The organism is Streptomyces cadmiisoli (genome assembly GCF_003261055.1).
GTDB classification, from domain to species: Bacteria; Actinomycetota; Actinomycetes; order Streptomycetales; family Streptomycetaceae; genus Streptomyces; species Streptomyces cadmiisoli.
Window position 1 is genome coordinate 57,672 of sequence record NZ_CP030074.1, and the last position, 55,366, is coordinate 113,037.

The 55,366-nt window shown below is 71.4% G+C and carries 54 protein-coding genes and 2 pseudogenes (2 of these 56 only partly in view); 28 read left to right on the forward strand and 28 right to left on the reverse strand.

Annotation, left to right across the window (positions count from 1 at the left end; genetic code table 11):
* From DN051_RS41095 to DN051_RS41120, 6 genes and pseudogenes are all read right to left on the reverse strand, one after another.
* Window positions 1–2,504, reverse strand: the 5' portion of a protein-coding gene (locus tag DN051_RS41095; protein WP_112442927.1) for a S8 family serine peptidase. Its footprint begins 1,303 nt before the window's first position; 2,504 of the gene's 3,807 nt are visible here — the first part of the coding sequence; its start codon is at window positions 2,502–2,504; its stop codon lies beyond the left edge, outside the window.
* A 358-nt stretch (window positions 2,505–2,862) separates the two neighbouring features.
* A pseudogene (locus DN051_RS46990) lies at window positions 2,863–2,990 on the reverse strand (ASCH domain-containing protein); the annotation flags it as partial.
* A 143-nt stretch (window positions 2,991–3,133) separates the two neighbouring features.
* Complete coding sequence (locus DN051_RS41105; RefSeq protein ID WP_112442929.1) at window positions 3,134–4,741, reverse strand: MFS transporter; 1,608 nt, start codon at window positions 4,739–4,741, stop codon at window positions 3,134–3,136.
* A gap of 150 nt (window positions 4,742–4,891) precedes the next feature.
* Window positions 4,892–5,122: a hypothetical protein gene (locus DN051_RS41110; RefSeq protein WP_053758858.1), complete on the reverse strand. Its 231-nt coding sequence runs from the start codon at window positions 5,120–5,122 to the stop codon at window positions 4,892–4,894.
* 169 nt (window positions 5,123–5,291) lie between these two features.
* A complete protein-coding gene (locus DN051_RS41115; RefSeq protein WP_053758857.1) occupies window positions 5,292–5,543 on the reverse strand; it encodes a hypothetical protein in 252 nt (83 codons plus the stop codon).
* Between the two features lie 188 nt (window positions 5,544–5,731).
* A complete protein-coding gene (locus DN051_RS41120) occupies window positions 5,732–6,151 on the reverse strand; it encodes an HGxxPAAW family protein (RefSeq protein WP_053758856.1) in 420 nt (139 codons plus the stop codon).
* Between the two features lie 118 nt (window positions 6,152–6,269).
* On the opposite strand from DN051_RS41120, the gene DN051_RS41125 reads away from it, so the two are divergent.
* Window positions 6,270–6,761: a MarR family winged helix-turn-helix transcriptional regulator gene (locus tag DN051_RS41125; protein WP_053758855.1), complete on the forward strand. Its 492-nt coding sequence runs from the start codon at window positions 6,270–6,272 to the stop codon at window positions 6,759–6,761.
* Between the two features lie 95 nt (window positions 6,762–6,856).
* A complete protein-coding gene (locus tag DN051_RS41130) occupies window positions 6,857–7,042 on the forward strand; it encodes a hypothetical protein (protein WP_053758854.1) in 186 nt (61 codons plus the stop codon).
* A 182-nt stretch (window positions 7,043–7,224) separates the two neighbouring features.
* On the opposite strand, the gene DN051_RS41135 is transcribed toward DN051_RS41130, so the two are convergent.
* From DN051_RS41135 to DN051_RS41155, 5 genes are all read right to left on the reverse strand, one after another.
* On the reverse strand, window positions 7,225–7,446 hold the full coding sequence (locus DN051_RS41135; protein ID WP_112442931.1) for a helix-turn-helix domain-containing protein: 222 nt from the start codon (window positions 7,444–7,446) through the stop codon (window positions 7,225–7,227).
* A complete protein-coding gene (locus DN051_RS41140) occupies window positions 7,446–7,943 on the reverse strand; it encodes a DUF2975 domain-containing protein (protein WP_112442933.1) in 498 nt (165 codons plus the stop codon). The genes DN051_RS41135 and DN051_RS41140 overlap by 1 nt, the downstream gene beginning before the upstream one ends.
* Before the next feature lie 152 nt (window positions 7,944–8,095).
* Window positions 8,096–8,965 carry a polysaccharide deacetylase family protein gene (locus DN051_RS41145; RefSeq protein WP_425471814.1) on the reverse strand — a complete coding sequence of 290 codons (870 nt, stop codon included), beginning with the start codon at window positions 8,963–8,965 and terminating at the stop codon, window positions 8,096–8,098.
* Window positions 8,966–9,307: 342 nt separating this feature from the next.
* Window positions 9,308–10,417, reverse strand: a complete 1,110-nt coding sequence (locus DN051_RS41150; RefSeq protein WP_053758850.1) for an LCP family protein — start codon at window positions 10,415–10,417, stop codon at window positions 9,308–9,310.
* A 297-nt stretch (window positions 10,418–10,714) separates the two neighbouring features.
* Entirely contained in the window at window positions 10,715–11,284 is a 570-nt protein-coding gene (locus tag DN051_RS41155; RefSeq protein ID WP_112443358.1) for an LOG family protein, read from the reverse strand.
* Between the two features lie 158 nt (window positions 11,285–11,442).
* Here DN051_RS41155 and DN051_RS41160 point away from each other — a divergent pair, with 158 nt between their 5' ends.
* Both DN051_RS41160 and DN051_RS41165 read left to right on the forward strand, forming a co-directional pair.
* Window positions 11,443–13,656: a SpoIIE family protein phosphatase gene (locus DN051_RS41160; protein WP_112442937.1), complete on the forward strand. Its 2,214-nt coding sequence runs from the start codon at window positions 11,443–11,445 to the stop codon at window positions 13,654–13,656.
* A gap of 25 nt (window positions 13,657–13,681) precedes the next feature.
* A complete protein-coding gene (locus tag DN051_RS41165; RefSeq protein WP_246041258.1) occupies window positions 13,682–14,845 on the forward strand; it encodes a carboxylate-amine ligase in 1,164 nt (387 codons plus the stop codon).
* Window positions 14,846–14,931: 86 nt separating this feature from the next.
* Here DN051_RS41165 and DN051_RS41170 read toward each other — a convergent pair whose 3' ends face one another.
* Complete coding sequence (locus tag DN051_RS41170; RefSeq protein ID WP_199315041.1) at window positions 14,932–15,723, reverse strand: SDR family NAD(P)-dependent oxidoreductase; 792 nt, start codon at window positions 15,721–15,723, stop codon at window positions 14,932–14,934.
* A 97-nt stretch (window positions 15,724–15,820) separates the two neighbouring features.
* On the opposite strand from DN051_RS41170, the gene DN051_RS41175 reads away from it, so the two are divergent.
* The 3 genes from DN051_RS41175 to DN051_RS41185 all read left to right on the forward strand — a co-directional run bounded on the left by DN051_RS41175 (window position 15,821) and on the right by DN051_RS41185 (window position 18,426).
* Window positions 15,821–16,414 (forward strand): TetR/AcrR family transcriptional regulator, encoded by a 594-nt coding sequence (locus DN051_RS41175; protein ID WP_112442939.1) that lies wholly within the window; start codon window positions 15,821–15,823, stop codon window positions 16,412–16,414.
* Window positions 16,415–16,516: 102 nt separating this feature from the next.
* Window positions 16,517–17,479 carry a GNAT family N-acetyltransferase gene (locus DN051_RS41180; protein ID WP_112442941.1) on the forward strand — a complete coding sequence of 321 codons (963 nt, stop codon included), beginning with the start codon at window positions 16,517–16,519 and terminating at the stop codon, window positions 17,477–17,479.
* A gap of 38 nt (window positions 17,480–17,517) precedes the next feature.
* Entirely contained in the window at window positions 17,518–18,426 is a 909-nt protein-coding gene (locus DN051_RS41185; RefSeq protein WP_112443361.1) for an MBL fold metallo-hydrolase, read from the forward strand.
* Between the two features lie 51 nt (window positions 18,427–18,477).
* On the opposite strand, the gene DN051_RS41190 is transcribed toward DN051_RS41185, so the two are convergent.
* Together DN051_RS41190 and DN051_RS41195 are read right to left on the reverse strand one after the other, a co-directional pair.
* On the reverse strand, window positions 18,478–19,863 hold the full coding sequence (locus DN051_RS41190; protein WP_112442943.1) for a carotenoid oxygenase family protein: 1,386 nt from the start codon (window positions 19,861–19,863) through the stop codon (window positions 18,478–18,480).
* Between the two features lie 99 nt (window positions 19,864–19,962).
* Complete coding sequence (locus tag DN051_RS41195; protein ID WP_112442945.1) at window positions 19,963–21,408, reverse strand: MDR family MFS transporter; 1,446 nt, start codon at window positions 21,406–21,408, stop codon at window positions 19,963–19,965.
* Window positions 21,409–21,463: 55 nt separating this feature from the next.
* Between DN051_RS41195 and DN051_RS41200 the strand changes: the two genes are divergently transcribed.
* The 3 genes from DN051_RS41200 (at window position 21,464) to DN051_RS41210 (ending at window position 24,060) form a co-directional block, all read left to right on the forward strand.
* On the forward strand, window positions 21,464–22,012 hold the full coding sequence (locus DN051_RS41200; RefSeq protein WP_112442947.1) for a PadR family transcriptional regulator: 549 nt from the start codon (window positions 21,464–21,466) through the stop codon (window positions 22,010–22,012).
* A gap of 150 nt (window positions 22,013–22,162) precedes the next feature.
* On the forward strand, window positions 22,163–22,882 hold the full coding sequence (locus DN051_RS41205; RefSeq protein ID WP_112442949.1) for a hypothetical protein: 720 nt from the start codon (window positions 22,163–22,165) through the stop codon (window positions 22,880–22,882).
* 113 nt (window positions 22,883–22,995) lie between these two features.
* Window positions 22,996–24,060: a hypothetical protein gene (locus tag DN051_RS41210; RefSeq protein WP_112442951.1), complete on the forward strand. Its 1,065-nt coding sequence runs from the start codon at window positions 22,996–22,998 to the stop codon at window positions 24,058–24,060.
* 64 nt (window positions 24,061–24,124) lie between these two features.
* Here DN051_RS41210 and DN051_RS41215 read toward each other — a convergent pair whose 3' ends face one another.
* Together DN051_RS41215 and DN051_RS41220 are read right to left on the reverse strand one after the other, a co-directional pair.
* A complete protein-coding gene (locus tag DN051_RS41215; RefSeq protein WP_112443362.1) occupies window positions 24,125–24,796 on the reverse strand; it encodes a response regulator transcription factor in 672 nt (223 codons plus the stop codon).
* Window positions 24,793–25,992: a sensor histidine kinase gene (locus DN051_RS41220; protein ID WP_246041259.1), complete on the reverse strand. Its 1,200-nt coding sequence runs from the start codon at window positions 25,990–25,992 to the stop codon at window positions 24,793–24,795. The genes DN051_RS41215 and DN051_RS41220 overlap by 4 nt, the downstream gene beginning before the upstream one ends.
* A gap of 190 nt (window positions 25,993–26,182) precedes the next feature.
* Here DN051_RS41220 and DN051_RS41225 point away from each other — a divergent pair, with 190 nt between their 5' ends.
* The 4 genes from DN051_RS41225 (at window position 26,183) to DN051_RS41240 (ending at window position 29,119) form a co-directional block, all read left to right on the forward strand.
* Window positions 26,183–26,446, forward strand: coding sequence for a hypothetical protein (locus tag DN051_RS41225; protein ID WP_112442953.1), 264 nt, complete (start codon window positions 26,183–26,185; stop codon window positions 26,444–26,446).
* Window positions 26,447–26,455: 9 nt separating this feature from the next.
* Window positions 26,456–27,214 carry a polysaccharide deacetylase family protein gene (locus DN051_RS41230; RefSeq protein WP_112442955.1) on the forward strand — a complete coding sequence of 253 codons (759 nt, stop codon included), beginning with the start codon at window positions 26,456–26,458 and terminating at the stop codon, window positions 27,212–27,214.
* Window positions 27,215–27,232: 18 nt separating this feature from the next.
* Window positions 27,233–27,439: a serine hydrolase gene (locus DN051_RS41235; RefSeq protein ID WP_112442957.1), complete on the forward strand. Its 207-nt coding sequence runs from the start codon at window positions 27,233–27,235 to the stop codon at window positions 27,437–27,439.
* Between the two features lie 249 nt (window positions 27,440–27,688).
* The gene (locus tag DN051_RS41240; RefSeq protein WP_162625166.1) at window positions 27,689–29,119 is read left to right on the forward strand and encodes a hypothetical protein; all 1,431 of its coding nucleotides are present in this window, start codon (window positions 27,689–27,691) and stop codon (window positions 29,117–29,119) included.
* A 67-nt stretch (window positions 29,120–29,186) separates the two neighbouring features.
* On the opposite strand, the gene DN051_RS41245 is transcribed toward DN051_RS41240, so the two are convergent.
* Window positions 29,187–31,088 carry a galactose oxidase family protein gene (locus DN051_RS41245; RefSeq protein WP_425471824.1) on the reverse strand — a complete coding sequence of 634 codons (1,902 nt, stop codon included), beginning with the start codon at window positions 31,086–31,088 and terminating at the stop codon, window positions 29,187–29,189.
* A gap of 9 nt (window positions 31,089–31,097) precedes the next feature.
* Window positions 31,098–31,556: pseudogene (locus DN051_RS48020) on the reverse strand (discoidin domain-containing protein); the annotation flags it as partial.
* 816 nt (window positions 31,557–32,372) lie between these two features.
* On the opposite strand from DN051_RS48020, the gene DN051_RS47390 reads away from it, so the two are divergent.
* Complete coding sequence (locus DN051_RS47390) at window positions 32,373–33,320, forward strand: LysR family transcriptional regulator (protein WP_112442963.1); 948 nt, start codon at window positions 32,373–32,375, stop codon at window positions 33,318–33,320.
* Between the two features lie 65 nt (window positions 33,321–33,385).
* Here DN051_RS47390 and DN051_RS41255 read toward each other — a convergent pair whose 3' ends face one another.
* Genes DN051_RS41255 through DN051_RS41265 form a run of 3 tightly spaced genes read right to left on the reverse strand, consistent with a single transcriptional unit; the run spans window position 33,386 to window position 35,279 of the window.
* Complete coding sequence (locus DN051_RS41255; RefSeq protein ID WP_112443364.1) at window positions 33,386–34,024, reverse strand: hypothetical protein; 639 nt, start codon at window positions 34,022–34,024, stop codon at window positions 33,386–33,388.
* A 47-nt stretch (window positions 34,025–34,071) separates the two neighbouring features.
* Window positions 34,072–34,731, reverse strand: coding sequence for a hypothetical protein (locus DN051_RS41260; RefSeq protein ID WP_246041261.1), 660 nt, complete (start codon window positions 34,729–34,731; stop codon window positions 34,072–34,074).
* A gap of 11 nt (window positions 34,732–34,742) precedes the next feature.
* Window positions 34,743–35,279 carry a hypothetical protein gene (locus tag DN051_RS41265; protein WP_159054027.1) on the reverse strand — a complete coding sequence of 179 codons (537 nt, stop codon included), beginning with the start codon at window positions 35,277–35,279 and terminating at the stop codon, window positions 34,743–34,745.
* Between the two features lie 399 nt (window positions 35,280–35,678).
* Here DN051_RS41265 and DN051_RS41270 point away from each other — a divergent pair, with 399 nt between their 5' ends.
* Both DN051_RS41270 and DN051_RS41275 read left to right on the forward strand, forming a co-directional pair.
* Entirely contained in the window at window positions 35,679–37,181 is a 1,503-nt protein-coding gene (locus tag DN051_RS41270) for an SWIM zinc finger family protein (protein ID WP_112442965.1), read from the forward strand.
* Window positions 37,182–37,336: 155 nt separating this feature from the next.
* Window positions 37,337–37,963 (forward strand): GntR family transcriptional regulator, encoded by a 627-nt coding sequence (locus tag DN051_RS41275; protein ID WP_053758834.1) that lies wholly within the window; start codon window positions 37,337–37,339, stop codon window positions 37,961–37,963.
* On the opposite strand, the gene DN051_RS41280 is transcribed toward DN051_RS41275, so the two are convergent.
* Window positions 37,960–38,763, reverse strand: a complete 804-nt coding sequence (locus tag DN051_RS41280) for a carbon-nitrogen hydrolase family protein (RefSeq protein ID WP_053758833.1) — start codon at window positions 38,761–38,763, stop codon at window positions 37,960–37,962. The genes DN051_RS41275 and DN051_RS41280 overlap by 4 nt on opposite strands.
* Window positions 38,764–38,795: 32 nt before the next feature.
* Window positions 38,796–40,151, reverse strand: coding sequence for an MFS transporter (locus DN051_RS41285; RefSeq protein ID WP_112443366.1), 1,356 nt, complete (start codon window positions 40,149–40,151; stop codon window positions 38,796–38,798).
* A 147-nt stretch (window positions 40,152–40,298) separates the two neighbouring features.
* Here DN051_RS41285 and DN051_RS41290 point away from each other — a divergent pair, with 147 nt between their 5' ends.
* Window positions 40,299–40,985 (forward strand): DUF2848 domain-containing protein, encoded by a 687-nt coding sequence (locus DN051_RS41290; RefSeq protein WP_053758832.1) that lies wholly within the window; start codon window positions 40,299–40,301, stop codon window positions 40,983–40,985.
* A gap of 240 nt (window positions 40,986–41,225) precedes the next feature.
* Here the strand turns inward: DN051_RS41290 and DN051_RS41295 are convergent, their stop codons facing one another.
* On the reverse strand, window positions 41,226–41,495 hold the full coding sequence (locus DN051_RS41295; protein WP_112442967.1) for a hypothetical protein: 270 nt from the start codon (window positions 41,493–41,495) through the stop codon (window positions 41,226–41,228).
* Window positions 41,496–41,728: 233 nt separating this feature from the next.
* Entirely contained in the window at window positions 41,729–42,667 is a 939-nt protein-coding gene (locus DN051_RS41300; protein WP_053758830.1) for an Lrp/AsnC family transcriptional regulator, read from the reverse strand.
* Between the two features lie 191 nt (window positions 42,668–42,858).
* On the opposite strand from DN051_RS41300, the gene DN051_RS41305 reads away from it, so the two are divergent.
* The 9 genes from DN051_RS41305 to fabG all read left to right on the forward strand — a co-directional run bounded on the left by DN051_RS41305 (window position 42,859) and on the right by fabG (window position 51,110).
* Complete coding sequence (locus DN051_RS41305) at window positions 42,859–44,985, forward strand: acetate--CoA ligase family protein (protein WP_053758829.1); 2,127 nt, start codon at window positions 42,859–42,861, stop codon at window positions 44,983–44,985.
* Complete coding sequence (locus DN051_RS41310) at window positions 44,979–45,470, forward strand: hotdog family protein (protein WP_053758828.1); 492 nt, start codon at window positions 44,979–44,981, stop codon at window positions 45,468–45,470. Before DN051_RS41305 ends, DN051_RS41310 begins: the two co-directional genes overlap by 7 nt.
* Complete coding sequence (locus DN051_RS41315) at window positions 45,467–46,375, forward strand: amino acid ABC transporter permease (RefSeq protein ID WP_053758827.1); 909 nt, start codon at window positions 45,467–45,469, stop codon at window positions 46,373–46,375. The genes DN051_RS41310 and DN051_RS41315 overlap by 4 nt, the downstream gene beginning before the upstream one ends.
* Complete coding sequence (locus DN051_RS41320; RefSeq protein WP_053758826.1) at window positions 46,375–47,160, forward strand: amino acid ABC transporter ATP-binding protein; 786 nt, start codon at window positions 46,375–46,377, stop codon at window positions 47,158–47,160. Before DN051_RS41315 ends, DN051_RS41320 begins: the two co-directional genes overlap by 1 nt.
* 60 nt (window positions 47,161–47,220) lie before the next feature.
* Window positions 47,221–48,111, forward strand: coding sequence for an ABC transporter substrate-binding protein (locus tag DN051_RS41325; protein WP_112442969.1), 891 nt, complete (start codon window positions 47,221–47,223; stop codon window positions 48,109–48,111).
* Between the two features lie 134 nt (window positions 48,112–48,245).
* Window positions 48,246–49,403, forward strand: coding sequence for an acetyl-CoA acetyltransferase (locus tag DN051_RS41330; protein ID WP_112442971.1), 1,158 nt, complete (start codon window positions 48,246–48,248; stop codon window positions 49,401–49,403).
* Window positions 49,400–49,819, forward strand: coding sequence for a Zn-ribbon domain-containing OB-fold protein (locus DN051_RS41335; protein WP_053758823.1), 420 nt, complete (start codon window positions 49,400–49,402; stop codon window positions 49,817–49,819). Before DN051_RS41330 ends, DN051_RS41335 begins: the two co-directional genes overlap by 4 nt.
* Window positions 49,820–49,872: 53 nt before the next feature.
* Entirely contained in the window at window positions 49,873–50,340 is a 468-nt protein-coding gene (locus DN051_RS41340; protein WP_053758822.1) for a MaoC family dehydratase, read from the forward strand.
* On the forward strand, window positions 50,337–51,110 hold the full coding sequence (gene fabG / locus DN051_RS41345) for a 3-oxoacyl-ACP reductase FabG (protein ID WP_112442973.1): 774 nt from the start codon (window positions 50,337–50,339) through the stop codon (window positions 51,108–51,110). The genes DN051_RS41340 and fabG overlap by 4 nt, the downstream gene beginning before the upstream one ends.
* A 1-nt stretch (window position 51,111) precedes the next feature.
* Here the strand turns inward: fabG and DN051_RS41350 are convergent, their stop codons facing one another.
* On the reverse strand, window positions 51,112–51,876 hold the full coding sequence (locus DN051_RS41350; RefSeq protein WP_112442975.1) for a S1 family peptidase: 765 nt from the start codon (window positions 51,874–51,876) through the stop codon (window positions 51,112–51,114).
* Window positions 51,877–52,053: 177 nt separating this feature from the next.
* Window positions 52,054–53,487 carry a carotenoid oxygenase family protein gene (locus DN051_RS41355; protein WP_112442977.1) on the reverse strand — a complete coding sequence of 478 codons (1,434 nt, stop codon included), beginning with the start codon at window positions 53,485–53,487 and terminating at the stop codon, window positions 52,054–52,056.
* A gap of 229 nt (window positions 53,488–53,716) precedes the next feature.
* Here DN051_RS41355 and DN051_RS41360 point away from each other — a divergent pair, with 229 nt between their 5' ends.
* Window positions 53,717–54,418: a CPBP family intramembrane glutamic endopeptidase gene (locus tag DN051_RS41360; protein WP_112442979.1), complete on the forward strand. Its 702-nt coding sequence runs from the start codon at window positions 53,717–53,719 to the stop codon at window positions 54,416–54,418.
* Here DN051_RS41360 and DN051_RS41365 read toward each other — a convergent pair.
* Window positions 54,360–55,366, reverse strand: the 3' portion of a protein-coding gene (locus tag DN051_RS41365) for a sensor histidine kinase (protein ID WP_112442981.1). It continues 427 nt past the right edge of the window; the window shows 1,007 of its 1,434 coding nt (coding positions 428–1,434); its start codon lies beyond the right edge, outside the window; it ends in the stop codon at window positions 54,360–54,362. The genes DN051_RS41360 and DN051_RS41365 overlap by 59 nt on opposite strands.

Consider the following 55,366-nt stretch of genomic DNA (forward strand, 5'->3'; position numbering starts at 1 on the left):
CGCACGCCGCGGAAGCTGGGCGCCTGCGCCGTGCCGGCGTCCGCGGCGGTCAGCCGGACGCCCTTGTCGCTGAAGGGCGGCGACATCGGGTCGTAGGAGGGGGTGAGCTCCAGCGGACGGCCGGAGACCTTCGCCCGGAGTTCGGGGGCCTTCATCTGCGTACGCAGGCTGAACTCGAAGGCGCCGTCGGTGACCGGGGCGGTGGCGTTGGTGTAGTAGTGGTCCGTGGGCCAGATCATGGTGCCGACGTTGCGGACGTTCCCGTCGATCTGGCGGTAGTAGACGGCGTCGAGGATGCCGTACCGCTCGGCGGGGCGGGGCGTGTTGACCTTCACCTCGCGCGCCTCGGCGGCGTTCAGCGTCACCGTCATGTCCTTGGTGACCTTGGCCTCGGGGACGACGACGTCACCGTACCTGGCGGTGCCGTCCTCGCCGCTCTCGTAGAAGCCACCGCTGATCTGGTACGTGCCCTCTTCCACGAAGGCGACGCCCGCGTGCGGGTCCGTGAAGTCCACCACGCCGTCGGCGCCCCAGATCTGCGCATACGCACCGGGGACGACCTCGCCGTCGCGGTCGCGGAAGACGACGGTCAGCCGGTGCTTGGGGGCGTGCACCGCGAGGGAGACGGTGGTGTGGGCGAGCACGGTGCCGTCGGCTGACTTCGCGGTGACGTAGCCGAAGTACCGGCCGCGGACCGCCTGCGCGGTGTCGGTGCTCAGCGGGACCTGCGCGGTCGCGCCGGGTGCCACCTGCACGGTGCCGGAGTCGACGCTGACGACGCCGTCCGCGAGCGCGCGGCCGGAGTTGGTGGCCAGCTTGACGGACAGGGACAGCGTCAGCGGCTTGTCGCCGGTGTTGGTGTAGCGGACGGTCGCCGCCTGGCGCGGTCCGCTCTCCTCGCCGAGGTCCACCGCGGGCAGCGCGAGGGTGCCGGTGGCGGTGAGCGGGCCGGTGGCCGTGGCCAGGTCGACGCGGCCGCCGCCCTGCTCGGTCACCTTGGTGCCGGCGACCGTGTGGGAGGTGCTGATCAGCGCGTCCTTGAGCTGCTGCGCGCTCCAGTCGGGGTGCTGCTGGGCCAGCAGCGCGGCGGCGCCGGCGACGTGCGGGGTCGCCATCGAGGTGCCGTCGAGCGCGATGTAGTCGGCGTTGACCGGGGTGCCCAGCGAGGTGCCGGCCGCGCGGGCGGCGATGATGCCGACGCCGGGGGCGGTCACATCGGGCTTGACGGTGTCGTCGCCGTAGCGGGGGCCGCGGCTGGAGAAGGAGGCGAGGGTGTCGTCGCGGTCGACGGCACCGACAGTGAGGGCGGCGTCGGCGGCGCCGGGCGTGCCGACGGAGTACTGGCCCGGGCCCGAGTTGCCCGCGGCGACGACGAAGAGTGTGTCGGTGGACTCGGTCAGGGCGTTGAGGGCGACGCTCATCGGGTCGGTGCCATCGGTGCGGACGTCCGCGCCGAGGCTCATGTTGACGACCTTGGCGCCCTCGTCGGCCGCCCACTCCATGCCGTCGATGATCCCCGACTCGGAGCCGTAGCCGTTGTCGTCGAGGACCTTGCCGATCAGCAGGTCGGCCTTGGGCGCGACACCGCGGCGGGTCCCGCCGGACGCGGCACCGGTGCCGGCGACGGTCGAGGCGACGTGCGTGCCGTGACCGAAGTGGTCGCCGGTGTTGCCGCTGCCGGAGAAGTCCTTCGCGCCCGCGATCCGGTCGGCGAGGTCGCGGTGGTTCGCGTCGATGCCGGTGTCCAGCACGGCGACCTTGACGCCCTGGCCCTCGTAACCGGCCTTCCACGCGGCCGGGGCGTTGATCTGCGCGGTGCTGCGGTCCAGCACCGCCTCCACCTTGCCGTCCAGCGCGATCCGCGGGGTGACCTCGGCGCGCGCGGCGTCCGACTTCTTGCCCGGGTTCAGCGTCTTCCAGAAGGCAGCCAGGTCCTGGCCGGCGACCCGCACCGAACGGGCGTCGATGCTCTCCAGGCTGCGGGCGGGCGCCTTGCCGGAGTTGAGCGCCACCAGGCGGTCGGCGGTCGACGCCGCGGCCTTCGCCGCCCGATCCGTGACACGGGCACCCGCCCGCGACGGCTCCGGCAGCGAGGAGACGATCAGCGGCAGCGCGGAGGTGTGGGCCTCGTCGAAGCCGTCCTCGATCAGGGCCGTCACGTCGAACAGCCGACGGTCCAGAGCGCCGGCCGACACCAGCGGCTCGGCGTCGAACGGCATGACCGTCAGCGCCTTGTCGTCGCCCTCGATCCGCTTGAACGGCATGTGTTCGCGGCCGGGTCCGGGCTCGACCGACACGACGCGCCGCCCCCCGGGCAGCGTCGTCACGGTCACCCGGTCACCCGTGATCAGCCGCACCGTGGCGGATGAGCCCTTCGTCGCGGCGGTGGGACGTGCGGCGGCACCGGCAGGAGCCGACTGCGCCGTGGCCACGGCCGGCACACCTCCGGCGACCAGTACCAGCCCCGCCGCTATCGCCGCTCTGAGGCGGCTTCTTGAAGACATGAGTTAGAGCCCTTCGTCCACCTGCAATTCACAACCCGGCCGATCATGCGTGGAAGAGTTCGAAGGCGTCTACGAATTGAGATGGCGCAACCGCGACATGTCCTAACTCCGACACGCGCTGCCCTCAAGCGGTCGAGCGGGGTGCGCGAGAGGCTCGCGACGCTGACGCGACTCCCAGTTGGCGCAACCGCGACATGTCCCAACCACGACATGGGCGTGGCGCGCCCTCGGGCCGTCCGGCGGGGTGCGGGAGAGGGGCGCGGCGCTGATGCGAAAGCTGCCGGGATGCCCTGCGGTCGGCTCGGGTGGGAACCGTGGGGCCGGCCTACTGAGGCAGCAGCTCGATCCGGACGGCGAGCGCGCCGAGGGCTTCGAGGTGGGGGTACTTCACCCGCACCTCGATCGTCTTCCGTCCGGCAGCGACGAGATCGGAGTGCGGCGGTAGAGGTTCAGCTTACGAACGCGATCAGCGGCGCCTTCCGTCATGAGGCGGAACGCTCCTCGATACGTGTGCTGCGGCGGTTGTCGGGCGGCGTACACGGACAAGGATGGCAAGAGTCCGGTCGCGGCCGGGAGGAAGGCACCTGTGCCATACGGGGATTGCGTGCGCAAACGCCATGGCCGCGGGTTCAGGGGGAACCCGCTGTGGTGGGTTGTTGGCGTTCGCCCAGCTTCCTTCTCGGCAGGTGGCGGGTGAAGGGGAAACCCGCCAGGGTTACCGCCGCCGTGGCCAGGACGGCTGCCTTGAGTGCCTGGATCTGCGCGTCGGCGTACGCGTCGACGATCGCGTCGGCCTCCGCCGGTGGCAGGTCGGCGCGTTGGGTGGCGGCTCGTACGTGGTCGGTGCTGACGAAGCTGACTCCGGCCTGGAGGGCGATGCCGGTCTGTTCCCGTGCCGCCTGTGAGATGGCGGGGTTGTCCTCGATCCGGGTCGTGAAGGCGTTGACCAGGGCCCCGATCAGCAGCGATCCGATGAGCGCTGTGCCCAGGGAGGAGCCGAGGTTCTGCGCGGTGTACTGCAGGCCGCCGACCTCGCTGCGGGCGCTCTCCCCCACGGCGGACTGGGTCACGTTGCCCAGTTGGGAGGCGAGCAGGCCCATGCCGAGTCCGAGCAGGCCCATCGCCCAGGCGAAGGACTGTGTGTCGATCTGCGGCTCGACCGTGGCGAGCAGCCACAGGATCGCCGCGAGCAGCACCAGGAGGGCGAGTCGTACCACCGTGCGGGGCCCGGCGAACCGTCCGATGAGGGGCCCGCTCATGGCGGACACCAGCATGGTGGCGGACACCGGCAGGAGTTGCAGGCCGGTCTCGAAGGCGTTGTAGCCCTGCACGACCTGGAGGTACAGCGGGATGGTGAAGAACAGGCCGAGCAGGATGAGGTTCTGGTTGAGCAGCATGGTCAGGCCCGCGCGCAGCGGCGGCACGGTGAGCAGAGAGAACCGGATGAGGGGTTCGCGTTCCCGGGTCTCCTCGCGTCTCTCCCATTCCCGGAACAGCCACAGGACGGCGATGCCGGCCGCGATGACGAAGAGGGTGAGGGAGAAGCCGAAGACGGTGACGGGGGAGTTCCGGGGCCGCAGCCATCCCCACGTACTGCTCTGCAGGACGCCGAGCACCACGAGTGCGAGCCCCAGCGCCGACAGGACGGCGCCGACGGCGTCGAGCCGGATGCGCGGACCGGTGCGCGGTTCGTCGGGAATCCACTTGATGCAGCACAGCATGGCCACGACCAGCACGACTTCACCGGCGAAGACCAGCCGCCACGTCAGGTACGTCGTCACCCAGCCGCCGACCAGTGGTCCCACCGCGATGCCCGCTCCGGCCAGGCCGCCGATGACCCCGTAGGCGACGGCCCGGTCCCTGCCTCGGTACGCTCCGGCCACCAGGGCGGCGAGGGCGGGCAGGACCAGCGACGCGCCGAGCCCTTCGATGACGGACCAGCCGAGGACGAGGGTCCACAGGGCCGGGGCCACCGCGGTGAGCGCGGATCCGACGCCGTACACGGCCAGGCCGAGCGCGAACGTGCGGCGCCGTCCCAGCATGTCGCCCAGCTTCCCGCCGGTGATCATGAAGGCGGCCATGACCAGGGTGTAGAGGGTGATGACGCCCTGGATGGCGGTGACGTCCGTGTCGAAGTCCTCCACCAGCTGGCTGATCGACACGTTCATCACCGACGTGTCCAGAACCATCAGGAACTGTGCCGTCCCCAGGACCATCAGAGCTCGCCAGCGCCGCACCTCGTGACCTCCGCGGGTGTGCGCCGGGCCGGTGCGCGGCGCTCGGTATCACGGGAGCACAGGTGCGGTGCCGGGCCCGGGACATTCGCGCCCGGCGGTGTCGCAGTACCCGGACGGACGCCCCTTTCGGGTCGCAGGTCTTCGGGCGTCCTATGCCGCGGTCCCTGTTCCGGGCTCGCCCGGATCGCCCGTGGGCCGGGTCAGCACGTCGTCCTCGTCCGCCCGGCGCCATGGCTCGGTGCAGTCCAGCTCGTAGTGGTGCCGGCAGTCGTCGCACCGGTACTCCGGCGGTCCGATGTCCGGATCGAGTGTGGCGCCGTACGGGCAGCGGGTCCCGTCACCACGGCCGACGCATTCCTGGCTTTCGCCTGTATCCGCCATGTATGGGACCGTGCGCGGCGCGGCCGGTGCCGGGGAAGGGGGTCTGCGGGGCGCACAGGCGCTCAACGCCCGTGCATCGCCTCAGCGTCCAGCAACTGCCCCACACGCGTTGCTCCCGGCGAGGGCTTCGGCCGTCCGGTCCAGGCTGCGGAGGCGGCGGACCGGTGCCTCAGGAACCGCGCTTGCGGCCGGGCCAGTCGGGGTCGGCCTCGGCCGTGGGAAGGTCCTGATGTCCCTCGTGCCAGGGGTTCGTCCAACCGCAGACACCGCAGGCGTAGCGTCCGTTCACGCCCGACACCTGGCTGCCGCACCCGCGGCATTCCGTCGTCGTGATCTCCTGCGCCGCGAGGAACCCGGCGGCTGCCGCCGGTGTCCGGGTGCGCGGCGCGGGAGCGGCCTTGGGGTGCTTCTTCCGAGTCACGTCGTGACCCTACCCAGGGTGCGCCCGTCGACCCGGGGGTTCCGGCCCCATGCGAGGAGTGGGGCCGGTGCGGGCGTCCCCGGCTCAGTCGTCGGCGGCGGGCCGCCTCGATCGAGCCGGCCTCCGGTGGCACACGGGTCTGTCCTGATCCCGGCGCCGGAGGCTTCCCCCTCGTGGCCGGGCGCCGGTCAGGTCGTCTCCCGTGCCAGGTCCGGGCGGGCCCCCGCGCCCACCGCGTCGGCGCCGCGGGCGTCCGTGCCCGCGCGATCGGCCCCCGCGGTCGGGGCCGGAACCGGCACGGGCCGTTCGTTCCGGCGCCCGCGGCCCGCGAGGCGGCATCCGAGGCACTCCGGGTGCCCGGCCCGCGCGTGCGGATCCCGTACCCGCATGCCCCACTCCTCGCGCGGTCGCACTCCCGGCGGTTTGCCCCACCCCGCCAGGTGCAGACCCCAGGTGATCAGGGCGCCCAGTGCGACGATCGCCAGCCCGAGCCCTATGAGGGCGCCCGAGACGACGCACACGCCGACGCCCGCCACGGAGCTTCCGACGGCTGTGACGGCGACCCCGGTCCAGCCGGCGACGGTATGCCCCTCGTCGTACAGCGACATAGAAACCTCACGATCTAAGAAGTTGCAGTGCCTAATATCTTACAAGGTAAGAGAAATCGAAAGCAGATATCAAGGGACCCAGCAAGAAGCAGCGCGGACACAGAGGAAGCAGCCTTCGATGACAGCCCAGCCGCCGACCCGCCCTCCCGCCACGGCCGCCGAGGCGCTGTCGGCGATGGACGACCTCATCGCGGCCAGCCTGGTCGGCCAGCAGGAGATGGCCCAGCGCCTGGGCCTCAACGTCACCGACCTGACCTGCTTCGCCTATGTCCTCCAGGCCGGAGAGAACCTGCTCACCGCGGGCGACCTGGCCACCCGCGTCCATGTCACGACGGGCGCGGTGACCGGCATCCTCAACCGTCTCGAACGCGCCGGCTACGTCACCCGCCGCCCCGACCCGCACGACCGCCGCCGCGTGCGGGTGTCCGCGCAGCCGGACGCGGTCGCGCGTGTCTACGCCCTGTACGAGCCGTACTACGCCCGCCTCGGCACGCTCTTCGCCGACTACTCGCCCGAGGAGATCGCCGTCCTCACGGACTGGTTCACCCGGGCGACGACGATGGCGCACGCCTACCGGGAGGAACTGCGGGGACGCGACGAGGCGGACTGATCGCCGAGGGCCGCCGGCGCTCCGGGCCAAGTCCTGGCTCTACGCGCTGGTCCGAGTTCCTGCCCCGCCCGGAGAAGCTGCCGCAGATCGCGACCGTGCCCCTGCTGACCCTTCAGGTGTCCCGTGACAGCGGCGTCACATGGGACGACCACAAGTCCTTCGGCAGCAGCGACGGCCTCGGCCCGCTCGCCGATGCCGGATGGCCGCCGTGCGAGTGCCGGCGCTGCCGCGCGGAGGAGAAGGCCGCCTACTACCAGGAGCGGCGCCGATCGCGCCGGTAGCAGGACAGACCCCGCCCGCACCGCCCTCGGGCCGATGCGGGGCGGGCGGACCCCGCGAGCCCGGCCGGCGCCTCCCGTCGTCGACCCGGGCCCGCTTCGCGCCCGGGGACATCCGCTACCCCTGTCGGCGATGAGCGACACCCGGGCCCGGCCCGGATCGCGCGGCGGGTCCGGCGTCCCGGTCAGGTGTCCGGGCCGCTCTCGCCCTCCCAGCGCAGCAGGTCCCCTGGCTGGCACTGGAGCACCTCGCACAGGGCGGCCAGGGTGGAGAAGCGCACCGCCTTGGCGCGGCCGTTCTTCAGGACCGCGAGGTTGGCGGGTGTGATCCCGACACGTTCCGCGAGTTCGCCCACGGACATCTTCCGCTTGGCGAGCATCACGTCGATGTCGACGGCGATCGGCATCAGATCACCACGTCCAGCTCGGCCCGCATCCGGCTGGCCTCGACGTCGCGTGCGACGGCCTGGGCGAGCAGCATGCGCAGGACGAGGACGACAAGGGCGACCCCGAGGGCGGCGAGGCCGAGACCGCCGATCAGCAGGACGATGCCCGGGGGGACGGCTTCGCCGGGTGCGAGAACCACCCCGAGTGTGAACACCAGTGTCGCGGCAGCGACGATCGCGCCGATCACGATGTGCACGTAGCGGAAGGCGGCGTGGGAGAACACCGTTCCGCGTCGCACCATCGTCACCAGCCGCCACACGCAGGCCAGGACGACCTGGACCGCGGCCACGCCCAGGACCACGATCACGAGGACCGGGGTGCGCAGATGGGCGACCTCCGCGTCGAGCCCTCGCATGTCGATGGCCAGCAGCGGCACCATCACCGTCTGCACGAACACCGATCCGGCCAGCAGCGCCCCCAGTACGACGCGCAGTGCCAGCACTGTCAGCTGTCCCATCACTTCACCCTTTCAATCGAGCAGCGATGGAAATCTATCGAATCTCGATAGGCTAAGCAAGGTGAGGGTGAAGGGCCCATCAAAGGCCCGGGGTATCGATGAGGCGCGACGGTGCTCCGACCGCCTCTCTCGAGCGGTGGGTGTCATCCCGGTCAGCGCGTCGGGAAGCCGAAGGTGCGGTCCCGCTGCTCGATCCACGGCAGCAGCCGGCGCAGCGCCTCGACGGACTGGGCGCGGTCGCCGCCCCCGTCGTGGAGGAGCACGGTCGGCCCGTTGGCGAGCTGCGACTGCACCCGTCTCACCAGGACGTCCACACCGGGCAGTTCCCAGTCACGGGCGTCCACGCTCCAGCCCAGCGGTCGCATACCGTGCTGTGCGGCCAGCTTCCGGCTGTATGCCGTGAAAGCTCCTCCCGGTGCGCGGTAGTACAGCGGCGGGACGCCGCCGGAGGCCTCGGTGATGGCCCGTGCCCCGTCGAGGATCTCCTTCGCCTGATAGGACCTCGACTTCTTGTCCATGGTGGAGTCGTGCGAGGCGGCGTGGTTGCACAGGCGATGCCCCTCGGCGACGATCCGCTTCACCAGTCCGGGATACCTGCGGGCTTCCGAGCCCACGACACAGAACGTCGCCTTTGCCCCGTACTCCGCGAGGACGTCCAGCATCCGCGGCGTGAATTGCGGATGCGGTCCGTCGTCGATGGTGATGTTCACCGCTTTCGGACCGCCCTCCGACGAGCGGCTGAGTTCCTCGCTTACCGGCTTCGGCGAAGGCGGCGAATTCGTCGGTGAGGGCGGCGGTTTCGGCTCGTTGTTCCGTTCCTTCGGTCCGGCGTCCTCCGTGTCGCGTGCAGCGGAGGCAGAAGGTTTCACCTCGTCGTTGTGTGCGGCAGCCGTCGGGCGCGAGGCCGAGCCGGTTTCCTGTCCGCCGCGCCGGCTTCCTTCGGTCCACGCCGCGGCCACCACCATCGCCGCCACTATCGTCAGGACGACAGTGGCTATTCGCCCACGGGTTCCCATCCGCATGTTTCGCTCCTCCGCCTGGCCGGCACGTCAAGGGGTCATCGCGGAAGAGGTATCTGCGGGGAATGAGGATCCCCGGCCGACGGCGCTGCAGAATTGACGCCGGCCACAATTGACTTCGCGGATATGCCGTGCTAGCGACTTCCGCGGTTGGAGAAAGGGGACGATTTCACCGGACGTTCCCCGCAGCGGCTTTCGCCGGATGGGAATTCTTGATGTTCTGCCCGGCTGATGAGGCAGCGTCCATTTCGGGAAGTCGATCCGGCCGAGGTGAATCGCGCCGGGGAACTGAGCAATTCCGGACGTCCGGCCGAGATTCGATGCACGCCGGCGCAGGAGCCGTTTTCAGCGTGCGGGTTCGTCATCCGTCTTGATGACGTCCTGGTTCCGGGCCGCCCCCGCGTGGCGTTCGATGTCGCCGGGAACGGGCCGGTCCAGCCTGAGCGCCTGCCACAGCCGCCGGCTCTGCTTCTCCAGCGGCACGACCCGGTTGGGGTCCAGGGTGTCCAGGGCGACCGGCAGGGTGAGGAAGCGGACCTTGTCGGGGTCGAGTCCCTTCAGGCCCCTCCCGAACTCGATCAGCGCGCGTGTCGACGCGAGGCGCTCGTCGGTCGTGACCGACCGGGCGCTGATCCGGGCGAGTTCGTACAACTCCGTCGGGTCGGTGAACACGCCCACCTTCTCGACCCGGGCGAGCAGGGCGGTGAACACCGCCTGCTGTATCTCGATCCGGCCCAGGTCGCTGCCGTCCCCCACCCCTTTTCGGGTGCGGGCCAGGGCCAGCGCCTGCTCACCGTTCAGCTTGTGCCTGCCCGCGGGCAGGTCGATGCGGCTGTCCGAGTCCACGACGCGTCGGGTGGTGGTGAGTTCGACCCCGCCCAGCGCGTTCACGATGTCCTTGAATCCGGAGAACTCCACCTCGAGGTAGTGGTCGAGGCGGATGCCGGACAGGTGCTCCACGGTCTTGACGGCGCACGCGGGACCCCCGACCTCGTACGCCGAGTTGAACATCGCCCGGTCCTGCGCCGCCACCGTTCCTCCGCCGCGGCCCGTGCACCGGGGCCGGTGGACCAGCGTGTCCCTCGGTATGGACACCACGGTCGCGCTCTTACGCCCTTCCCGCAGGTGCACCAGCATCGCGGTGTCGGAGCGGGAGGATCCCTCGTCCCGGCCGTACGCGGAGTTGTCGCCGGCACGTGAGTCGGACCCGAGGAGCAGGATGTCCAGCGAGCCGTTGTCGACGTTCCGCGGCCGCTCGGTGCCCAGTGCCTTGTCGAGATCCACGGTCTTTCTGCTGTTCTCCACGCTGAGGTAGCCGTACCCGACCACGGCCGCGGCTGCCAGGAGAGCGCCCACCACGACCGCGGCGACGAGGCGTGCCCACCTGACCGTGCCACGTCGCGGCGGGTCAGGAGCCCTGTGTGCCGCCCGGGTTCGCCGGCTTCGCTCGGTCACGCGCCTCCCCCTCGTGCGTTCCTCGAAGGCGGGTCCGAGCCGGCTCACTGCCGCTCTGCTGTCACCCGTCGCCCGGGAACGCGGTTGCGCCGCCTAAGACGGCACCTCGGGGGGCCAGGTTTCCCGCGTCCGGTAGCCGGAGGGTCACTCCTGGTGATGAGCGCTGTTCAGCGGCTGTCCGGCGGGCGTGTGCGGTCGCCAATGCACAGCGGGTTGAGCAATTGGCCCGCCCGTGCCCGCCCGTGCCGGGCCCGTCGTACCGGCTTGCTCGGCACACGGCCACGGCCGGTGGGACCCTCAGGCGGAATGCGGCACTGCCTCGGGCGCCTTTTCGGCTCCGACGTGCTTCTCCAGGAGTTCGAGTGCCTCGGCGCCGGTGTCGGCGACGAACAGCAGCTCCGCGAGGGGCAGCGGCAGGAATCCCTGTTCGTCCATGTGCCGGAGCTGGCGGATCAACCCGTCGTAGAAACCTTCCGTGTTCAACAGCACCACGGGCCTGCCGTACAGTCCGTGCTTCTTCAGCTCCAGGACCTCGGTCACCTCGTCCAGCGTGCCCACTCCCCCGGGCATCACCACCACCGCGTCGCCCCGGCCGAGCAGCAGGGCCTTCCGTTCGGCGAGATCCTCGGCGAACGTCATCTCATCGGCGTCCTCCCGGGCCCACTTGCGGAGAAAGCCGACGGAGATCCCGGTCAGCCGCCCTCCCCGCGCCCGCACACCGTCGGCGACGACCTTCATCAACCCGGTGTCGGAACCGCCCCACACCAGTGTGTGACCGCGCTCGCCGAGCAGCTCCGCGAACTCGCGGGCCGGCCGGGTGTAGCGCTCGGTGAGGTCACCGGCGGAGAGGAAGACGCTGACGCTGATCGGGGCGGGTGCTGTTGCCGTCATGGCCCCGACCGTATGCGGACCGCCGCGGCGAGGTGCGGACCATTTCCCGGCGGAGAATCCGGGCCATTTCACGGCCGGCGGGCGGACCCGGCCTGGTCGCGCGGGGCCGGTGGGTGCGGTCGTACGGTGGTGCCATGCGTGGTGTTGCGGACGACGGCGCCTCACCGCCGTCCGGGCGGGCGGAGCTGGACCGGCTGCTGGGTCTCACCGTGCGTGACGCGGGCGCGCACGCGGCAGCCCTCTTCCTGCTCACACCCGACAGGAAGGCGCTGCGTCTGGAGGTCACCGCGGGGATCCCGGCGGAGTACCTGACACCCTGGCTGGGCATCGGCCTGACCAGCCACGTTCCGGTGGCTGAGGCGGCGCGGGAGCGGCGGCTGCTGTGGTTCAGCCGCACCGAGGAACTCGCCCGGCGCTACCCGCGCACGGCGATCGCCCTGCCCTACGACTACGCGATGGCCGCGGCGCCGATCCTCACCGGCATCACGGTCTGGGGCACGCTGCTGCTGCTCTGGCCTTCCGCCGACACCGCCGGGCCCATCGGCACGAACCCCCGGCGGGTCGACAGCGCCTGCCGGCGCATCGGATGGCTGCTGCGGGACGCCACCGCCGCGGGCCGGCCGGTGACCGCCGCGGCGCTCCCGCGCACACTGCCCTGGCTGCCGGCCCGCGAGCGGGAGCCCGCCGAGGCTCTGGCCGCCGCGGACTACGTCGAACGCCTGCCGGAGGGCAGCTGCTCCCTCGACCTCAGCGGCAGAATCACCTTCATCAGCGCTACCGCCGCCGACCTGCTGGGCCGCAGCGTCACCGATCTGATCGGCCGCCGTCCCTGGCAAGCGGTGTCGTGGAGCGACGAGAACACCTTCGAGGACCGCCACCGCGCGGCCGTCGTCAGCCGGCAGCCCGGGTCCTTCACCAGCCTGATCCCGCCGGACCGGTGGCTGGCGTTCGATCTGTACCCCGACCCGTCCGGGGTGAGCGTCCGTATCACGCCGACCGATCCTGTGCCCGCCCCACCGGGGGTGCCGGCCGAGGCCAGAGTGCCGCGTGGCGGTCCCGTGCGCGTGGGCGAGCTGCACCAGGTCGTACACCTCGCTGCGGCCCTCTCCGAGGCCGTCGGCATGTGCGATGTGGTCGAGCTGGTCGCGACCGACATCCTGCCGGCCTTCGACGCGCAGACCCTGGCCCTGTTCGAGGCCGAGGAGGGCAGACTGCGCGTCGTCGGATGCCGCGGCCACAACCCGCGGCCGCTGGAGCTCGTCGACGGAGCGGCGCTGACCACCCCGACCCCCGAGGCGGAGGTCCTCGCCGGCGGTGTGCCGACTTTCTACGCCAGTGCCGAGGAGCTGGCGCTGGCCCACCCGCGCGCCGTGCTGCCGGAGGGGCTGCACGCGTGGGCGTTTCTGCCGCTGGTCGCGTCCGGGCGGCCGGTGGGTATGTGTGTGCTCGCCTTCGACCGGCCCCATGCCTTCCCGGACAGCCAGCGCATCATCCTGACGGCTCTCGCCGGTCTGATCGCGCAGGCGCTGGAACGCGCCCGCCTGTACGACACGAGCAAGGAACTCGCCCAGGCGCTGCAGGCGGCGCTGCTGCCCGACTCGCTGCCGGATCTTCCGGGGCTGGACGTGGCGGCCCGCTATCTGCCCAGCGTCCGCGGCATGGACATCGGCGGCGACTTCTACGACCTGGTCCGCGTGGACGACACCACCGCCGCCGCCGTCATCGGCGACGTCCAGGGCCACAACGTCACCGCCGCCGCGCTGATGGGCCGCACCCGTCCCGCTCTGCGCAGCCACGCCGCCACCGGGGCCACACCGGCCCAGGCCCTCGCCCAGGCCAACCGCCAGCTCGTCGACATGGACTCGGACCGCTTCGTCAGCTGCCTGTGCGCCCAGCTCGACCTCGCCCACGGCCGGGCCGTCCTGGCCACCGCAGGCCACCCACCGCCGATCCTGCGCCACCCGGACGGACACACCGAGGTCCTGCGCCTGCCGCCCGGGCTGCTGCTCGGCATCGACCGCGACGCGGACTACCCCACTACCGAGATCACGCTGGAGAGCGGCACCGTCCTCGCCCTGTACACCGACGGACTCGTCGAGACCCCCGGCGTCGACCTCGACGACTCCATGGACGGCCTCGCCACCCGGCTCGCACAGGCCCCGCCCCAGCCCATGGACCGGCTCGCCACCGACCTGATCGACCACGCGAAACGCACGGGACCCCGCACGGACGACATCGCGCTGCTGCTGATGCGGCTGGTCGTGGCGGGACAGGTCCTGCCGACACGCGGGTGCGGGGCGGTGGCCGAGAGGCCGCGCGGTGGTGCGTCGACGCACAGGCCGTGTTGACCCGGTGTGACAGCATGGTCACGTGGTGAACAGAGGGCAGTGGGCGACGGACGCGGAAGACCCTGCACCGGCCAACGCTGCCGGCCCGCCCGGCGACGGTGGGGCCGCGGACGCGCTGACGGTGGGCGCGGAGGAGGAGTACCTGCTGGTCGATCCGGTCACCCGGGCGGTGAGCCCGGAGGCCGGCAAGGTGGTGGCGGCAGCGTCGGCGGAGCTGGGCGACCTCGTCACCACGGAGATCACGCGGTACCAGGTCGAGGTGCGCACCGACCCCCATACGAGCCTCGCCGATTTCGCCGCGCAGATCCGCTCGCTGCGGAGCGCGGTGTCGCGGGCCGCGGCGGACAACGGCCTCGCCGTCGTCTCCAGCGGCACACCCGTGCTCGAACATCCGCTGCCGCCGCCCGTGACGGACGGACGGCGATACGCCCGCAGCGTCGCGAGGTTCGGCGCGCTCGACGACGAGCAGAGCGTCTGCGCCTGCCATCTGCACGTGGCCATGCCCGACCTGGACACCGCGCTGAAGGTCAGCAACCACATCCGGTGCTGGCTGCCGGTCGTCGTCGCGCTGTCGGCCAACTCGCCTTTCTGGCAGGGGCGCGACACCCGGTACGCGAGCTGGCGCACCATGACATGGGCCCGCTGGCCCGCGGCCGGTCCTCCTCCGCACTTCGCGTCACGCGCCCATTTCGAGGACCTGGTCGCCGATCTGATCGACTCCGAGACCGTGCTGGACCGGGGCGGGCTGTACTGGGACATCAGGCCCTCCCACCATGTGCCCACGCTGGAGATCAGGGCCGCGGACGCCGCCGCCACCACCGAGGACCTCGTGCTGCTCGCGGCGGTCGTCAGGGCGCTGGTGGCGATGGCGCTGACCGACGTGGCGGCCGGCGTCCAGCCCGCGCGGCCCGACGCGGAGACACTGCGTTCGGCTTGCTGGCGTGCCGCCCGTGACGGCCTGACCGGCCGGGGCCTCGACCTAGGTTCCCGGCGCCTGACGCCCATGACGGCGCTCGTCGACCGGCTGCTCGCCCACATCCGGCCCGCGCTGGAGCGGCACGGCGACCTGCACACCGTCACCGCCGGCTGGAAGCGGCTGCGCGCCCTCGGCAACGGAGCGGTCCGCCAGCGTACGGCCGGACGGCGCTCACCCGTTGATGCCGTGGACCACCTGATCCGCGAATTCTGACTCGCGGCACGCGTCCCGGCCGCGGAAAGCGGCCGGCTCACGGGACGCGACCGGCTCGCCGGGCGGCGTCGCGACTTGAGCCGTAGTCAGGCGCCGAGGGCGCGTCCCGCGGTGGCCAGGACGACGCGGCGCGGCGCGAACCGGGTGGCCAGCGAGGACAGGAGGTTGCTCAGCCCGGCCACCGTGCTCGGCGGAGTGCTGCGGCGTTCCAGGGCGCGACGGGTCGCCGTGACCACCTGGGCGGGGGTCGACATGCGCCCGACCGCGGCCTCCTGCGTGCCGACGACGTCGAAGAACTCGGTGCTGACCGGCCCCGGCGACACCGCCAGCACACGGAGCGAGGAGTGGCGGGTCTCGTAGGCGAGTGCTTCGGTCAGGCTCAGGACGAACGCCTTGGTGGCGCCGTAGACGGCCATCGCCGGGGTGGGCTGGTAGGCGGCGGTGCTCGCCACCGTCACCAGGGCGCCCCGCCCGTCGGCCGCCAGGTCGGGCAGGAAGGTGCGCGTCAGGTCGGCGACGGCGCCGACGTTGACCTGGATCATGCGGGTGATCTCGTCCGGGTCCTGCTCCAGGAAGGCGCCGTGGCTTCCGAATCCGGCGTTGTTGATCAGCGTCTGCACGGTGATGCCGCGCTGCTGGAGTTCCGTCCGCAGAGCTGATCCGGCGCCCGGCCGGGCGAGGTCGGCGGCGAGCGGCGTGGCGGTGACGCCGTACGTCCGCTCCAGGGTGTCGGCCAGCGCGGTGAGCCGGTCGAGGCGCCGGGCGACGAGCACCACGTCGGCGCCGCGTTCGGCCCACTGGCGGGCGAACTCCTCACCCAGGCCCGCGCTGGCGCCGGTGATGAGGGCCGTGGTTCCCCGGTAGGACATGCTGGTCATGGTCGGGTACTCCGCTTCTCGGCCGGAAAGTACGACATAATCAATGTTGGCATCCGCCAGCATTGTAGTCAACTGACAACATCGGGAGGGGATCGCCGTGGCCGACGGCTCCTACCATCACGGCAACCTCAGGGCCGCCCTGCTGGAACGGGCCGAGGCCGTGCTCGCGGAGTCCGGGCCCGTCGCGCTCTCCCTTCGCGGGCTCGCCCGCGACCTCGGTGTCAGCCACGCCGCACCGACCCGGCACTTCCGCGACCGGCAGGCCCTGCTGGACGCCCTCGCGGTCGACGGTTTCACCGAGTTCAACCGGCGGCTGCGGGAGGCCGCGGAGGGACCGGGCGATGTGGAGCAGCGCCTGAAGGCCCTCGGCAGGGCGTACTTGGGCTTCGCCGTCGAGCGGAACGCGCTGCTGACGCTGATGTTCACCGCCAAGCACGACGACCGCTCCGGGGCAGAACTGCGCGAGCTCGGCCATCAGTCGCTGGAGACCACGTCCCGGCTGCTCGCCGAGGCGCAGCAGGCCGGCGTCATACGCCCCGGCGACCCGGTCCGCCTGGCCCAGGTCGCCTTCTCCACCGTGCACGGACTGGCCGTCCTCGCCGTCGGCGGCCTCCTGGACGACACCCCGCTCGCGGACGCCACGGATCTGGCCCTGGAGATCCTGCTGACGGGACTGCGCCCGCAGGGCTGACGGAGGCGGTCAGCGAGCGGTACGACGCCGCCGCGGCGCGGGCCTGGTTCCGCTGCCGGAAAATCCGTTGCGGCCCGGTGGCGGCCACCGGACAGTGGCCCCATGACCACCTACGCCAGCCCGCCGTCCGGCATGACCGTGCGCCCGGCCACCCTCGACGACGCGGCAGCGGTGTGTGCGCTGCTCAATGAGGTCGATGTGCTCGAAGTCGGCCGCGCCGACACCGAACTGGCCGATGTCCAGGCCGACTTGCGGCATCCGGAGGTGGACCTGGAGCGGGACTCGTGGCTGTTGTACTCCGGCGACCGGCTCGTCGGGTACGGGCTGCTGTGGGACGACTCCGGCGGTGAGCGCATCGACATGGACCACTACGCGCTGCCGGACCGGCCCGACGGCGCCCTGCACCTGTTCGACCTGATGGAGGCCCGCGCCGTGGACGTGGCGGCGGCCAACTCGGCGGCACGGGCCGTGGTGCACCTGCATCTCAACACCGCGCCCACGACCGACCTGAAGGCCCTGCAGGCCAGGGGCTGGCGCACGGTCCGCCGCTACAACGTCCTGGCCAGGCCCCTCTCCCCGGCGGACGCCCTGCCGACGCCGCCGCCCGGTGTGACGCTGCGCCCCTGCGATTCCGAACCCGACCGCAGACGCGTCCACGCCCTGCTGCAGGAGTCCTTCGCCGACCACTTCGACTTCCAGCCGCGGACGTACGAGCAGTGGCTGGACGACATCGACGGCAAGAACGCCGACTGGTCGCTGGTCTGGATCGCCCATGTCGACGGCCTCGGCGACGCGGCGGTGCTGCGCACCCGCAACGACCGTTCCGCCATGGCCTGGATAGCCCACCTCGGAGTGCTGCGGCAGGCCCGGGGCCGGGGTCTGGGCAGCCACCTGCTGCGTCACGCGTTCGGCCACTACGCGACACTGGGCCGCGACCGGATCGGCCTCGGCGTGGACACCGACAACAGCAGCAACGCCCTCGCCCTGTACGAACGGCACGGCATGACGCTCGACTTCGCCGTCGACACATGGGAGTTGATCCGCCCGGTCCCGGCGAGGATGTGAGCGAGAGGGCGGCGAGCGAAGGCGGGATGGCCGGGGACATGGGCGCCACTGGATACACGACGGCCGAGTTCGGGGCGGTGAGTGTGCTCGTCGGGGCCCGGCAGGGTGCCTATCCGTACGGCAACTCACTGCACGTACGGGGCACGACGGCGTCGTTGGTCGTCGATCCGTCGCTCTCCCTCGTCGAGGCGGCGCCGCCCGCCGATCTGGTCCTGGTCAGTCACGCGCACGAGGACCACATCGCCGGACTCGGACGCTACGACGTGCCGGTCCAGGTCCACACGGCCGACCTGGCGGCGCTGCGCTCCCGTGACGTCATGGTGTCCGGGATCGGACTTCCGTCCGACGTGGTGGCCGAGGTCGACACGATGATGCGGGACCAGTTCCATGTGCGGGGGCGCCCGGACGCGACCGGCTTCGAGGACGGCGCCGTGTTCGACCTCGGCGGGCGCACCGTCACCGTCGTCCACCTGCCCGGCCACACGGCGGGCCACAGCGGCTTCCTGATCGAGCCTGACGGCTTCTTCTTCGTCGCGGACATCGACCTGACGTCGTTCGGCCCGTACTACGGCGACCTCGGCAGCGATCTCGAGGACTTCGAGGCGTCGATGCGCCGGTGCCGGGAGATCGACGCGCGCTGGTACGGCACCTCCCATCAGAAGGGCGTGATCGAAGGCGCCGCGGAGTTCGGGCGCCGCCTCGACGCGTTCGCCGGGGTCGTGGAGCGGCGGGAGGCGGCACTGCTCGCGTTCCTCGGTGAGCCGCGGACGGTCGAGGAGATCGCCGGGCACCGGCTGGTGTACCGGCCGCACGTCCAGGGCCCGCATGTGATGCCCGTGGAGCGGAGAACGGCGATGCTGCATCTGGAGCGGCTGATGGGCGCGGGGACGGTTGTGGAGGTCGAGCACGGGCGGCCGGGGCAGGGGCGGCGATACCGCGCGAGGTGAACCCCGTCGTGCCGGATGCGTTGCCGTACCCGGCACGACAGGCGTGCGGGGTCACCGGGCGGTGGTCGGCCTCCCCTCGTCCGCCACCCAGCTGCCGTGGATGCCCGCGGGGACCCGCCGGGGCATCTCGACACTGGCCACGCGGGTCAGGTCGCCGGCGTCGAGGACCAGCAGTTCGGACCCCTGGGTCATGCCGTGGGACACCATCGACAGCAGCCAGCCGGCGTCCTCCTCACCGTCGCCACCGCGCGCGGGTACGAAGATCGCCTCCCCCGGTGACGTGCCCGGCCCCGTGCCGAAGGACCGCGAGGTGCCCGCGACGGTGTCGTACTTCAGGATCGCGTGCTCGGCGACGGTGTAGAGGTAGCGGCTGCGACGGCCCGTCAGATCGTCGTTGACGGTGGGCAGTTCGACGTACCGGTCGTCGAGGGCCTGTTCGCTGACCGTGCCCGTGGCGGGATCCAGCCGCCAGCGGTGCACCCGTCCGCCCTGGGTCTCCCCCAGCAGCCATCCGGTGGTGGCCGGCGGATGCTCGACATGGCCTCCCATCGCCTGCCACATGCGGTGGTACGCCTCGTGGGAGTAGCGCACCGCCTCCAGCACGACCCCTCCGGCCGCGTCCTCGTGGGCGTTGCCGACGTGGAAGACGTAACAGGGGTCGACATCGAACCAGCGCACGTCGCCCGTGCCGTCGCGGCGCATCAGCCCCAGCCGGGCGCCGTGGTCGTCGTCCCAGCGCATCGGCATGCTCCGGCCGACCAGCCGGGGCTCGAAGACGACGGGCAGATCGAGCCAGACGACGTGGTTCTCGGTGATGGCGAAGTCGTGCATCATCAGGCCCGCCGGGACCGGTATCTCCCGGCTCTCCACGAGTTCACCCGTGGCCGACAGGCGGTGATAGGTGACGTACGGGGGCGTGGGGCCGTAGCCGAAGAAGAGGAGTTCACCGGTGACCGGGTCCTCCTTGGGGTGGGCGGTCATCGCGGTGGTGAGCCGTCCGCCGAAGTCGCACGGGCCGACGGTCTCCAGCTCGGCGGTGACTTCGTACGGCAGGCCGCTCTCGACCAGGGCGAGGAGTTTGTCGGCGTGCGCGATGACATGGGTGTTGGCGTTCACCGCGGTGCGGTCGACGGTGCCGTCGGCGCGTAGATACGGGGCGCCCGCGAGCTTGTTGGTGCGCACCCAGCGGTTGCGGTACCACTCGGCGCGGCCGTCGCGCAGCCGGACACCGTGCAGCATCCCGTGGCCGACGAACAGGTGGCCGGGGTCCTCGCCGGGGCGGGGATTGGGGCCGTTGCGCAGGTAGCGGCCGTTCAGGTCGGGCGGCAGGGTGCCGGTGACCTTCAGGTCGAAGCCGTCTGTCTCGTCGGACACCGGGGCGTAGTGCCCGAGGAGGTAGGGCTTGCTCGGTCCGGTGCTGTGGTCGGTGGGCTTCATGGTTCCTCCTGTTCGGGGGTGTTCGTCGGGGTCGTGCGGGTCGACGGTCGCGCGGGTGGGTTCGCGCGAACCGGGACGTCGGCGGGGTGGCGGGCTGTGTCAGACCAGGGACTTGACCGGGGTGCCGGCGGACGGAGTCCGCTCGGCCTTGCGGCGGGTGGCCGGCAGGAACGCCACGGCGAGGAGGAAGGCGGCCGCCCCGACGGCGGAGAGCCAGGGCAGGGCGTGGGCGGTGGCGGCGGCCTCGGCCTGGCGCAGCCCGTGGTCGAGGGTGCCGGCGAGAGTGTCGGCGTAGAGGGCGCCGGCCACGGCAAGGCAGACGGAGCCGCCGATCTGGCGGAAGAAGGTGATGTTGGCGCTGGCGGTGCCGAGGTCGCGGGGATCGACCGCCTCCTGGACGACGACGGTCAGTCCGGAGAGGGCGGGGCCGATACCGAGGCCGAGCAGCACCATCCAGACCGACATCGCCCACATCGAGGTGTCCAGGGTGAGCCGGGCGAACAGCAGGGAGCCCGCGGCGGCCAGCGCGGCGGCGCCGAGCAGCCAGGGCCGGTAGCGGCCGGTGCGGCTGATCAGCATGCCGGTGAGCAGGCTGCCGGCGACGGTGGCGATCATGAGCGGGTACAGCAGGAGCCCGCTGCGGCTCGGGCTGTGGCCCAGGGCCTCCTGGAAGTAGCGGGGCAGGAACACCACGGACGCGAACAGGCAGAACGCCGAGAAGAACGAGGCGACGTTGGCCAGGGTGTGGGCCCGGTTGCGGAACAGGCCCAGCGGCATGATCGGCTGAGCCGCCCGCTGCTCGATCAGCACGAACGGGACGCCGAGCACCAGCCCGAGCAGGATGGGTCCGATGACCACGGCGTCGGTCCAGGTGTGGCCGTCGACGCCCTTCATGGTGAGCCCGATCAGCAGGGCGCTGATCCCGACCGTCAGTACGCCGATGCCCGCGTAGTCGGGGCGTCCGGCGGTGCGTACGCCGCCGCCCGCGGGCAGGTATCGCGCGACGGCGGCGAGCACGACGGCGCCGAGGGGCAGGTTGACCAGGAACACCCACTGCCAGCCGGCGCCGTCGGTGAACACACCGCCGAGGTAGGGGCCGACCACATAGCTCAGAGCCATGACGCCGCCGACCGCTCCCTGGGTCCGGCCCTGCCGTTCCGGCGGAATCGTTTCCGCCACCAGGGCCAGGGACAGCGGGAGCAGGCCACCGGCGCCCAGTCCCTGGAGGGCGCGGAACGCGATGAGTTGGCCCATGCTCCCCGACAGGGCGCACAGGGCGCTGCCGGCCAGGAACACCACGATGCCGATGATCAGCAGGGGCTTGCGGCCGTACAGGTCGGAGAGACGGCCGTACAGCGGGACGGTGACGGTCGAGGTGAGCAGGTACGCGGTGACGGTCCAGGTGTAGAGGCTCTCGCCGCCGAGTTCCTGGGTGATCCGGGGCAGGGCGGTGCCCACGATCGTCTGGTTGAGCATCGCGAGGAACATGCCGCCGAGAACGGCGACCAGCAAGAGCCCGCTGTGCGAGCGGGACGACTCCTTCATGTGTAGGACCTTACATGTAAGTTCTTACACGTCAACTCCTAGGTATCCTGGTCTCATGTCGCTCCGTATCGCCCTGCTCGGCACACTGGCCCACCACGGGCCCGCCTCCGGCTACGAACTGGCCAAGCGTTTCGACGCCTCGGTCAACTTCGTCTGGCAGGCCAAGCACAGCCAGATCTATCCGGAGCTCGCCAAGATGGCGCAGACCGGAGCCGTCACGGTCGAGGACGCGGGCGGCGGACGGGGCCGGAAGATCTACACGATCACCGACGCCGGCCGCGAGGAGATCGTCCAGTGGGTCAGCGGCGAGGACCCCTACCGCAGCGTCCGCAACGAGTCCGGGCTCCGCGGCTTCCTCGTCACGCTGCTCCCCCCGGACGAGGCGGCGGCCGTCATGCGTGCCGAGGAGGCACGCCACACGGCCTCACTGAACGGACTGCTGTGGCTGAAGGAGGACGTGGCCGCCCGCACCACGCCGGGCAGTCCGTCCTTCGGTCAGTACGCGCTGGATCTGGGCCTGCGTACCACCCGCATGCTGCAGCAGTGGGCGGCCGACACGGCCGAGGACCTCGAAAGGCGTGCCGGCACCGAGCACACACCCTGACGACCGCCGTGCCTCAAGGGGCAGCCGGTGTCTCCCACGCGGGTGCCCGGAGTGCATGGCGAGGGCGTCCGCCGCTCCGACACAGTGGCGCAAACAGCCGACGTGGAAGGGATCCCGCGCCCCCGCTCAGGCCTCGTCGAGGAGTCGTACGTGATCGATCCGAACCTGCTCTACTACGCCGTTCTGGAACGGTGGGAGTCCGCGCCGCAGGAGGAGTACGGGCACTGGTGGACCTTCTCCCAGTTCCTCTGCGAGTCCGATCTCCGCGACTGTGCGCAGTACTTCACCGACTTCACCGCCGAGCGCCCGGACATCCACGCCTGGCCGGAGGGCGTCCCGGCCGAGGAGTACCGGCTGTATGTGGTCGGCCACTTCATCGAGTGGTTCACCGCCCGCCAGACCGCCGAGTACGAGCAGTACGGCCAGTACGCCGCGTACGCCCGAGGCGGGGAGTACGCGCAGGACCCGCAGTACGCGAACGGCGAGTACGGCTACGCGCAGGACGGGGCGGGTGGGTACGGCGAGCAGGGCCAGTACGCCCAGGGCGGGGAGTACGCCCAGGACGCGAACGGGCAGTACACGCAGGGCGAGGCGTACGCGCAGAGCGACGGGTACGACCAGGGCGATGCGTACGCGCCGTACGCGGAGGGTGCGTACTACCCGCAGGATCTGGAGCAACCACAGGAGCAACCGGCCGCCGAGGATGAGGGCCGGGAACCGCCCACGGACCCCGAGGAGGAAGTCAGGCGGTTGCTGGAGGCGCTGGCCGCGTTCACGGGTTCCGTCGAGGACGGCGCCCAGTTGACGGCGGACCACATCGCCGTGCTGGAGTCCTACGAGATCTCCCTCGAAGAAGTGGCAGCGTCGTGAGCGGTTTCCCGACTCCGTCCGATGTCGTCCGGGACCGTGAGCACGGCCCGACTGCGAACCAGTGAGGGATGAAGATGGTTACTCCTGCACTTGCGGCCACGGGTCCGCTGGGCATGATCGCCGCGAACGCGACGAACGTGATCTACTCGATCCTCAAGGACCTCAACACCTCCACCAGCCTCGAAGCGACGTCACCGGCCGCGGTCCACATCCTCCCCGAAGCCCTGAAGAATGCGTACGTCGACCAGAATCTTGGCCAGCACGGGGTGCGCGGGGTGTTCTTCACCCACCACCGACTGGCTCTGCACAAGCCCATCGAGGCCATCCGGAAACGTTTTGGACATGCGGCCCCGGCGAATGTGGTCGACGTCGAGCAGTGCGAGACGCGTGTGGGTCTGCAACTGCCCCTGGAGTTCTCGTACACCGCTGTGCGTCTTGACGCGTCGCAGGTCGTCGGTGAGCTGACGGACAGGATCAACAAAGAGCGCGCGGCCATGAATCCGGACGAAATCAACGAGGCCGAGGATCGCGTGGCGACCCTGACCCCCCAAGTCAGGGGCAGCCGCACGAAGGAGCAATGGGACGCGCTGCTGGCAGTCCTGAATCAGGCTGATCAGCAGGTCAAGACGTTGAAGCAGCAGTCGGCGGGCAACCCCGGCCTTCGGCCGCGCTACGAGCAGGCGGTGGCCGACAGGGATCGCCTCAAGCGGGACATGATGGGCGGTCAGGACGAGCGGCAGTGGCGCACCTTGAACAGTGAACTTGAAAAGGCCAAGCAGCTCATCCGAACGTACAAGTCGCACGAGCGGTCGGCGAACCGCGTTCTCCAGGAGATGAAGTCCCTCAAGGAGGCGGCGAACCTCGTCTACATGAAGGACTTCACGGTACGAATCATCGAGGAAATAGGGCCCATGAAGGCGAAGAATCCCACGGGCATGAAGGCCAAGGGCGCCATAGCCGTGCGGGCGAAGCAGTTCCAGGCCGGCGGTTCCGGGGGCTCGCGGACGGGAGTCGCCATTCAGTTCGACTGGCACCAGGACGGCGTGGGCGGCCTCGGCTGGGCCAAAGACTGGCACGGCACCCTCGAATTCGTCTGCGGCGCGGACGGGCGGCCCGACGGGATCACCGGTACGGGAAAGTTCTTCGAAAGGTTCAATCAGTTCGGGCAGGTCTTCTGAACCGAGAACTCACTCGCGCTCCGCGTCGATGACGGGCCCCCGCCCCCTCGCCGGACGCGGCCCGTCAGATACGGCCCGCCCGGTAGACGAGCAGGGCGATCTGGACGCGGTTGTTGAGGTCGAGCTTGCCCAGGATGTGGGAGATGTGGGACTTCACGGTGGGCACGCTCATGTAGAGGTCCCGGGCGATCTCGGCGTTGGTCCTGCCGCGGCTGACCGCGAGGGCGACCTCCAGTTCGCGGTCGCCGAGCAGGGACAGCGGCTCGTGGGCCTCCGGCGTCCACCGGGCGGGCGTTTCGGGCGGCGCGCCCTCGCCGGTCGTGGTGACGGTGCTGATGAGCAGGCTCAGGGCTTCGGGGGACATGACCGGTTCGCCCGCGGCGGCCGCCCGCACGGCTTCGATGATCCGCTCGGGGCGGGTGTGCTTGAGGAGGAAGCCGGCGGCTCCGGCCTGCAGTGCGCGCAGCACGTAGTCGTCGGTGGTGAAGGTCGTCAGCATCACGACCTCGGGGGCGTCGGGGCGGGCGCGCAGGAGCCGGGTGGCTTCCAGCCCGTCGAGACCGGGCATGCGGATGTCCATCAGGACGAGGTCGGGGCGGTGCTTGTCGACCAGGGACTCGACCTCGGTGCCGTCCGCGGCCTCGCCGACGACGTCGATGTCGGGGGCGGAGGCCAGCATGAGGCGCAGCCCGGCACGTACCAGGGCGTCGTCGTCGACGAGCAGGACGCCGATCATGCGGGCCACGGCAGCTGCGCCCGGACCTCGTGGGTCCGCCCGTCCCGGCGGTGGGTGAGCAGGCCGCCGATCAGGGTGGTGCGCTCCTTGAGTCCGTTCAGGCCGGAGCCGCTGCCGGGCAGTCCGCGGGGGGCGCTGTCGGGTATCTCGTTGGTGATCCGCATGGTCAGGCCCTCGTCGGGGGCGCCTTCGAGGTGGATCCGCACGCTCTGGCCGGGCGCGTGCTTGTGCGCGTTGGTGAGGGATTCCTGCACGATGCGGTAGGCGGTGCGGCCGGTGGTCTCGGGCACCGCGACGAGTTCGGCGAGGGTCCCGGCCGGGGTGACGTCGATGTGCATGCCGGACGCGCGGGACTGCTCGATCAGGTGGGTCAGATCGGCCAGGGTGGGCTGCGGCGGCTCGGTCTTGGCACCGTCGGGCTGAAGCGGGGTGCGCAGTACGCCGAGGACCTGCTGGAGGTCCTCCATGGCCTGGTAGGCGCTGGAGCGGATGACGCCGGCGGCCTCGCTGACCTGTTCCCGGGAGGCCTGGTGGTTCACCTCGAGGGCGCCCGCGTGCACGCTGAGCAGGGACAGCCGGTGGGCGAGGACGTCGTGCATCTCGCGGGCGAGGGACTCCCGCTCGCGCTGGCGGACCTGTTCGGCACGCAGCGCGGCCTGCACCTCGGCCTGGTCCGCGGCGGCGTACATCCCGCGTACGAACAGTCCCCACCCGACGGCGCCGCCCACGAGCACCGCGCCGGTCACGGCGCCGGCCAGCGTCGCCGTGTCGGACGGCCGGTGCAGCACGCAGTACAGCGGCAGCGGCGCGAGCGCCAGGGCGGTCAGAGCCCAGGTCTCGCGAATGGAGCGCAGGGCGGCGACGGTGAACAGGGCGATCAGCGCGGCAGGGATGAGTGGGGTGACGGTCGCCATCAGCACCAGGCAGATCGCGATGCCCACGGGCCACCGCCTGCGCCAGAAGAGCAGGGCGCTGCCGGCCACCAGCAGCAGGTCGTCGGCGACTGATCCCACGAAGACGGGCAGGGGCAGCAGCCCGTAAGTGACAGACGGAACCCCATGCGAGACCAGCCGCGGGTACACCGACAGGCCCCGTGTCTCCGCGAGAGCCACGGTCATCGACAGCGCCAGGGCCGCCACCACGACCAGGACGTCGGTGAGCCGCTCTTTGGCCCGGTTTCTGCTTGCGCCTTGCATGACGCACCAGTGTACGTGGCAGGAAACTCCGGATCGGATGTCGAAGAATTCTCTGTACCAAAGTATGGGGCCGCTTCCCGACTCCACCTTTCGATACCCCGACCTGCAGACTTTCCGCCGAAGATGAAGGGCACCGCCCGTTCCTAGCGTGTTTCCCGTCGAGCGTTCCGCTCATGAAAGGGAAACACACATGAAGTCTTCTGTTCCTGCTTCGACGCGCCTCGCCGTCGCCGCGCCGGCGGCGGTTGTCGGTGTTTTCGCCGTCGCCGGGGGTGCGCCGCTCGCCACGCGGCTGACGCAGCTGCTTTCCGGATACCTGTTCGGCAACTTCTTCTACGGCGCCGCGCTCGGCCGGCTCGCCCTCCTCGCGCTCGGCTTCGCCGCCCTCGCCTTCGCGGCGCACCACGGCCTGGCCTCGCTGCGGACCGCTCCGACCGATGCCCGGGAGCGGTGACCAGCACCGATGATCCGCACCATCCGTACCGCCGCCCTGCTGTTCGCCTCGGCCCTGACCGTGTCGGCACTGACCTCGTGCAGCACGCTCACCGGCGTGGTCTCCCCGGCCGACGCACGCGGCGAGGCCGCAAAGGACAAGGCCGCCGCCGGGCCCGTGGACTGCCGGGAAGCCCGCTGCGTGGCGCTCACCTTCGACGGCGGGCCCAGCGCACCCACCCCGAAACTCCTCGACATCCTCGACCGCGAGAAAATCAAGGTGACGTTCTTCCTTCAGGGAAAGGGCCACACCGACACCTATCCGGAAACCGTGCGCCGCATGGCGCGGGACGGCCACGAAATAGCCAACCACACCTGGTCGCACAAGGACCTGACAAAACTCAGTCCGGCGGAAATACGAGCCGAAATGGCCCCGGTGCAGAAGGACATCACGGAAATCACCGGAAAGGCTCCGAGGCTGATGCGCCCGCCGCACGGCACCACCAACGACGACGTGTCGAACGTCATGAAGGACCTCGGCCTCGCCCAGATCCTGTGGAGCGTCACCGCGAAGGACTTCCAGACCACCGACAGCGAACTGATCAAGAAGCGCGTCCTCGACCAGGTCGGCCGCGACGGCATCATCCTGCTCCACGAACGGTACGCGGGCACCATCCCCGCCGTCGAAGACCTGATCCCCGTCCTCGAGAAGCGCGGCTACACCTTCGTGACGGTCTCGGAACTCATGTCCCCGGCCACACCGCAGCCGGGCAAGGTGTATCGCCCTTGATCTGCCGGGGCTCGCTGTGTGCGCCGGACTGCCTCCGGGTGGATCGTCGCCGACAAGACCGGCAGTGGCGCGTACGGGACCTGCCACGACGTGGGCATCGTCTGGCCCCCGGGCCGCTCCCCCGTCGTCATGAGCGTCCTCACGACGAAGCACGACACCGGCGCGGCACCTGACAGTCAACTGATCGCCGAGACGGCGTCGTTGCCGGCGACGGCGCTGACCTGACGCGCCTCGCCGTCGGCCGGTGGCCTCCGGCCGGCCCCGAGTCGCGCAGTCCGGCTGCGCAGTGTCGTCCGCCGGGTGGCCGTGTGCGTGGCGGGTGGTCTGCGGGAGCAGTGCCTGTTCAGGGGCGGAGTGCACGCATCTCCCGGTGATTCGGCGGCCGTTGACGGGACGGACGCATACCTAACGGTTATGTAGCGTGCTTCTCGCGTCCCGTCGTAGGGGCCGCTCCCCCACACCTCAGAGGTCACCATGAATCGCTGGTCGAGCGCGGCGGTGTGCTCGATGGTCTGCACGGCCGCGCTGTTCGTCTCGGGCTGCGCGGACACCGCGCCCGGTCCGGTCGGCGCCACCACGCGGACGGGCACACCGGACGACGGCTCTCCCGAGAAGCGGCCGGAAGCGCCCCGCCGGAGTGCCTCCTCCGCGCCGGGCGACAGCGAGGAGCGTGACCGTACGACGACACTCCCGGTCGCGCCGGGCAACACGAGCAGCGGTGCCGCGTCCGTCAGCCGCCCTTCCGACGGGCGGCCCGGGCGGGACACGGGCGCCCAGGTCACCCTCGCCTCCTACGACGCCGCCTCCGGTCGGGCGGTCGTCAGCCACGACGCCGGTTCGACGGCCCCGCTGCGCAAGGGTGATGTGGTGGCCAGTCCGCCGACCGGGGCGGCCCCGCGCGGCGCGCTGTTCCGGGTCACCGGCGTACGTGCCGGAAGCGATACGAGGACCGAGGTCACCACCGCTCCGGCCGGCCTCGCGGAGGTCCTCGGGGACACCCGGGCCGTGGGTTCGGTGCCGGTGCCGGGGGCCGCCTGGGAGATCGATCCCCTCGTCGAAGGGATCGACCTGGGAAGCCGTGTGACCGGCCGCGCGAAGAGGGACGCGTCCGGGAGCGGTGACAGGTCGCTGCGGATCGGTTTCGACACCCGGGTGCCCATGTTCCGCGGCAAGCCGTGGCTGGAGCGCGAGACGCGGGTCGGCGGGTTCTTCGAGATCGCGCCCGAGGTCACCTTCGCCTACGACGGCCGGGGCACCACCGAGGCGGAGGACGCGACCGCCTCGGTGGGCGTGGCCGGTTCGTACAAGTCGGGCTGGCGCATCGAGGGGCCCGTGGTGGCCCCGCGCCTCGCGCCCCGTCTGCCCATCGCCGTGCTCGCCGCCTATCCGGTGGTGATGGTCGGTTCGGTGCCCGTCGTGGTGTCGCTCAAGCTCCGGCTGGTGCTGGAGGTGCGGGCCGACGGCGCGCTCCGGGTGGACGTGGAGCAGACGGCCGGGGGTTCGTTGCGGATCGGTACCCGCTACTCGAAGGCGTCGGGTTGGAAAGGCGACGCCCGTGCCGAGGGGAAGCCCGTCGGGGACGGCACCGCCGAGGTGACCGGTGAGGGCGATCTGCGCACCATGCTCGGTCCGGAGGCGAGCATCGGCCTGTACGACGCTGTCGGCATCGACGCGTTCTTCGGCCCGTATCTGCGGGTGAAGGCCAGGCAGCCCGGCCTGCTGGGCGCGTCGGACGAGGGGCGGGAGGGTCGGTGGAACCTGTACGGCGGGGTGACCCTGGAGACTTCCCTCTTCAGCCGGCTGCCCTTCACCGTGCTCGGGTTCCGGCCGACACCACGCCTTGTCTTCCCCCTCATCACCAAGGAGTGGCCGATCGCGAACGGCAGCCTCCCTCCCCTTCCGTGAACGGGCCGCACCCGTCGCCGCGGTCGCCCTGACCGCGTCGACGGGTGCGGCCCTTGCCGCGGTCGGGTCAGGAGACCGTCAGGAACCGGGACTCGCTGGGCACCCCGTCGGCGTCGAGGGCGAACAGCATGTAGTTGCCCGGGAGTACCACGCCGGGATCGGACGGGACGGTCACCCGGTACGTGCCGTCTCCCGTCGCCGTGGACTCCAGGGGGACGCGGCGTTGGTCGTTGTCGGTGGAGTGGGTGGCGGCCGCGGCCCGCATCAGGACGAAGGACTTCACCGGCTTGTCGGTGGTCACCGTGAGCGTCGAGCCGGGCGCGGACCTCGGCGGCACACCGCCGGTGATGGCCGGGCGCGGCTTCGGCGATCCGTCCTCGTCCAGGAGGTACGGCGGTGTGAAGACCGCACCGTCGGGGTGGTTGGTGTCGCAGCCACCGCACAGGCCTCCGCCGCCGGAGAAGATGCGGCCGTCCGGCAGCAGGTTGGCGACGCTGTGGTAATTGCGCGGGACCGCCATGGTGGCGAGCGGGGTGAACTCGCCGGTGGCGGGGTCCCACAGCTCGGGTGTCATGACCGCCGTGGCGTCGCTGAACGGCACCACATGGGACTGTCCGCCGAACACGGCCACCTTGCCGTCGGGCAGGACGACGCTGTTGCTGAAGCCGCGGGCCTGTTCCATGTCGCCGGTGCGGGCGGCCTCGACCTTGTCGCCCGAGACGCTCACGGTGTAGGCGCGCCGGGTGGCGTCGGACTTCTCGTAGGCGGGAGCGCCGCCCAGGGTGAGCAGCTTGCCGACGTCGTAGGGGACGGCGTTGCCGTTCATCGCGTCGCCGCTGTCGGCGCGGTTGCCCGCCGAGGTGAGGCTGCCGTCGCCTGTGGTGGTGATCCAGTTCATCTGCTTGCTCGGGCCGACCTGAAGGACCTTGCCGCCGGAGGTGGCGTGCAGCCACATGTGGTTGTCGGCGCGGTAGGGGCTGTCCGGGTCGGCCGTCATCGCGCGGTCGGCGGGGACGCCGGGGAGCTTGCGCCAGGTCTCGGTGTCCGGTGACCACACCTCGCCGTCCTTGCCGCCCTCGCCGCCGCTCCAGGATCCGCCGAGGACGAAGGCGTCGCCGGTGGAGAGCAGCGTCATGGCCTGGTAACCGCGGGGGATGTTCATGTCGGTGGTCTCGGTCCACTCGTCGGTGGCCGGGTCGTAGATGCTCGCCTTCTCCGCGTTGCTGCCCCCGGTGACGAGGACGCGGCCGTCGGCGAGCATGGCTATGCCGGGGCAGAACATGTCGTGGCCGGTGTTGTCGACGCGGCGCTGGGTGACCTTTCCGGTCTTCAGGTCCAGGATCGCGGTCTGGGTGAAGCCGTTGCTGCCTCCGAAGTTGTCGACCGCGTAGGCCGACCAGGCCAGCATCTTGTCGCCGGGCAGGACGGCGGTGGCCACCGGCACCAGGGGGAAGCCGATGATCCTGCCCCAGGAGCCGTGCACGGCGGGGTCGGCCGGTCCGCTCAGACGTATCTCGCCGGCCGAGGTCCACGGGCCGCGCCCGCCGGCCTCCGTGGTCACGGTCAGCCGTACGTAGCGTGCTTTCTCGGTACGGGTGAAGGTGGCCGTCTTGACCGTCTCGTCGTCCTTCCAGGTGCCCTTGGCGACGGGCTCGCCGAAGGTGGTGCCGTCGGTGCTGGTGGTGACGGTGTAGCTGCCGGCGCGGCCGTTCGCCCGGTCCCGGCGCGGCTGGTAGCTCAGCGCGGAGACGTCCGCCGTGCGCTTCATGTCGACGGTGATGCTGTGCGGCAGCGGGGCGGCGGTGCCGCTCCACCTGCTGTGCCAGAAGGTGTCGGGGTCGCCGTCGAGCACGTTGGCGGCACGGCCGTTCTCGCCGCCGGTCTCCTCGCTGCTGGCGGTGGCCGTCCACCCGGTCCGGGCCAGGTCGACGGTGGCTTCCGGGCTGCCGGGGTCGCCGAGCAGGTTCAGTTCGGCGGCGGCGGCCCAGGGGCCGCGGCCGCCGGCCTCGGTCTGCGCGGTCAGCCGTACGAACCGGGCGCCCTGCGGGGCGAATCCGAGGGTCTTGGCGCCGACGTCGTCCGCGAGGGTGCCGGAGGCCACCGGGCTTCCCCAGTCCTGTCCGTCCTTGCTGACGCTGATGCTGTACTCGCCGATCCGCCCGTTGGCGTTGCCGGTACGGGGCTGGTAGACGAGCGCGGACACGACGGCCGTGCGGTGCATGTCGAGGGTGATGGTGTGCGGCGGGCGGGTGGCGGTGCCGCTCCATTTGCTGTGCCAGAAGGTGGCGTTGTTGCCGTCGAGCACGTTGGCGGCGCGGCCGTTCTCGCCGCCGGTCTCCTCACTGCTCGCCGACGCCGTCCAACCGGTCCGGTCGAGGACGGGGGCGGACGGCTCCATGGCGCTCGCGGGGACGGCGGGGTGGTGCGGTGATGTCATCGCCCGCTGCTGCTCGAAGGGCGGGGGTGCGGACCGGGACTGCGCGGTGCGGTCGGCCGCGGCCGGGCTCGCGATGCCGACGCCGAACAGTGTCGTCAGTCCGACCAGCAGTGAGCCGGCGCCGAGGGCTATGTGCAGATGGGAGCGGCGTAACGCCCGCGAGCGGGCGAGGAACCGTCTGGACTTCAAGCTGACCTCCTGGGACTTACTGGTGCAATCCCGAGGAATCTAGGCCAGATGGTCGGTAACTGATTGAGAAACAAACGTAGTTGGCGCAAAGCGACAACAGTGGCCGACGGCCGGTGGTCTCCTTCCGCGCTCCCCCTCAGGTGCTTCGGGGACGGACCCCGGCCCGTTCTCCGCCGCACGGCCCACGCCGCACGCCGCACGGCCCGGCCCGGCGGCTTCTTCTCCACCCACCAGCCGACGGACCAGGCGTGCTGTGCGTGCCCCGTCCAGAGGTCGCGGACGTGCGGAAGACGGAACGACGCACCGCCGAGGCTGCCGCAGCGGACTCGGGACGGCAACGAAGTGCTCACCGGCCCTCAGCGTTGTCGCCGCGCGGCCCGCGGCACGACCGGGGCAACCGCACAGGACGCGTGAGCGGTTCCTGCGGCGGCCGGCCCAAAAGCCTCTGGGCAGAGCGGTGCGGGCGGCTGCCGGTCCTCCCGACCGCGGCGTCGCGGGACCTCGGCGCGCCATGGCACCGACGGCCCGGGGCAGGAGGCCCATGAGCCGACGCGACCGCGAACTCGCAGGGGGACGAGGGGTGTCGACGCCGCGTCTCATGAGGGGGGACCGACGAAAGGAGCACATATGGCCGACGCGGGTCCCGACGCCGACCTGAACGACATCCGTCTGCTCAGGACCTTCATGGTCGTCGCGCAGGAGCTGAGTTTCACCCGAGCCGGCGCGCGGCTCCATCTCACGCAGCAGGCGGTGTCGTCGCAGGTGCGGGCGCTCGAAACCAGCGTGCGGGTGCAGTTGTTCCGGCGGACCACCCGCAGCGTCCGCCTCACCCGGTCCGGCCGGCTGCTCCAGGAGCGGGTGCAGCCGCTCCTCCAGGCCCTGGACGAGGCGATCGTGGACGCCCGTGAGGTGGCCCACCGCGGCGGGGCGGTCCTGGTGGTGGGTCATACCGCGTCGGCCGCGCACCGGCTGCTTCCCGGGGCCGCGGGTGTGCTGGGCCGCGTCGCGCCGGAACTGCATCTGCGCAGCGAGCAGTACTCGGAGCTGGGACTGCGGGCCGCCGTCGCCGAGGGGCGGGTGCACTTGGGCGTGGGGCTGGAACTCGCCTTCGGCGGCCGCCGGATCGCCCGCCAGGAGGTGGGGCGCGAACCGTGGTGCGCCGTGGTCGGGCCGCGGCATCCGCTCGCGGACCGGGGGCGGGTGGCCGTCGCGGACCTGGCGGGGCACGTGTGGCTCAGCTGGCCGCGCTCCAGCCACCCCGGGCACTGGCGCGCGGTCCACCGGATCGCCTCCGCGACGGAGGCGACACCGGCCGTCGCGGAGACCTGGCTCAGCCTTGCGCAGGCCCGTCTCACCACCACCCGCGCGGTGATGTTCCAGCCCCTGTCCGTGAAAGCGCACCTTCCGCAGGGTCTGGTACCGCTCGAACTGGAGGACGCGCCGGTCGGCAGCTTCTCGGCGGTGTGGAGCACACTGGCCACTCCACCCTGCCTGCACCAGGTCCTCTCGGCCCTCGCGGAGGCGGCCGAGCACCCCGGGGTGTCCGGCGTCCCGGGCCGGGCCCTTCGCACGTGAGCCCTGCACGCGGACGAGCCCGACGCGTATGTGTGCCCCACGCGCGTGTGCGGCGTGCGTGCGTCCTACGCGCAGTACGTGCCGCGTTCCTCCGCCGTCATCGGCCGGGAGCGCTGGGTCTTGACGCTGGGTTCGCCCTCGGCCGGGCCGGTCGCCTCGAAGGGGACGTACCAGTAGCGCTTGCCCTCGAACCGGTCCTCGAAGATCAGCTCCACGGTTCCCTCGACCTTCTGCACCTTCGGGGCCCGGGTCACCCAGCCGACGTGTCCCGCCGGAACGTTGATGAACGTCGTCTGGGACTCCGTGTGCGACGACGACCAGGTGCGGGTGAAGGACTGCTCGAACGACGCCTTGAAGATCTTGATGAAGCCGAGGAAATCGGTCTCGAAGTCCTCCCGCAGGGACACCTTGTGGGTGTTGGTCTCGCCCGTGGTGTCCTCCCAGGCCCGTGAGGAGGTCTGGTCGTCCTCCGTGCAGTTGAAGGCGAGGTCACCGACACGATGGTCCTCGCCCGGGGTGATGGTGAGTCCGCCGGTCGGGTGGAAGACGCACTTCTTGGTCCCGTTGTCGCACTTGGCGAGCAGCTCGCGATCGGTCGGTGGACTCTCCTCGGCCTGCGCCGAGGGGCCGCCGACCAGGCCGCCGCCGGCGAGCAGCAGGGCGAGCGCGCCGGCCCACCGGGCGCGGTGGTGCGCATACGACATGATGCGGGTCTCCTTCCACATGGGCCGAGCCGCCGTGGCGCGTGCCCTCAGCAGTGGTTCGCCTTCTCTTCTTCCGTCATGGGCCTGGAGCGCTGCGCCATGCTGCTGGTCTCCAGCGGGCCGGTGGCCTCGAAGGGCACGTACCAGTAGCGATGCCCCTTGAAGTGGTCCTCGAAGATCAGCTCGTAGGTGCCCTGGACCTTCTGCATGTCGGGGGTCCGCTCCAGCCAGCCGATCTGATAGGGGCGCACGTCGATGAACGTGGTGGCGCTCTCGGTCTTCGCGCTCTTCCATGTCGTCTCGAAGGACGTGGTGATGCTGATGCTCAGCGGGCCCCCGAAGCCCGCCCCGACGGTCGTCGACGTGCCGACGCTGTTGGTCTCCTCCACGGTGTCGGACCAGGTGATGCCCGAACGCTGCAACCGGGGTGTGCAGTTGTAGGCCTCGTCCCCGACCTTGCGCCGCTCACCGGCCACCTCGACCAGGGGACCGCTGGGGTGGAAGACACACTTCTTGGTGCCGTTGTCGCACTTGGCCAGCAGTTCGGCCTCGGTCGGAGGGGTTTCCTCGGCCTGCGCGGAGGGTGCGGTCAGCAGGCTCCCGGCGAACAGCACGGCGAGGGCGCCCGCCCGGCGGGCACGGTTGTACGACGTCCTCGGTGCTCGACGGTCGCAGCCGGCGGTCTGCGTACGCGGTGTCCCGCTCATGGTCTTCCCCGTCACCGGAACTCGATGGACTCGGCGTAGTCGTTCCACTGGCCCTCCAGCACGGGTGTCAGATCCGCGAACCGGGGGGAGGCCACGCCGTCGAGGTAGGGCCGCGAGTACAGGGTGACCTCGCACTCGGCCCAGCCCTGCACGGAGGAGACCTGGCCCTTCCAGTCGTCCGGGAGGTTGAAGTAGAAGCCGGTCTCGCGCTCCTCGCCGCAGGGGCGGCTGCCCCACAGGGTGATCGAGCCACCGCCGTAGCGGTAGTCCTTGAAGAGGGTGCCGATCACCACGTCGGTCGGCAGCGCGACTTCGGTCTGTGCGCCGAGGGCGTCGTCCTTGATCCGGACGGCGGCGTACTCCTGGGCCGCTTCCGGTGTGCTGAAGCACTTCTCTTCCTTGTTGCCCACATTGACGGTGCAGTGCTGCCCGTTCTCCTCGGGGGCGGCACCCGCCGAACCGATGGTGACGGACGCCGCGCAGACGATGCCGAGGATGCCCGCGCCCATGACCACCGCCCTCCTGTTACGCCGTTTCCTGCTTCGCATGAGCGTCATTCCTCTCGGGTGTGGTGACCGGGCGGCCCGGTTCCGCTCCGGCGCTCGTCATCGTGCTGTCGCCGTGACCTGCGACGCAACAACATCCGTGTGCCGGGCGGGAGTTGTTGTGAATGCCGAAGGCCTCGTCACCCGATGTCCCGTAGTTCCGCTTTATTACGCGGCTTTGAGTTGTGAACACGGTCAGCGGCGGACCCGGCCCGCTCGCCGTCGACGCACCGCGGAGCCCGGTGCCCGCCCAACGCGCAACGCTGTTGATCATTGGTGCCGAACGCGGCGGAAGAAGCGCGGAGTTGTGTCACGATGCCGACGTCCGGCCGGTCGCGGCAGCACACTGGCGAACCGCGGGCCGGACGGCAGACGACAGGGCGACGGCGGGTACAGACGAAGATGAGCGACGTGCGGTCCCGCACCTATGTGCGGCCCTCCGCGGTGACCGGCACACGTACGGCCCCCGTCCTCGGCCTGGAGACCAGCGGCGGGGCGACCCCGACCGGTACGGCACGGCACCCCCACTTCTACTCCGGTGTCCTCACCGCCTCGCAGGCTGCGGCGGTGGGTCTGCTCGCCGTCGCGGACGTCTCGCGGACCTGGTACCGGGAGGAGCACCCCGGCCGTGCCGTGCTCGACCCGGTGGTCACGGGCCACGACGACCGGCTCCGCTTCGAGGCGCTGTCCCCGTGCCGCGGGCTCTACGCACGGCTCGACATACTCGGCGACGGCGTGAACGGCGCCCGTATCCACCGCGGCAGCGCGCACTTCGACGTCAACGACACCCTGCTCCACGCCCTGGGACGGGTCCGCTCCCGCCGTCCGCTGCACCTGCGCGTGGGGCCCGTGCTGCCTGCCGCGAGGGCCGCGCTCGACGGCCCGAACGTACGGAAAAAGGTTCCGTCGCCGCAGCTGCCGCTGCGTGACTTCGCCGAGGCGCAGGCCGTCGCGTCCCGGCTCGGCCTGCGCGCCGAAGTGCCGCGGCTGCGGGCGCAGCGGCTGGTGCGGGCCCTGGCCCGGCAGGGGGACGTACGGCTCTGGGCGACGACCGTCAACGGTGGGCTCGGACTGTCGGCCGTGCCGTCTCCGAGCGCTGTGCCCCTGCCGGACGCCGGGCGGCTGGAGGTGCTCCAGCGCGTCGCGCTCCACATGACGTCGCTGCGCCTGTACGGCCCACCGGCCGCGGCCGGGCACGCGGGCGCCGCGTCCGCGTGGGAGGCCGTACTGCCCGGGATGCGGCTGACGCTGGTCCCGCTGTCCGGCGTGCACGCGAGCCTCACCGCCGACGGCCGAACCCCGACGGCACCGGACGCCGAATCCGACACCCACGCCGATACCGATGTCCATACCGATACCGATACCGATACCGATCCTGATGCCGGCTCCGACTCCGGCTCCGATGCCTGTACCGACGCCGACGCGGATCCCGAACAGGGCCGGCAGGACGCCGAACTGCTGTCGGTGCTGCTGTCGTGGGAGTCACGCATCGACCCCGCGGCGCTCGCCGAGCAGGCCGGATTGACGGTCGCGCGCACGCGTACGGCGCTGGCCCTCCTCGTCGACGCCGGGCGGTGCGGCTACGACGCGGCCGAGGCGGCGTACTTCCACCGGGAGCTGCCCTTCCACCTCCGTGAACCCGAGCCGCGCCACCCGCGCCTGGTCGACGCACGGGCACTGGTCGAGGCGGGCGCGGTGACGCTGAACCGGCGGTCGGGGACGGCCACCGTCGCCTCCAGCGGGACCGTCCACCACATACGCGAACTCCATGGCCGACGCACCTGCACCTGTCTGTGGTGGTCCCGCCACCAGGGGGTGCGCGGGCCGTGCGAGCACGGGCTGGCGGCGGTCGCCGCGCTGCGGAACGGACCCTCCCGGTCACGCCCGGCCGCGCGCAGGACGTAGGCGAGTCGGCCGAGTCCCGCGCATGGACCAGAACTCCATGTGCGGCTCCGTACGGGTCGGTCGCCACACCCGCGCCTGACCGTCAGCCGGCGCACGGGGTGCGTTCGCGGGCGCGGGCTGTATACTCATTGTATGCAACCGTTGTGGGGGCCGTCATGACGTCGGGCAGGGAGAAGGCGTACGCCTTCCTCAAGGAGCACGTTCTCACCGACCCGGACCGGCAGGGCGAGTTCCTGTCCGAGCAGGAGCTGGCGGATCGCATCGGGGTCTCCCGCACCCCCATCCGCGAGGCGCTGCTGCTGCTCGCCGCCGAGGACCTGGTGCGCCTGGTGCCCAAGCGCGGGGCGCAGATCGTTCCGCTGTCGGGGCGCGAGATCACCGAGCTGATGGAACTGCGCGGCATCGTCGAGCGGTACGCGGCGGAGCAGGTCATGCCCGCCGGACCTGACCTGGTGTCGGAGCTGACCGGGATCCTGGAGCGCCAGCGCGCCCTGAGCGGCCCCGAGCACGCCCGGGAGTTCATCGCCGCGGACCATCTCTTCCACGCGACGATCGTGGCGGCGGCGGGCAACTCCCTGCTCGTGCGGCACTACGACGGGCTGCGCAGCCGGCAGATCCGGGCCGGCGTGGTGGCGCTGTACAACCAGCAGGGCCGGCAGCAGGCCGTGCTCACCGAGCACCGCGCGATCCTGGCGGCCGTCGCCTCCGGTGACCGTCCGGCGGCGCAGGCCGCGATCGACGGTCACCTGGAGACCACTCTGAAGGTGCTGCTCGCCGGCTAGCGGGCGGTCAGCCGGCGGTTGGCCAGGACCGGTACGGCCCGGCGGACCGCCGCGACCTCGTCCGGATCCACGTCCACGAGCAGCAACCCGGGGTCCGCGCCGAGGCGTCGGCGCACCGTGCCGTCGGGGCCGACCAGCGCGCTGTGTCCGATCCCGGTGGGTGCCGTCGACTGTGCCGGACCCGCGCCCGACGCGGCCGGGTCCGCCTGGCCCACGGCGGCGAGCCACACCGTGGCGTCCAGCGCCCTGGCCCGGATCAGCAGTTCCCACTGCTCGGTCTTGCCCGGCCCCGCGCCCCAGGACGCCGACAGCAGCGACACCAGCGCCCCGGCGTCGGCGTGCGCCCGGAACAGTTCGGGGAAGCGGACGTCGTAGCAGGTGGCGAGGCCCATCCGGATGCCGTCCACGTCGATGGTGACGACCTCGGACCCGGGTGCGACGGTGTCGGACTCGGCGTAGCCGAAGGCGTCGTAGAGGTGGATCTTGTCGTAGGCCGCCTCGACGCCGGGGCCGGTGGCGAGCAGGGTGTTGGCCACCTTGCCGCCCGGGGCCGGGGTGAACATGCCGGCGACCACCACCAGCCCGGCCTCCTCGGCGAGGGTGCGGACCGCGGACGCCCAGGGGCCGTCGAGGGGTTCGGCGAGCGGCGCGAGGGGGGTGCCGAAGCACGCCATGGCGGCCTCGGGGAAGACGACGACGCGGGCGCCCTCGTCGGCCGCGCGGTGGGTCTCGGCACGCAGCAGTTCGAGGTTCTGCTCGGGCCGGGGTCCGGTGGTGAGCTGGCTCAGCGCGATACGCATGGACGGTCCTGACTTGTGTACGGCGGGGGGTGTCAGTGCTGCACGGCGGGCTGCGAACGGGTCGCGAGCGCTTCCGGATCGGGGTCCATGTCCTCGGACGGGTTCCCGTCCCGGCCCAGGCACAGGCCGACGACGGTGACGACCGCGGTGACCGCCACGTAGAGGGCGAGCGGGAGCCAGGAGTCGTAGGTGTCGAGCAGTGTGGTGAACAGCAGGGGTGCGACGGCTCCGCCGATCACTCCGGCCAGGGTGTACGCCAGGGACGAGCCGGTGTAGCGCAGCCGGGGCGAGAACTGCTCGGCGATGAACGCCGCCTGAGGTCCGTACATCAGTGAGTGGACGGCCAGTGCCACCACGACGCCGAGCACGAGCAGCACCCAGTCGCCGCCGCCGATCATCGGGAAGAACAGGAACGGCCACACGCCCGCCGCGACGGCGGAGACGCCGTACAGCAGCCGCCGGTTGACGCGGTCGGACAGCGCCCCGGCCAGCGGGATGAGGAACACCTGACAGGTGGAGCCGATCAGGACGGCGGACAGCGCCGCGCCCCGCGACAGGCCCAGCTCGCCGGTCGCGTACGTCAGGACGAAGACCGTGAACAGCGCGTACAGCACGTCCGGGGCCACCCGGCACAGGATCGCCGCGGTCAGTTCTCGCGGGTGGGTGGTGAACACCTCGCGCAGCGGGGCCTCGGGGCGCTTCTGCTCGGCCTCCATCGCCTTGAAGACCGGTGTCTCCTCCAGTTTCGCGCGGATCCACAGGCCGAAGAAGACCAGGACGCCGGAGAGCAGGAAGGCCACGCGCCAGCCCCAGGAGATGAACTGCTCCTCCGTCAGGAGGAAGCCGAGGGCGGCGAGGACGCCGTTGGCCATCAGGTTTCCGGCGGGCGGGCCGACCTGGGCGGCGGACGCCAGGAAGCCGCGCCGCCGCGGGTCGCCGAACTCGCTGGAGAGCAGTACGGCGCCGCCCCACTCGCCGCCGACGCCGACGCCCTGGGCGAAGCGCAGGACGACCAGGGCGATGGGCGCGGCGACGCCGATCGTGGCGTGGGAGGGGAGCAGACCGATCAGCAGCGTCGCGGCGCCGATCAGTACGAGCGTCGCGATGAGGACCTTCTTGCGGCCGATCCGGTCGCCGAGGCGGCCGAAGACGAAGCCGCCGAGGGGCCGGGAGACGTAGCCGACGGCGTAGGTCGAGAAGGCGAGCAGTGTGCCGGTGGCGGGGTCGTCCGACGGGAAGAAGACCTCACCGAAGACGAGTGCGGCGGCCACCGAGTAGATGGCGAAGTCGTACCACTCGAGGGCGGTTCCCGTGAGGCTCGCGAAGAAGGCCCGGCGGACCGCCGAGCCGTTGTGCTGTGGCGCTTCCCTTCCCTTTTCGCTGCTCATGCCCGTGCTCGTGCTGTCGTCCACGATGACCGTCCTTGCTGGGGTGCGCTGTCGACCTAACGGCATACTTCTTGTATACAGGTCGTATGCGCAAGCCTTCGCGCACCTCGATTTCGCGCCTCCCCTGATCGATGTGGAGAAAACCCCATGGCATTGCTGACCTTCGAACTGCCCGACGGCACCACCCGGAGCGTCGATGTCGTCCAGGTGCTCAACGCCGGGTACGCCGGGCGCCGCCAGGAGGATGTGGCCGCCCATGTGGCGGAACTGGCCGAGCTTGGGGTGCCCGCGCCGTCCGTGACCCCCGCGCTGTATCCGGTCGCGCCGTACTTGGCCCAGCACACCGGCCGGGTCAGCGTCCAGCACGGACGCACCTCGGGCGAGGCGGAGTGGGCGCTGGTGGTGGACTCCGAAGGGGATGTGCTGCTGACGGCGGCCTGCGACCACACCGACCGCGAACTCGAGGTGCACGGGGTGGCCTGGAGCAAGAACGCGGGTCCGGACGTCCTGGCCCGCCGCGCCTGGCGGTTGAGCGAGGTGCAGGACCGGCTGGACACCCTGACGCTGCGGGCCTGGGTGAGCCACGACGGACAGGAGAGCGCGATCCAGGACGGCACGCTGGCCGAACTGCTCACGCCCGGGTACTGGATCGAGGTGCTGCGCGCCCGTGACGGTCTGCTGCCGGGGACGGTGCTGATCTCCGGCACCATCCCCATGGCCGAGGGCGTCGACCAGTTCGCCGACCGCTGGCGGGTCGAACTGGGCGACCCGGCCACCGGAGAGGTGATCGAGCTGGTCTACGACGTGGTGCGCATGCCCGCGCCGATCGGCTGACGGAGCCGGCGCGCGGAGGGGTCCGGGGGCCGTTCCGGGGGCCATCGCCCCTGCCCGGTACCGCACCGGCGCGGCGGCCGCCCTCCCCTGCGCCGGTGACGCGGGCCGCGCCCGGGGCCGGAGCAGGCGGCGGGCACCGGCCGTCCCCGGGGCCGGTGCCCGCCGCCCAGGTGTGCCGTCGGCGGGGTCATGCCGACGACACGCCTGGGCGGCGGGTCTTTCGGGGGCTCGGTCCGCAGGTCAGGGCATCCAGAGGTCCACCGTGGCGGCCGACCAGTCGAGTTCCCAGCCGGGGCGCAGTCCGCGCGCCGCCCAGGTGCCGGGCCGGCCGATGGGGATCTGGCGCCCGGCCCGGTGGGCGGCGCGGGCCCGGTCGTAGCCCTTGCGGGCGCGCTTCAGGGCCTGCCGGCCGGACGACGCCTCGCCGGTGAAGACGTGCACCCCGTGCAGCGCCGGATTCCGGTTCGGGTGTGCCGGTACGTCGACCTGGAAGAACTCTCGGTGCGGCATGACGGTGGATCTCCTCTCCGGACGAGCCGTCGGCGAACACCTCGGCGGTCCGGGACGAGTCCGGCGCGGGCGACGCGGTGGGCCCGCGCCACCCCCGCCGGCCAGGGATCAGCCTCTGGGCCGGGACCACTTCCGTGTGGCTACGCGATCCACAATCCTCCGATTCGCGGCAAATCGGATCAGGGGTTCTCCCCAGTCCCGCGGATCGGCCGCCCCTTCGGCACCCCGGCGCGTCAGCGAGCGGCGACGCCGCCCCGCGAGCGCGGCAGCGCCCGCAGCGGCCGGCGGTCGTACTGCTCCTTGACCAGCTCCAGATGTGTCCACGACTGGAGGTCCCGCACGCCGTCGATCGCCCGCATCCGGTCCAGGATGTCGATCGTCTCGGCGCGCGTGCGGGTGATCAGCGTGCCCACGGCGTCGCAGCGCCCCAGCGTGCGCGCCAGGAAGTCCACCTCGTCCATCCGGCCGATCGCGCTCAGTGCCGCCGCGCCGTCGGTTTCGAGATGGAGTTGGAACCCGCTCATCTGGGTCATGCCGAACGCGGTCGGATTCACGATCCCGGTGACGGCGACGACGCCCGACTCGATCAGCCGCAGGACACGCGTGCGCGTGGCGCCCCGGGACAGTCCGACCCGGTCGGCCAGATCGGCGTACGGCATGCGGCCGTCCTGCCGCAGCAGCTCCAGCAGATGGCGGTCCGTGTCGTCGAACTGGTCCAGGTTCCCCGGCCCGTTCGCCGGGGTGTGCGGCTCCTTGACCAGGTGGGTGTAGAGCAGCGTGTCGACGGACTGGACGCCGTCGACGGACCGGATCAGGCTCACCGTGTCGGACAGGTTCGCCACGTCCGAGGAGCGCAGCTCGGCGACGACCGCGTGCCGGCCGGACACGATCGACACGAAGGGCGTGTCCGGGAGTTGCGCGACGGACGCCGCGACCTGCGCCGTGGTCCTGCCCTGCACCGCGATGGAGACGTGTCCGAACGCGTGGATCCCGTCGAACTCGGGATGGACCATGGCGACGACCCGCAGCACACCGGCTTCGAGGACGCGCTGCACCCGGGCCCGGGCCGCCGTGCGCGAGAGCCCGACCCCTGCGCCGAGCGACTCGAACGAGGCCCGTCCGTCGATGCGCAACTGCTCGATCAGGGCGAGATCGAACTCGTCGAGCTCCATACGGGTCCTTCCTGGTCAGCCACCACGCCGGACCCTAGCAACTCGGCACGGCCGCAGATGGGGTCACCCTCATCACCAATCTTCGATGCGTCTGCGAATCACAGCGAGAGGAAATCATTCGTTCGCCATATGCGCAAGAGACGACCGAATGGGTATTGACGGAGCTGTTGGGCAGCCATAACCTCGCCGCCATGTCCAGGAACTCCCACACCGGCGGTGCCCGAGCGGCCGCGCTGTCGTCGTTGTTCGCGCCCAAGACCGTCGCGGTCGTCGGCGCGTCCAACGACACGGCGAAGATGGGCGGGCTGTACTTCCAGCACCTGCTCCGGTCGTTCGACGGCACCAGTCACCCGATCTCCCGCAGCGGCCGGCCCGTGCAGGGCGTCGCCTCCTACCCGTCGCTCACCGACCTCCCCGACGTACCGGACGTCGCCTTCGTCGCCGTGCCCGCCGCCGCCGCGGCGGCCGTGACCAGGGAAGCCGCCGACCTGGGCGTCCCGGTCGTCGTCCTGCACACCGCCGGCTTCGCCGAGACCGGTGAAGCCGGCGAGGCCGCCGAACGCGAACTCACCGAGTACGCACGGGCCCGCGGCACCCGCGTGGTCGGCCCCAACTCGATGGGCATCTACGGAGGTGCCACCGGGGTCAACCTCCTCGGCCTGCCGGCGCGGCCGGGCGGCGTGGCGTTCATCTCCGCCAGCGGCTCGCTCATCGAGTCCGTCGCGCCGAAACTGCGGGCCGGCGGGCTCGGGTTCCGCAACGTGGTCGGCTTCGAGAACCAGGCCGACATCGAGATCCACGAGTACGTCGAGTACTGCGCGACCGATCCCGGCGTCGAGGTGATCGCCCTCTACCTGGAGGGGATCAAGAACGCGAACGGGCGGCGCTTCGTCGACGCCCTCGAAGCCGCGGCGCGCACCAAGCCGGTCCTCGTCCTGCGCGGCGCGCAGACCAGCTCGGGACAGCGGTCGGCGGTCTCCCACACCGCCGCGATCGTCTCGCCGTCGATGATCTACGACGGTCTGCTCGCGCAGGCCGGGGTCATCGAGGTGGAGGACGAGTCGCAGCTCGTGCCGCTGATCGAGGCGCTGTCCATCGCGCCGCACGCCGGCAGCGACCGGGTCGCGATCATCGGCAACGGCGGCGGTTTCGCCACGCTCACCGCCGACGCGGTCGAGCGGGCCGGACTGCGGGTCCCGGAGTTCTCCCCGGACGTCCAGGCGGCGCTGCGCGAGGCCCTGAACCCGCTCGCCGCCGTGGGCAATCCGGTCGACGCGGTCATCGACAGCGACGGGGACGGCTCGCTGTGGGCGGAGCTGGCCGAGATCACCCTCCGGGACGACATCGGAGCCGTGCTGAAGTTCGGCCTCTACAAGGACGAGGCCCAGTCACGCGAGTTCTCCTCCATCGTGGGCGAAGCACGCGCCCTCGGCCGGCTCAGCAAGGCGACGAAGACCCCGATCTACGTCTACTCGCCGTACGGCGACGCCGACGACGCGATCGTCCGGGCCTTCCTGGACGAGGGCGTCCCCGTCGTGCGCACGCCGCGCATCGCCGGCCGGGTGCTGGCGGCGAGCGCCGCGACGGGCGCCGGCCCGAAGCCGGCCGGGAAGCCCGCCGCCGGCCGGCGGGACCACCACGGGCCGTCGGCGGCCCTGCCCGAGTTCGAGAGTCTCGCGGCCGTCGCACGCCTGGGCCTGCCGGTGCCGGCCCGTCAGTTCGTCACGGCGCGCGAGCTGGCGTCCGATGACGCGACCGCGCTGACGTTCACCGCCCCGAAGGTGGTGCTCAAGGTCGTCATCGACGGCGTGCACCACAAGTCGGACATCGGCGGCGTACGCACGGGCGTGCCCGGTGATCAGGCCTGGGCCGGCGCCCGCGCGATGCTTCAGCGGTTCGCCTCGGCCGGCGAACACGAGGTCGAGGGAATCATCGTGATGGAGCAGGTGGTGGCCGACGGCCCCGAACTCCTGCTGAGCGCACGGCGGGATCCCGCCGTGGGGCCGGTGATCACGGTGGGCGCCGGCGGCGTACTGGCCGAGCTGCTGCGGGACGTGCGGACGTTCGCCGCCCCGCTCACCGACGACGAGGCCGTCGCGCTCCTCGACTCGCTGAAGATCGCGCGGCTGCTGCACGGCTACCGCGGCTCGCGCGGAGTCGACGTGGCAGGGCTCGCGGCCCGGATCGCCGCCTTCAGCCGGGCGTTCGCCGAGGACCACACCCTGCAAGAAGTCGAGATCAACCCGCTGATGACGGCCGCGGAGCGGTTCTGGGCCGTCGACGCCATCGTTCACCGAGAGGACCAGGACCCATGCTGACCACGAACGAAGTCCGGCTGGAGGACATCCCCGGCCTGCTCGGGCAGACCGTCGAGAGCCCCTGGATCAGCGTCGACACCCGGCTTCGCGGGCTGTTCGAAGAGGCGACGATGATCGACGAGTTCATGACGCCGGAGGACCGGCTGCTGTACCCCGAGGGGCTGCTGGAGGGTTTCCATCTGCTCGGCCTGCTCGACCACTTCATCAGCAAGTACATCAACTGGGACATGAGCTCGACCTACGGTCTGAACTACGGCCTCGACCGGGTCCGCTTCGTCTCCCCGATGGTCGCCGGCCGGCCGCTGCGCTTCCGTACGACGGTCACCGAGGTAGAACCGAAGCACGACGGCTACCTGATCGTCTTCGAGTGCGTGCTCGAGCACGAGGACGCCGACCGCCCCGGGATGACCGCCACCTGGCTGTGCTACCAGCTGCCGACGGTCGACCCGGCCGGCGAGGCGACGACCGAAGACGGCGCGCGATGACCACCGTCGTCGAGGAGCTCAGACGCGGACCGGAGTCGGAGCTCCCGCCCGTCGCCGCGCGACGGCATCCGTGGCGGACCGGCTTCGCCGTGTTCCTGCTGGTCGCCGCCGCCTGGTCGGCCTACCTGCTGTCCCGCAACGAGCGGTTCGGCTGGGACGTCATCGGCACCTACCTGTTCTCGGAACCCGTACTGGACGGCCTGGTCCTCACGCTGTGGCTGACCGTGGTGTCGATGGCGATCGGCATCCTGCTCGGCATCGTGCTGGCGGTGATGCGCAGTTCGGAGAACTTCGTCATCTCGGGGCTGGCCGCGGGCTACGTCTGGTTCTTCCGCGGAGTGCCGCTGCTGGTCCTGCTGGTGTTCTGGTACAACCTCGCCGCGCTGTTCCCGACGATCGGGGTGGGCGTGCCCGGCGTCTTCTCCGTCGTCGACCTGAACACGAACGCCCTGATCACGCCGGTGGCCGCCGCCATCATCGGCCTGGGCCTGAACGAGGCCGCGTTCATGAGCGAGATCGTCCGGGCCGGTATGCGCTCGGTGGACCGGGGGCAGATCGAGGCGGCGCGGGCGCTGGGGATGTCGCCGGATCTGGTGCTGCGCCGGATCGTGCTGCCGCAGGCGATGCGGCTGATCATCCCGCCGACCGCGAACGAGATCGTGAACATGCTCAAGACCACCTCGCTGGTGAGCGTCCTCGCGGTCGCCGACCTCATGTACTCGGTCCAGCAGATCTACGCGAGCAACTTCCAGACGATCCCGCTGCTGATCGTGGCGAGCGTCTGGTACCTGGTGCTGACCTCGGTCCTCAGCGTCGGCCAGTACTTCCTGGAGAAGCGCTACTCGAAGGGTGTGCAGGTCAGGAAGTCACGGCTGGCTCTGCGCCGGGCCGAAGGAGGGTCCTGATGACCACGTCCACAGCGCCGCGGGACACGATCGTGCGGGTGCGCGGGATCCACAAGCGGTTCGGCTCCCTGAAGATCCTCAACGGGGTCAGTCTGTCCGTCGGGCGCGGTGAGGTCGTCTGTGTGCTCGGGCCGTCGGGCTCGGGGAAGTCGACGCTCCTGCGCTGCATCAACCATCTGGAGAAGGTCGACGACGGCCTCGTCGTCGTCGGTGACCACACCATCGGCTACGAGGAATCGGGCGGTGTGCTGCGCGAGTTGAGCGAGCGCCGGGTGTGCAGGCAGCGGACCTCGGTCGGCATGGTCTTCCAGCGGTTCAACCTGTTCTCGCACATGACGGTTCTGGAGAACGTCGTGGAGGCGCCGGTGCGCGTCCACCGGCGCAAGCGCGGCACCGTCGAGCGGGAGGCCGTCGAACTGCTGCGGCGGGTCGGTCTCGCGGAGAAGAAGGACGCCTACCCGGACCAGCTCTCCGGAGGCCAGCAGCAACGCGTCGCCATCGCCCGGACCCTCGCGATGAAACCGGACGTGGTGCTGTTCGACGAGCCCACCTCCGCGCTCGACCCCGAACTCGTGGGTGAGGTGCTCAGCGTCATGCGGGGCCTCGCCGAGGACGGACTGACGATGATCGTCGTCACCCACGAGATCGGATTCGCGCGCGAGGTCGCCGACCGCGTCGTGTTCATGGACGGCGGCGTCGTCGTCGAGGAGGGCGCTCCCGCCGCCGTGCTCGACACGCCGCGCGAGGAACGCACCAAGGCGTTCCTGTCCCACGTTCTGCACTGAACCCCGGCCTCACGGGGCCACCTCCCGTCCCGCACCACCCCGCGCACCCAAGGAACGTCCATGGCCAGATTCGTGAAGTCCCTCTCCCTCGTCCTGCTGTCGGCAACGGCCCTGAGTGCGTGCGGCTCGGACCTGGTGGCGGACGACTCCGCTCCCGAGGGCAACCCGAAGGTCGTCGCCCTGCTCCCGGACGACCTCGCCAGGAGCAAGACCCTGCGCGTGATGACCGACCCGACCTATCCGCCGCTGGAGTCCATCGACGGCTCGGGAAAAATGGTCGGCTCGGACGTCGACCTCATGAACGCCGTCGCCGAGCAGATGGGCGTGAAGGTCGAGTGGAAGCGCGGCTCGTTCTCCGGGATCATCCCCGGGCTGGCCGCGGACCGGTTCGACGCGTCGATCGCCGGCATGTACATCACCGAGGACAAGTTCACGTCGGTCACCATGGTGCAGTACGCGGAGGCCTTCGATCAGATGCTGGTCCCGGTGGACTACCGGGGCCCGCGGCTGAACTCGTACGGGGCGCTGTGCGGCCTGAGCGTGACCATCCCGCAGGGCTCCACGGAGATCCCGCTGCTCAAGGACGCCTCCGAGAAGTGCCGGGCCGACGGTGAGTCCGCCATCGACATCAAGCAGTTCGAGAACGCCAACAACGCGCTGCTCGCGGTGACCAGCGACCGCGCCGACACCGCACTGGTGACCAACGTCAACGCCGACTACGTCGTCGGGAAGCTGAAGGCGAAGGTGAAGGTGCACGGCCGGCTGCCCGGGGAGTTCCCGATGGGGATCACGGTGGCGAAGGAGTCGAAGGAACTCGCCGACGCCGTCTCGGCGGCACTCGGTGAGCTGAGGAAGTCCGGCGAGTACGACGAGATCATGGCGAAGTGGGACCTCGGCGACTCCGCCGTGGCCGAGTTCCCGGTGAACCCGAAGGCCGCGCCCGCCCAGTAGCCGCCGCCTCAACCCTCGGTGCGCCCACCACTCCCCCGCGCCTCACCCCGTCGTACCGCGTCGGAGTGCGTGCCCCGGCGCACCGGCCGACCCGCGCATCGCGCGGGCGCACATCATGAAAGGCAGGTACGACCATGCCGCAGGACCGCACTCTGCGCGGTGCCGCCGCCATCGTCGGCATCGCCGAGGAGGCGTCGCCCACGGGAGAGCTCGACACCTGGGGCCGGGCACTCGAAGCACGAGTGATCAAGGCGGCGCTCGACGACGCGGGCCTGACCCTCGCGGACGTCGACGGCGTCGCGCATACGGATTCCTCCCTCGACCTGGCCGAATTCCTGGGCATCGCCCCGGTGTTCAGCGAGGCGACGTACAACGGCGGTTCCAGCTTCGAGCTCTACGTCGAGAAGGCGGCGTCCGCGATCGCGGCCGGGCTCGCCGAGACCGTCCTGATCGTCTACGCGGCGACACCCCGCGGCGACCGGCGCCGCGGGACCGGAGGCTGGGTCGATCCCCCCGGCCCGCGGGACGAGTTCGAGGTGCCGTACGGGCTGGGCCTGATCGGCTCGTACGCCCTGGCCGCGAACCGGCACATGAGCACCTTCGGCACCACCCCGGAACAGCTCGCCGCCATCGCGGTGAACACCCGCCGGTGGGCCGCCATGAATCCGCGGGCCAGGCTGCGCGAACCGATCACGGTCGACGACGTGCTGGCCTCGGCGCAGGTCTGCACGCCGCTGCACCTCCTGGACTGCTGCCTGGTCACGGACGGTGCGGGAGCGATCGTGGTCACGTCCGCGGAGCGGGCCCGGCACCTGCGGAAGCCGCCCGTCCACGTCCTGGGCGCGGCCACCGCGCACTCGCACCGGATGATCCACGCGATGCCGGACCTCACGGTGACGCCGGGTGCGGTGTCCGGGCCCCGGGCGTTCGCCGCGGCGGGCATCGAGCACGCGGACGTCGACCTGCTGATGGCGTACGACTCCTTCACCATCACGGCGCTGCTGCACCTGGAGGACCTCGGTTTCTTCAAGAAGGGCGAGGCCGCGGCGTTCGTGGCGGCCGGCGGGACGGCGCCGGGAGGCGCGCTGCCGATGAACACCAACGGGGGCGGGCTGTGCTACACGCACCCCGGCATGTACGGGATCTTCCTCCTGACGGAGGCGGTCCGCCAACTGCGCGGTGAGGCCGGCGAACGCCAGCTGACCGCGCCGGACGTCGCGGTGGCCCACGGCACGGGCGAACATCTCTCGGCGACCTCGACGGTCGTCCTGGGCACGGAGGACACCCTGTGAGCCAGACCGACTTCCTTCCCCCCGACCGGCCGGCGACGGCACCGTACTGGGACGCCACCCGGTCGCGGACGCTGCTGCTCCAACGCTGCGGGCCCTGCGGGCAGTTGATCCACCACCCGCGGGAGGCATGCCCGCGCTGCCTGGCCCAGGACTTCGCCTGGGAGGCCTCGACCGGTCGCGGCAGCGTGCACGCCGTGTCCGTGCACCATCGCCCGTTCGAGGTCATGGACGCCGCGGAATGCCCCTACGTCGTGGCCTTCGTCGACCTCGACGAGGGAGTCCGCTTCCTGTCGAACATCGTCGGCGCGGACCGCCTCACGGCGTCGCCCGGAAACCGGGTCCGGCTGGTCTGGAAGCCGGTCGCCGGCGGCTACCACCTCCCGCAGTTCGAAGTCGACCGCGCCGCGGACCGGTGACGGACATCGCCGCCGCCCGTCCTCGTCACACACCACGAAAGGAAACCCACACCGTGGAGATCAAGGTCCCACGCCATCTGGAGGACCTCCCTGCGGGTACGACGTTCGGCACGGCCGGACGGACCGTCACCGAGGCCGACATCGTCACCTTCGCGGGTCTGTCCGGCGACTACGCGCCCATGCACGTGGACGACGCCTGGAGCCGGGCGAACCATCCGTTCGGCTCGCGGTTCGCGCACGGGATGCTGGTCGCCTCGATGTCGTACGCGCTGCGCACCCCGATGCTCGACCACCTGCACGTGGTCGCCTGGCTGCAGACCACCCGGCGGTTCGTGGCCCCGGTCAGGCCCGGTGACACGGTCACCGCGACCTGGACGATCGCCGAAGCCCGCGAGCGTGCCTCGGACCACCGCACGGGTGTCGTCACCGCCGACATCGAGGTCCGCAACCAGGACGGCGTCGTCGTCCAGCAGGGCAGCGACGTCTGGCTGGTCGAGCGGCGTCCGGAGGAGGACCGATGAACGGCAGCACCGCGGGCGGGGCCCGCACGACACCCGAGGCAACCGCGCGCGTGGCCCTGGTCACCGGGGCGGGATCGGGCATCGGTCTCGCCGTGGCCCGGCGGCTCGTCTCGGACGGGTGGACCGTGCTCCTGGCCGACCGCGACGTCGCGGCGGCCGAGGCGGCGAACGCGGCCGTCGGCGGGGCGGCGACCGCGTCCCGAGCGGTGGCCCTCGACGTGTCCCGGCGGCCGGACTGGGCCCGGGTCGTCCAGGACGTCGGCGACCGGGAGGACCGGCTGGACCTGCTCGTCAACAACGCGGGCATCACGCGGGACCGGACGGTCGAGAAGCTCACCGACGCGGACTGGCAGCAGGTCATCGATGTGCATCTGACGGGCACCTGGCTGGGGTGCCAGGCGTTCCTGCCGCTGTTGCGCGCGTCGCGCGGCGCGATCGTGAACCTGTCCTCCGAGGGCCGCCACGGCTCGTTCGGCCAGGCCAACTACAGCGCGGCGAAGGCGGGCGTGGTCGGGCTGACCCGCACCATCGCCCTGGAGCAGGCCCGTCACGGGGTGCGCGCGAACGCGGTCGCACCGGGCCCGGTGGACACACCGATGCTGGCCGCGGTGCCCGACGAGGTGGTGAACGGCTGGCTCGAACAGATCCCGCTCAGGCGCCTGGCCCGGCCCGCGGAGGTCGCGGCGGTGGTCGCCTTCCTGGGTTCCGGGGAGTCGTCCTACCTCACCGGGCAGGTCATCGCCGTGGACGGCGGCTCCTCACATCCGTGAGTCAGAGCACCTTGTCGATCCAGCCCCGGTAGCGGGACACGTCGACGAAGTTGCTGACCGCACCGTCCTGCGACCGTCCGTTGCTGGAGGTGACTCCGGCGAGCCGCCAGGTCCCCTTCCGCTGCACGACGAGCGGACCGCCGGAATCCCCGGGGCCCACCCCGCGCAACGCGGCGTTGTTGAACACGAGGTGGTCGCCCCGCTTCTGACTGACCGGAAGGGTGATCTCCTGCAGCACTTCCGGCGTGCACAGCGCGTCCCAGCACATGTTCCCCCAGCCCAGGGCGCGTGCGGGGGTGCCGATGCGCGGGGCGGCGGTGCCGGTCCGGAGGGGCTGGTGGCGGACCGGCCGGTCGAGCCTGAGCAGCGCCAGGTCGGGCCCGGTGAAGCCTCCGCCCTCGACGAAGGACGCGTCCGGGTGCCCGACCACTCGCTCGACCCCGGCGAGCGTGCCGCCCTCGGCGCTGCTGCGGCTGCCGATCCGTATCCGCAGGTCGTCCGCGTCCCGGTTGCCGACGCAGTGGTACGCGGTGACGACCCACCGACGGTCGATCAGGGTGCCCCCGCAGAACGCCTGGCCCGACTCGCTCCGGAGGGACGCCATCCAGGACTCGGCGGCCGGTGCGGGGGCCCCGCCGATGACGGCCTGCCCCGGCGTCGCCGCGGCCACGACCCCCGCGAGGGCGGCGAGACCCGCGAGCGCCGCACGGCGGCGGGGGCGGCGGACACGGCTGGACGTTCGGTACGGATCGGTGACGAACGGCATGGATGCCCTCCTGCGAACTGCTCGACCGGGACTCGGTCCGTCACCGTGGCACCGCGGGGGGTTTCAATTCCCTAACAGGCGTGCGGGTTTGCCGCGCGGGATGCGGTCGCGGAGGGCGCGGCGGGGTGCGTTCGCCGGGGCGTCCGGCGGGCCGGCGGCAGTGCGGCGTGGTGGTTCCTACTCCTCGGTGGGCAGCCAGGTGCCGTGCAGGCCGAGGGGGACGCGGACGGGGATGCGGACGCGGGCCACCGGGCCGCCGGCGGGGTCGGCGGCCGGGAGGACGAGGAGCCAACTCGTGCCGTCGGTACGGTCGGTGGCGAAGGTCAGCCAGTGGCCCCGGGCGCTGTCGTGGGTGCCGGGAACGGGTGCGAAGACGGGTTCGCCCACGGAGAGGTCGCCGGCCGCCCAGGTACGGCCGGTGACGGAGCCGCTCCCGGTGTCGTACCAGCGCAGGGCGTCGTACTCGCCGGGCAGCAGACCGTCGACGCGGCCGCTGTCCGCGGCGACGGCGAGGTGCCGGTGCGGGCTGCCGATGGACCGGTCGTCGATGCGGGGCAGTTCCACGCGCGTGTCGTCGAGCCGCGTGCGCCGTACGGAGCCGGCGGCCGGGTCGATGACGGCACGGGTCAGGCCGTGGTGCGCGCCGCCGGGCGCGGGGCCTGGTCCGGGTCCCAGGGAGAGGGCCGGCCACTGGACGTAGTCCAGGACGACGCGCCCGTCGTCGGGAGCGTCGTAGGCGTTCACGGTGTGCCACAGCCAGTACGCCTCGTCGTCGGCCCAGCGGACGGGGCCGCCGTCGCGGGGGATCAGCGCGACATGTGTGCCGCGCTCCGGGCGCCAGGCGAGGAAGGAACCACCGCTCATCGCCGCGGCGATGTCGAAGTACGCCGGTGCCAGGACGAGCACGAGGTAGCGGTCGGTGAGGGCCATGTCGTGGATCATCTGCGGTTCGTCGACCCCGTCCACGGGTGTGGGACCGCGGCGGACGGCGCCGTCCGGGCCGATGAGCGACCACGTCAGGAAGGGCGGTTCCAGGGCGTAGCAGAAGACGGCCATCTCACCGGTCGTCGGATCGATCTTGGGGTGGGCGGTGATGCCGGCGGGCAGGCGTCCGTCGAAGGTCTCCTTGCCCAGGGTGTCCAGGCCCGCGCTCATCCGGAACGGGCAGTCGGACTCGGCGAGTGCGAGCAGGCGTCCGGCGTGCTGGACGACGTTGATGTCGGGCAGCGGTTTGAAGACGCCCGCGAGTTCGTCCCCGACCTCGTCCGGACCCGGGACGATCATGGACTCCAGGCCGCCCCACAGCGCATGCCCGGCCTTCTCCTCCGCGCGCAGGGCGGGGGTGCGGACGAAGCGGTTGCGGTAGCGTGCGCGGCCCTCCGACAGCCATACCCCGTGGATCATGCCGTCGCCGTCCAGCGGGTAGAGGTAGCTGCCGATCGGGGTGAACCGGGGATTGGGGCCGTTGCGCAGGTAGACGCCGTCGAGGTCGGCGGGCAACTCCCCGTCGACCTGGAGATCCACCGCGTCGACCTCCTCGGTCACGGGAGCGAAGCAGCCGGTGAGGTGGGCTACGCGCGTGGGGTCGAAGGCCGTCGTGCGAGTGGTCATGCGTTCCTCCGGACCGAGCGGGCCCCCTCCTGAACCAGTGAAGTACCAGCGGCAGCGAGCCGCCACCCGCGTACGAGCCCGGAGAAGTAGGGACGGTCCGGGCGCTCACACGTTCAACATCAAGGTGGTCGGGCAGCCCGGAGCGGGTTCCCGGAAGGGGAGCTGACCGGCCGGTCCCGACGCGCTGCGGATGCGGTGGTGTCCGTGTGTCCGGGATCCTGGGGGCGGGATGCCGATCGTCTGTGTCGCTGCCGTTCTGGTCGCCGCGAACCTGATCAACAACAGCGCGGCGGGCGGACCCGTCGCGTACGTCCTGACGTGTGCCGCGGCGACGGCCGTGCTGCTGCTGATCGCCCGCTGGGACGGGCTGACCGCGGCCGATCTGGGGCTCGACGCGGCGGGGGTGCGCCGGGGGCTGCGGTGGGCGCCCGTCCTGGCGGGAACCGTCCTCTTGGTCTACCTGCTCCTGCTCGCCGTACCGGCCGGCCGTGAGGTGTTCACGGACACGCGGGCGGCCGGCCTGACCGGCGGGCAGGTGCTGTGGCAGGCGCTGGTGCGGGTGCCGCTGGGCACCGTGCTGCTGGAGGAGACGGCCTTCCGCGGTGTGCTGTGGGCCATGGGGCGGCGCCGGCACGGCACGGGGTGGGCCACCGCCGTGTCGTCACTGCTGTTCGGGCTGTGGCATCTGCTGCCGTCCCGCGGCCTCAACAGCGCCAATGCGGCCGTGGGCACTGCCTTCGGCGGCGGCCCGGCGGGCGTGGGACCGACCGTGGCGGTGGCCGTCCTCGCCATGACCGGTGCAGGGGTGGTGCTGTGCGAGCTGCGGCGCCGTTCGGGCAGCCTGGTGGCGCCCGCCGCACTGCACTGGGCGGTCAACGGTTTCGGTTACGCCCTGGCCTGGGCGGCGCCTCGCTGGTGGCCGCCCGTCTGAGCCCGGCCGGAGCGGCACAGTGCGGGCTCCCGCCGATGGTGAGCGGGAGTACGACGACGGTCTCGAGGCCGCCGTCGGGCAGGGGTGTGATGTCCAGGGTGCCGGAGTGGGCGCGCGTGATGGACTCGGCGACGGCCAGGCCCAGGCCGTGTCCGGCGGGCCGGCCGGTACGGGTGGACTGGCGGGTGTCGAGCCGGTGGAACGGTTCGCGCATCTGGTCCGCCTCCTCCCGGCTGAACCGGCGCCCGGTGTTGCGCACCACGAAACGGGCGACCCGCTGGTCGGGGCTCTCCTCCACCCGCACCTCGGCGCTTCCGCCGCGGTGGTTGTGCCGGACGGCGTTCTGCACGAGGTTGCCGGTCAGCTGACGCAGCAGCACCCGGTCGCCCATGATCTCGGCACGGCCGCAGTCGACGCTGACCGTCACACCGAGCTCGTCCGCCTGCGAGCCGGCCTCGGTGACCGACTCCCTGGCCACCGCGCCCAGCTCGACCTTCTCCTTGTCGACTCCGCCCTGGTCGGCGCGGGCCAGGGTCAGCAGCGCGTTCAGGATGTCGGCCGAACGCGACGTCAGGGTGAGCAGTTTGGGCCCGATCTCCTGGAGGCGGTACTCCTGCGGGGCGGCCAGCGCGACCTGGAGGATGGTGCGCATACCGGTCAGCGGCGTCTTCAGTTCGTGCGAGGCGTTGGAGGCGAACCGGCGCTGCGCCTCGAAGCTGCGGTCGAGCCGTCGCAGCATGTCGTTGAAGGTCTCGGCGAGTTGCCGGATCTCGTCCTGGGGTCCGCCGATGTCGATCCGTTCGTGCAGGGTGGACCCGGCGATACCGCGCGCGGTGGCGGTGACCTTCTGCAGCGGGGCCAGCATGCGCCCGGCCACGAACCAGCCCACGAGCAGCGCGACGACCAGGAGTACGGCGAGGGCGGCGGCACTGAAGAGCAGCAGCGATC

Excerpts from the sequence above, each read along its gene's own strand:
- DN051_RS41315 (WP_053758827.1), top strand. The coding sequence starts at position 45,467 with ATGACCACCGTCGTCGAGGAGCTCAGACGCGGACCGGAGTCGGAGCTC.
- DN051_RS41280 (WP_053758833.1), bottom strand. The coding sequence starts at position 38,763 with ATGCGTATCGCGCTGAGCCAGCTCACCACCGGACCCCGGCCCGAGCAG.
- DN051_RS41275 (WP_053758834.1), top strand. The coding sequence starts at position 37,337 with ATGACGTCGGGCAGGGAGAAGGCGTACGCCTTCCTCAAGGAGCACGTT.
- DN051_RS41170 (WP_199315041.1), bottom strand. The coding sequence starts at position 15,723 with ATGACCAGCATGTCCTACCGGGGAACCACGGCCCTCATCACCGGCGCC.
- DN051_RS41185 (WP_112443361.1), top strand. The coding sequence starts at position 17,518 with ATGGGCGCCACTGGATACACGACGGCCGAGTTCGGGGCGGTGAGTGTG.
- DN051_RS41240 (WP_162625166.1), top strand. The coding sequence starts at position 27,689 with ATGAATCGCTGGTCGAGCGCGGCGGTGTGCTCGATGGTCTGCACGGCC.
- DN051_RS41285 (WP_112443366.1), bottom strand. The coding sequence starts at position 40,151 with ATGAGCAGCGAAAAGGGAAGGGAAGCGCCACAGCACAACGGCTCGGCG.
- DN051_RS41255 (WP_112443364.1), bottom strand. The coding sequence starts at position 34,024 with ATGTCGTATGCGCACCACCGCGCCCGGTGGGCCGGCGCGCTCGCCCTG.
- DN051_RS41290 (WP_053758832.1), top strand. The coding sequence starts at position 40,299 with ATGGCATTGCTGACCTTCGAACTGCCCGACGGCACCACCCGGAGCGTC.
- DN051_RS41220 (WP_246041259.1), bottom strand. The coding sequence starts at position 25,992 with ATGCAAGGCGCAAGCAGAAACCGGGCCAAAGAGCGGCTCACCGACGTC.
- DN051_RS41135 (WP_112442931.1), bottom strand. The coding sequence starts at position 7,446 with ATGCCGATCGCCGTCGACATCGACGTGATGCTCGCCAAGCGGAAGATG.
- DN051_RS47390 (WP_112442963.1), top strand. The coding sequence starts at position 32,373 with ATGGCCGACGCGGGTCCCGACGCCGACCTGAACGACATCCGTCTGCTC.
- DN051_RS41265 (WP_159054027.1), bottom strand. The coding sequence starts at position 35,279 with ATGCGAAGCAGGAAACGGCGTAACAGGAGGGCGGTGGTCATGGGCGCG.
- DN051_RS41215 (WP_112443362.1), bottom strand. The coding sequence starts at position 24,796 with ATGATCGGCGTCCTGCTCGTCGACGACGACGCCCTGGTACGTGCCGGG.
- fabG (WP_112442973.1), top strand. The coding sequence starts at position 50,337 with ATGAACGGCAGCACCGCGGGCGGGGCCCGCACGACACCCGAGGCAACC.
- DN051_RS41110 (WP_053758858.1), bottom strand. The coding sequence starts at position 5,122 with ATGGCGGATACAGGCGAAAGCCAGGAATGCGTCGGCCGTGGTGACGGG.
- DN051_RS41225 (WP_112442953.1), top strand. The coding sequence starts at position 26,183 with ATGAAGTCTTCTGTTCCTGCTTCGACGCGCCTCGCCGTCGCCGCGCCG.
- DN051_RS41190 (WP_112442943.1), bottom strand. The coding sequence starts at position 19,863 with ATGAAGCCCACCGACCACAGCACCGGACCGAGCAAGCCCTACCTCCTC.
- DN051_RS41300 (WP_053758830.1), bottom strand. The coding sequence starts at position 42,667 with ATGGAGCTCGACGAGTTCGATCTCGCCCTGATCGAGCAGTTGCGCATC.
- DN051_RS41230 (WP_112442955.1), top strand. The coding sequence starts at position 26,456 with ATGATCCGCACCATCCGTACCGCCGCCCTGCTGTTCGCCTCGGCCCTG.
- DN051_RS41305 (WP_053758829.1), top strand. The coding sequence starts at position 42,859 with ATGTCCAGGAACTCCCACACCGGCGGTGCCCGAGCGGCCGCGCTGTCG.
- DN051_RS41310 (WP_053758828.1), top strand. The coding sequence starts at position 44,979 with ATGCTGACCACGAACGAAGTCCGGCTGGAGGACATCCCCGGCCTGCTC.
- DN051_RS41295 (WP_112442967.1), bottom strand. The coding sequence starts at position 41,495 with ATGCCGCACCGAGAGTTCTTCCAGGTCGACGTACCGGCACACCCGAAC.
- DN051_RS41355 (WP_112442977.1), bottom strand. The coding sequence starts at position 53,487 with ATGACCACTCGCACGACGGCCTTCGACCCCACGCGCGTAGCCCACCTC.
- DN051_RS41320 (WP_053758826.1), top strand. The coding sequence starts at position 46,375 with ATGACCACGTCCACAGCGCCGCGGGACACGATCGTGCGGGTGCGCGGG.
- DN051_RS41260 (WP_246041261.1), bottom strand. The coding sequence starts at position 34,731 with ATGAGCGGGACACCGCGTACGCAGACCGCCGGCTGCGACCGTCGAGCA.
- DN051_RS41350 (WP_112442975.1), bottom strand. The coding sequence starts at position 51,876 with ATGCCGTTCGTCACCGATCCGTACCGAACGTCCAGCCGTGTCCGCCGC.
- DN051_RS41125 (WP_053758855.1), top strand. The coding sequence starts at position 6,270 with ATGACAGCCCAGCCGCCGACCCGCCCTCCCGCCACGGCCGCCGAGGCG.
- DN051_RS41210 (WP_112442951.1), top strand. The coding sequence starts at position 22,996 with ATGATCGCCGCGAACGCGACGAACGTGATCTACTCGATCCTCAAGGAC.
- DN051_RS41325 (WP_112442969.1), top strand. The coding sequence starts at position 47,221 with ATGGCCAGATTCGTGAAGTCCCTCTCCCTCGTCCTGCTGTCGGCAACG.
- DN051_RS41195 (WP_112442945.1), bottom strand. The coding sequence starts at position 21,408 with ATGAAGGAGTCGTCCCGCTCGCACAGCGGGCTCTTGCTGGTCGCCGTT.
- DN051_RS41180 (WP_112442941.1), top strand. The coding sequence starts at position 16,517 with ATGACCACCTACGCCAGCCCGCCGTCCGGCATGACCGTGCGCCCGGCC.
- DN051_RS41270 (WP_112442965.1), top strand. The coding sequence starts at position 35,679 with ATGAGCGACGTGCGGTCCCGCACCTATGTGCGGCCCTCCGCGGTGACC.
- DN051_RS41140 (WP_112442933.1), bottom strand. The coding sequence starts at position 7,943 with ATGGGACAGCTGACAGTGCTGGCACTGCGCGTCGTACTGGGGGCGCTG.
- DN051_RS41200 (WP_112442947.1), top strand. The coding sequence starts at position 21,464 with ATGTCGCTCCGTATCGCCCTGCTCGGCACACTGGCCCACCACGGGCCC.
- DN051_RS41160 (WP_112442937.1), top strand. The coding sequence starts at position 11,443 with ATGCGTGGTGTTGCGGACGACGGCGCCTCACCGCCGTCCGGGCGGGCG.
- DN051_RS41330 (WP_112442971.1), top strand. The coding sequence starts at position 48,246 with ATGCCGCAGGACCGCACTCTGCGCGGTGCCGCCGCCATCGTCGGCATC.
- DN051_RS41360 (WP_112442979.1), top strand. The coding sequence starts at position 53,717 with ATGCCGATCGTCTGTGTCGCTGCCGTTCTGGTCGCCGCGAACCTGATC.
- DN051_RS41145 (WP_425471814.1), bottom strand. The coding sequence starts at position 8,965 with ATGCGGATGGGAACCCGTGGGCGAATAGCCACTGTCGTCCTGACGATA.
- DN051_RS41120 (WP_053758856.1), bottom strand. The coding sequence starts at position 6,151 with ATGTCGCTGTACGACGAGGGGCATACCGTCGCCGGCTGGACCGGGGTC.